55 protein-coding genes, 1 tRNA gene and 1 pseudogene (2 of these 57 running past the window's edge) are annotated in these 54200 nt (G+C 64.4%); 37 read left to right on the forward strand and 20 right to left on the reverse strand.

What is annotated here, in order from left to right; translation table 11 throughout:
- From G584_RS0106205 to G584_RS13135, 16 genes and pseudogenes are all read left to right on the forward strand, one after another.
- Positions 1-813, forward strand: partial view of a vWA domain-containing protein gene (locus G584_RS0106205; RefSeq protein WP_028493844.1) — the 3' portion only. 519 nt of this gene lie to the left of the window's left edge; only the last 813 of its 1332 coding nucleotides appear in the window; the start codon falls outside the window, past its left edge; it ends in the stop codon at positions 811-813.
- A 7-nt stretch (positions 814-820) separates the two neighbouring features.
- Positions 821-1246 (forward strand): DUF1999 family protein, encoded by a 426-nt coding sequence (locus tag G584_RS0106210; RefSeq protein ID WP_028493845.1) that lies wholly within the window; start codon positions 821-823, stop codon positions 1244-1246.
- Between the two features lie 5 nt (positions 1247-1251).
- Positions 1252-1461, forward strand: a complete 210-nt coding sequence (locus G584_RS0106215; RefSeq protein WP_015717699.1) for a hypothetical protein — start codon at positions 1252-1254, stop codon at positions 1459-1461.
- Between the two features lie 84 nt (positions 1462-1545).
- Complete coding sequence (locus tag G584_RS0106220; RefSeq protein WP_028493846.1) at positions 1546-2703, forward strand: acyl-CoA dehydrogenase family protein; 1158 nt, start codon at positions 1546-1548, stop codon at positions 2701-2703.
- 3 nt (positions 2704-2706) lie between these two features.
- Positions 2707-3606: a DNA polymerase III subunit delta gene (holA, locus tag G584_RS0106225; protein WP_028493847.1), complete on the forward strand. Its 900-nt coding sequence runs from the start codon at positions 2707-2709 to the stop codon at positions 3604-3606.
- A gap of 78 nt (positions 3607-3684) precedes the next feature.
- Positions 3685-5079: a TldD/PmbA family protein gene (locus G584_RS0106230; RefSeq protein ID WP_028493848.1), complete on the forward strand. Its 1395-nt coding sequence runs from the start codon at positions 3685-3687 to the stop codon at positions 5077-5079.
- Positions 5076-6386 (forward strand): TldD/PmbA family protein, encoded by a 1311-nt coding sequence (locus G584_RS0106235; RefSeq protein WP_028493849.1) that lies wholly within the window; start codon positions 5076-5078, stop codon positions 6384-6386. The genes G584_RS0106230 and G584_RS0106235 overlap by 4 nt, the downstream gene beginning before the upstream one ends.
- A gap of 43 nt (positions 6387-6429) precedes the next feature.
- Entirely contained in the window at positions 6430-6684 is a 255-nt protein-coding gene (locus G584_RS0106240; RefSeq protein WP_028493850.1) for an AbrB/MazE/SpoVT family DNA-binding domain-containing protein, read from the forward strand.
- Positions 6681-7082, forward strand: coding sequence for a type II toxin-antitoxin system VapC family toxin (locus G584_RS0106245; protein ID WP_028493851.1), 402 nt, complete (start codon positions 6681-6683; stop codon positions 7080-7082). The genes G584_RS0106240 and G584_RS0106245 overlap by 4 nt, the downstream gene beginning before the upstream one ends.
- A complete protein-coding gene (locus tag G584_RS0106250; RefSeq protein WP_028493852.1) occupies positions 7082-8026 on the forward strand; it encodes a 2-hydroxyacid dehydrogenase in 945 nt (314 codons plus the stop codon). Before G584_RS0106245 ends, G584_RS0106250 begins: the two co-directional genes overlap by 1 nt.
- Positions 8027-8031: 5 nt before the next feature.
- Positions 8032-8778, forward strand: coding sequence for a sulfite exporter TauE/SafE family protein (locus G584_RS0106255; RefSeq protein WP_028493853.1), 747 nt, complete (start codon positions 8032-8034; stop codon positions 8776-8778).
- Between the two features lie 61 nt (positions 8779-8839).
- Entirely contained in the window at positions 8840-9169 is a 330-nt protein-coding gene (locus tag G584_RS0106260; protein WP_028493854.1) for an SPW repeat protein, read from the forward strand.
- A gap of 210 nt (positions 9170-9379) precedes the next feature.
- Positions 9380-9925, forward strand: a complete 546-nt coding sequence (pyrR, locus tag G584_RS0106265; protein WP_028493855.1) for a bifunctional pyr operon transcriptional regulator/uracil phosphoribosyltransferase PyrR — start codon at positions 9380-9382, stop codon at positions 9923-9925.
- The gene (locus G584_RS0106270) at positions 9922-10827 is read left to right on the forward strand and encodes an aspartate carbamoyltransferase catalytic subunit (protein WP_028493856.1); all 906 of its coding nucleotides are present in this window, start codon (positions 9922-9924) and stop codon (positions 10825-10827) included. The genes pyrR and G584_RS0106270 overlap by 4 nt, the downstream gene beginning before the upstream one ends.
- A 27-nt stretch (positions 10828-10854) precedes the next feature.
- A complete protein-coding gene (locus G584_RS0106275; RefSeq protein ID WP_028493857.1) occupies positions 10855-12135 on the forward strand; it encodes a dihydroorotase in 1281 nt (426 codons plus the stop codon).
- 4 nt (positions 12136-12139) lie between these two features.
- Positions 12140-12310 (forward strand): annotated as a pseudogene (locus tag G584_RS13135) (Uma2 family endonuclease); the annotation flags it as partial.
- Between the two features lie 24 nt (positions 12311-12334).
- On the opposite strand, the gene G584_RS0106280 reads toward G584_RS13135, so the two are convergent.
- The gene (locus tag G584_RS0106280; protein ID WP_028493858.1) at positions 12335-13363 is read right to left on the reverse strand and encodes a quinone-dependent dihydroorotate dehydrogenase; all 1029 of its coding nucleotides are present in this window, start codon (positions 13361-13363) and stop codon (positions 12335-12337) included.
- A 52-nt stretch (positions 13364-13415) separates the two neighbouring features.
- Between G584_RS0106280 and G584_RS0106285 the strand changes: the two genes are divergently transcribed.
- Positions 13416-13946 carry a hypothetical protein gene (locus G584_RS0106285; protein ID WP_028493859.1) on the forward strand — a complete coding sequence of 177 codons (531 nt, stop codon included), beginning with the start codon at positions 13416-13418 and terminating at the stop codon, positions 13944-13946.
- Between the two features lie 77 nt (positions 13947-14023).
- On the forward strand, positions 14024-16411 hold the full coding sequence (lon, locus tag G584_RS0106290) for an endopeptidase La (protein WP_028493860.1): 2388 nt from the start codon (positions 14024-14026) through the stop codon (positions 16409-16411).
- Here lon and G584_RS0106295 read toward each other — a convergent pair.
- The 7 genes from G584_RS0106295 to G584_RS0106325 all read right to left on the reverse strand — a co-directional run bounded on the left by G584_RS0106295 (position 16408) and on the right by G584_RS0106325 (position 21465).
- Complete coding sequence (locus G584_RS0106295; RefSeq protein WP_028493861.1) at positions 16408-16965, reverse strand: molybdenum cofactor guanylyltransferase; 558 nt, start codon at positions 16963-16965, stop codon at positions 16408-16410. The genes lon and G584_RS0106295 overlap by 4 nt on opposite strands.
- A 2-nt stretch (positions 16966-16967) precedes the next feature.
- Positions 16968-17879 (reverse strand): NAD(P)/FAD-dependent oxidoreductase, encoded by a 912-nt coding sequence (locus tag G584_RS0106300; protein ID WP_028493862.1) that lies wholly within the window; start codon positions 17877-17879, stop codon positions 16968-16970.
- Between the two features lie 12 nt (positions 17880-17891).
- The gene (locus G584_RS0106305; protein WP_028493863.1) at positions 17892-18227 is read right to left on the reverse strand and encodes a hypothetical protein; all 336 of its coding nucleotides are present in this window, start codon (positions 18225-18227) and stop codon (positions 17892-17894) included.
- 9 nt (positions 18228-18236) lie between these two features.
- Positions 18237-19559, reverse strand: coding sequence for a tRNA (N6-isopentenyl adenosine(37)-C2)-methylthiotransferase MiaB (gene miaB / locus G584_RS0106310; protein ID WP_028493864.1), 1323 nt, complete (start codon positions 19557-19559; stop codon positions 18237-18239).
- Positions 19560-19723: 164 nt separating this feature from the next.
- Positions 19724-19800: transfer RNA gene (locus G584_RS0106315), tRNA-Met, on the reverse strand.
- Between the two features lie 47 nt (positions 19801-19847).
- On the reverse strand, positions 19848-20297 hold the full coding sequence (locus tag G584_RS0106320) for a YbjN domain-containing protein (protein ID WP_028493865.1): 450 nt from the start codon (positions 20295-20297) through the stop codon (positions 19848-19850).
- A 55-nt stretch (positions 20298-20352) separates the two neighbouring features.
- Positions 20353-21465: an NAD(P)/FAD-dependent oxidoreductase gene (locus tag G584_RS0106325; protein ID WP_028493866.1), complete on the reverse strand. Its 1113-nt coding sequence runs from the start codon at positions 21463-21465 to the stop codon at positions 20353-20355.
- A 61-nt stretch (positions 21466-21526) separates the two neighbouring features.
- Between G584_RS0106325 and icd the strand changes: the two genes are divergently transcribed.
- Complete coding sequence (icd, locus tag G584_RS0106330) at positions 21527-22801, forward strand: NADP-dependent isocitrate dehydrogenase (protein WP_028493867.1); 1275 nt, start codon at positions 21527-21529, stop codon at positions 22799-22801.
- A 50-nt stretch (positions 22802-22851) separates the two neighbouring features.
- Here the strand turns inward: icd and G584_RS0106335 are convergent, their stop codons facing one another.
- Positions 22852-24639: an RNB domain-containing ribonuclease gene (locus tag G584_RS0106335; protein ID WP_028493868.1), complete on the reverse strand. Its 1788-nt coding sequence runs from the start codon at positions 24637-24639 to the stop codon at positions 22852-22854.
- 33 nt (positions 24640-24672) lie between these two features.
- Between G584_RS0106335 and G584_RS0106340 the strand changes: the two genes are divergently transcribed.
- Positions 24673-26388 carry a M3 family oligoendopeptidase gene (locus G584_RS0106340; RefSeq protein WP_028493869.1) on the forward strand — a complete coding sequence of 572 codons (1716 nt, stop codon included), beginning with the start codon at positions 24673-24675 and terminating at the stop codon, positions 26386-26388.
- A gap of 14 nt (positions 26389-26402) precedes the next feature.
- Positions 26403-27458 carry a tRNA pseudouridine(13) synthase TruD gene (gene truD, locus G584_RS0106345; RefSeq protein ID WP_028493870.1) on the forward strand — a complete coding sequence of 352 codons (1056 nt, stop codon included), beginning with the start codon at positions 26403-26405 and terminating at the stop codon, positions 27456-27458.
- 25 nt (positions 27459-27483) lie between these two features.
- Here truD and G584_RS0106350 read toward each other — a convergent pair whose 3' ends face one another.
- Genes G584_RS0106350 through G584_RS0106360 form a run of 3 tightly spaced genes read right to left on the reverse strand, consistent with a single transcriptional unit; the run spans position 27484 to position 28940 of the window.
- On the reverse strand, positions 27484-27924 hold the full coding sequence (locus tag G584_RS0106350; protein ID WP_028493871.1) for a hypothetical protein: 441 nt from the start codon (positions 27922-27924) through the stop codon (positions 27484-27486).
- Positions 27925-27945: 21 nt separating this feature from the next.
- Positions 27946-28311: an alpha/beta fold hydrolase gene (locus tag G584_RS0106355; RefSeq protein ID WP_028493872.1), complete on the reverse strand. Its 366-nt coding sequence runs from the start codon at positions 28309-28311 to the stop codon at positions 27946-27948.
- A complete protein-coding gene (locus G584_RS0106360; RefSeq protein ID WP_028493873.1) occupies positions 28308-28940 on the reverse strand; it encodes an alpha/beta fold hydrolase in 633 nt (210 codons plus the stop codon). The genes G584_RS0106355 and G584_RS0106360 overlap by 4 nt, the downstream gene beginning before the upstream one ends.
- Positions 28941-28961: 21 nt before the next feature.
- Here G584_RS0106360 and G584_RS0106365 point away from each other — a divergent pair, with 21 nt between their 5' ends.
- Positions 28962-29366 carry a PaaI family thioesterase gene (locus G584_RS0106365; RefSeq protein ID WP_028493874.1) on the forward strand — a complete coding sequence of 135 codons (405 nt, stop codon included), beginning with the start codon at positions 28962-28964 and terminating at the stop codon, positions 29364-29366.
- On the opposite strand, the gene G584_RS0106370 is transcribed toward G584_RS0106365, so the two are convergent.
- Positions 29349-30311 (reverse strand): dipeptidase, encoded by a 963-nt coding sequence (locus G584_RS0106370; RefSeq protein WP_028493875.1) that lies wholly within the window; start codon positions 30309-30311, stop codon positions 29349-29351. The genes G584_RS0106365 and G584_RS0106370 overlap by 18 nt on opposite strands.
- A gap of 14 nt (positions 30312-30325) precedes the next feature.
- Here G584_RS0106370 and uvrC point away from each other — a divergent pair, with 14 nt between their 5' ends.
- Genes uvrC through G584_RS0106400 form a run of 6 tightly spaced genes read left to right on the forward strand, consistent with a single transcriptional unit; the run spans position 30326 to position 37636 of the window.
- Positions 30326-32104: an excinuclease ABC subunit UvrC gene (gene uvrC / locus G584_RS0106375; protein WP_028493876.1), complete on the forward strand. Its 1779-nt coding sequence runs from the start codon at positions 30326-30328 to the stop codon at positions 32102-32104.
- A gap of 12 nt (positions 32105-32116) precedes the next feature.
- Positions 32117-33895: an arginine--tRNA ligase gene (locus G584_RS0106380; protein WP_028493877.1), complete on the forward strand. Its 1779-nt coding sequence runs from the start codon at positions 32117-32119 to the stop codon at positions 33893-33895.
- Between the two features lie 4 nt (positions 33896-33899).
- Entirely contained in the window at positions 33900-34946 is a 1047-nt protein-coding gene (locus G584_RS0106385; RefSeq protein WP_028493878.1) for a S1C family serine protease, read from the forward strand.
- A 2-nt stretch (positions 34947-34948) separates the two neighbouring features.
- Complete coding sequence (locus G584_RS0106390) at positions 34949-35557, forward strand: deoxynucleoside kinase (RefSeq protein WP_028493879.1); 609 nt, start codon at positions 34949-34951, stop codon at positions 35555-35557.
- 13 nt (positions 35558-35570) lie between these two features.
- Positions 35571-36179, forward strand: coding sequence for a deoxynucleoside kinase (locus tag G584_RS0106395; RefSeq protein ID WP_028493880.1), 609 nt, complete (start codon positions 35571-35573; stop codon positions 36177-36179).
- A complete protein-coding gene (locus G584_RS0106400; protein ID WP_028493881.1) occupies positions 36176-37636 on the forward strand; it encodes a Mur ligase family protein in 1461 nt (486 codons plus the stop codon). Before G584_RS0106395 ends, G584_RS0106400 begins: the two co-directional genes overlap by 4 nt.
- On the opposite strand, the gene trmFO is transcribed toward G584_RS0106400, so the two are convergent.
- Complete coding sequence (gene trmFO / locus G584_RS0106405) at positions 37613-38926, reverse strand: methylenetetrahydrofolate--tRNA-(uracil(54)-C(5))-methyltransferase (FADH(2)-oxidizing) TrmFO (protein ID WP_028493882.1); 1314 nt, start codon at positions 38924-38926, stop codon at positions 37613-37615. The two genes, G584_RS0106400 and trmFO, sit on opposite strands and share 24 nt — an antisense overlap.
- 96 nt (positions 38927-39022) lie before the next feature.
- On the opposite strand from trmFO, the gene hisF reads away from it, so the two are divergent.
- Both hisF and hisIE read left to right on the forward strand, forming a co-directional pair.
- Positions 39023-39802 (forward strand): imidazole glycerol phosphate synthase subunit HisF, encoded by a 780-nt coding sequence (gene hisF, locus G584_RS0106410; RefSeq protein WP_028493883.1) that lies wholly within the window; start codon positions 39023-39025, stop codon positions 39800-39802.
- Complete coding sequence (gene hisIE, locus G584_RS0106415; RefSeq protein WP_028493884.1) at positions 39777-40412, forward strand: bifunctional phosphoribosyl-AMP cyclohydrolase/phosphoribosyl-ATP diphosphatase HisIE; 636 nt, start codon at positions 39777-39779, stop codon at positions 40410-40412. The genes hisF and hisIE overlap by 26 nt, the downstream gene beginning before the upstream one ends.
- Positions 40413-40433: 21 nt before the next feature.
- Here the strand turns inward: hisIE and G584_RS0106420 are convergent, their stop codons facing one another.
- Positions 40434-40640: a hypothetical protein gene (locus G584_RS0106420; protein ID WP_015717752.1), complete on the reverse strand. Its 207-nt coding sequence runs from the start codon at positions 40638-40640 to the stop codon at positions 40434-40436.
- 35 nt (positions 40641-40675) lie between these two features.
- Between G584_RS0106420 and glpX the strand changes: the two genes are divergently transcribed.
- Genes glpX through G584_RS0106435 form a run of 3 tightly spaced genes read left to right on the forward strand, consistent with a single transcriptional unit; the run spans position 40676 to position 44085 of the window.
- Positions 40676-41644, forward strand: a complete 969-nt coding sequence (gene glpX, locus G584_RS0106425) for a class II fructose-bisphosphatase (protein WP_015717753.1) — start codon at positions 40676-40678, stop codon at positions 41642-41644.
- 9 nt (positions 41645-41653) lie between these two features.
- Positions 41654-43414, forward strand: coding sequence for an adenosylcobalamin-dependent ribonucleoside-diphosphate reductase (locus G584_RS0106430; RefSeq protein WP_028493885.1), 1761 nt, complete (start codon positions 41654-41656; stop codon positions 43412-43414).
- Entirely contained in the window at positions 43411-44085 is a 675-nt protein-coding gene (locus G584_RS0106435; protein WP_028493886.1) for a DUF58 domain-containing protein, read from the forward strand. Before G584_RS0106430 ends, G584_RS0106435 begins: the two co-directional genes overlap by 4 nt.
- Here the strand turns inward: G584_RS0106435 and G584_RS0106440 are convergent.
- From G584_RS0106440 to G584_RS0106455, 4 genes are read right to left on the reverse strand one after another with little or no spacing between them, the layout of a single operon-like run.
- Positions 44082-45944 carry an aldehyde ferredoxin oxidoreductase family protein gene (locus G584_RS0106440; protein ID WP_028493887.1) on the reverse strand — a complete coding sequence of 621 codons (1863 nt, stop codon included), beginning with the start codon at positions 45942-45944 and terminating at the stop codon, positions 44082-44084. The genes G584_RS0106435 and G584_RS0106440 overlap by 4 nt on opposite strands.
- A gap of 55 nt (positions 45945-45999) precedes the next feature.
- Positions 46000-47253 carry an ABC transporter substrate-binding protein gene (locus G584_RS0106445; protein WP_028493888.1) on the reverse strand — a complete coding sequence of 418 codons (1254 nt, stop codon included), beginning with the start codon at positions 47251-47253 and terminating at the stop codon, positions 46000-46002.
- Positions 47254-47306: 53 nt separating this feature from the next.
- Positions 47307-48500, reverse strand: a complete 1194-nt coding sequence (locus tag G584_RS0106450; RefSeq protein ID WP_028493889.1) for a carbohydrate ABC transporter permease — start codon at positions 48498-48500, stop codon at positions 47307-47309.
- A complete protein-coding gene (locus G584_RS0106455) occupies positions 48490-49683 on the reverse strand; it encodes a carbohydrate ABC transporter permease (RefSeq protein WP_028493890.1) in 1194 nt (397 codons plus the stop codon). The genes G584_RS0106450 and G584_RS0106455 overlap by 11 nt, the downstream gene beginning before the upstream one ends.
- A gap of 28 nt (positions 49684-49711) precedes the next feature.
- Here G584_RS0106455 and tsaB point away from each other — a divergent pair, with 28 nt between their 5' ends.
- Entirely contained in the window at positions 49712-50266 is a 555-nt protein-coding gene (tsaB, locus tag G584_RS0106460) for a tRNA (adenosine(37)-N6)-threonylcarbamoyltransferase complex dimerization subunit type 1 TsaB (protein ID WP_028493891.1), read from the forward strand.
- Positions 50267-50280: 14 nt separating this feature from the next.
- Here tsaB and G584_RS0106465 read toward each other — a convergent pair whose 3' ends face one another.
- A complete protein-coding gene (locus tag G584_RS0106465) occupies positions 50281-50934 on the reverse strand; it encodes a flavodoxin family protein (protein WP_028493892.1) in 654 nt (217 codons plus the stop codon).
- Between the two features lie 329 nt (positions 50935-51263).
- Here G584_RS0106465 and G584_RS0106470 point away from each other — a divergent pair, with 329 nt between their 5' ends.
- The 3 genes in view from G584_RS0106470 to G584_RS0106480 are tightly spaced (at most 56 nt apart) and all read left to right on the forward strand, a layout consistent with a single transcriptional unit that may run on beyond the window.
- Entirely contained in the window at positions 51264-52259 is a 996-nt protein-coding gene (locus G584_RS0106470; RefSeq protein WP_028493893.1) for a restriction endonuclease, read from the forward strand.
- Positions 52256-53011, forward strand: a complete 756-nt coding sequence (locus G584_RS0106475; protein ID WP_028493894.1) for a TatD family hydrolase — start codon at positions 52256-52258, stop codon at positions 53009-53011. Before G584_RS0106470 ends, G584_RS0106475 begins: the two co-directional genes overlap by 4 nt.
- Before the next feature lie 56 nt (positions 53012-53067).
- Positions 53068-54200, forward strand: the 5' portion of a protein-coding gene (locus G584_RS0106480; RefSeq protein ID WP_028493895.1) for a phospholipase D-like domain-containing protein. Its footprint extends 181 nt past the window's final position; only the first 1133 of its 1314 coding nucleotides appear in the window; it begins with the start codon at positions 53068-53070; the stop codon falls past the right edge of the window.

Here is a 54200-nt window from a genome sequence, read left to right on the forward strand (position 1 = left end):
GGGTACATCGGGGTGGGAAGCCCCAGGGAGAACCTGGGGATCGTGGCCGTGGCCCAGGGGTTTTTGGCCTTAGGGAATAGCGCAAGCCGCACCCTCGTCGCCCAGGTGGAGGTGGGGGGCAGGGTGGAGGAGGTGCGGGTTCCGGCCCGGGGCTTCGCCCGGCTGGAGAACCTTCCCCCCACCTTTACCGCCCGGCTCCTGAATGGAGGTGCCCTGGACCTGGACGACGGGGCGGGCTTCGGCCTAAAGCGGCTTGGGGTGGACTACCCCAAGGCCCCCGCCTTGGAAAGGCTCTTCCTCCTCCTGGGGGCGGTTCCCGGGGAGGAGGTGCGGGTGCGCATCGGGGTACCCCAGGGGCTTCCCGATAGGCCAACCCTCTACCTGGCCCCTTCCGGGGGAAACCCTACCCCGGTCCTCCTCGCTACGCCTCATCCCCTCCTGGAAGGAGTGGCCCTTTTGGGGGAGCGCCTGCCCCCTCCTCCCCCGCCCCCCAGTTCCTGGCGGCCCCTGGTGGAAGGGGAGGATGGGGTGGGCCTTGTCTACTTCACGGAAGGAGGGCTTTACCTGCCCCCCTTGGCCGCCATCCAGGAGCGCCCCTTCTTCCCCCTCCTGGTCTACAACTTCCTCAAACCCTACCGGGAGGTGCGCACGGGCCTCCTTTCCCCTGTGGAAACCCTTCTTCCCACCCCCGGACCCAGCTTTCTTCCTCCAAGCCAGGGAGGGGCAGGCCGGTTCCTCGCCCTCCTCGCCGCCTTGGTGCTCCTCCTCGAGGCCCTACTCTTCCGCCCCAAACCCCGGGCCCAGGAAGCATAATGGGCCCATGCGCTTCCGTCCTTTCACCGAGCTGGATCTGGACCTCCTCAACCAAGTGGCGGGAAGCCGGCCCTTGAGCCTGGGTGCCGTGCGCTTTTTCGCCCGCACCGGCCACTCCTTCCTGGCGGAAGAGGGGGAGGAGCCCATGGGCTTCGCCCTGGCCCAGGCGGTGTGGCAGGGAGAGACCACCACGGTCCTCGTCACCCGGGTGGAGGGCAGGAACCAGACGGTCCTGGAGGGCCTCCTGGCCGCCGTGGTGAAAAGCGCCTACGACGCCGGGGTTTACGAGGTGGCCCTGCACCTGGACCCCAAACGGGAGGACCTTCAGGCGGCCTTACAGGCCCAGGGATTTGCCATCGGACCCTTGGTCCTGGCGGTGAGGGTCCTGGGAAGCCGGGGGCAAAGGGGAGAAACCCGGGGCATCCTAGAATAGGGACCATGAACCGGGTTCTCATCGGCATCCGGGGAGAGCCTACCCCCGAGGGGATGGAGAGGATCCTTAAGGCGCTACGGGACCTCGAGGGCACCTCCCAGGTCCAGGCCACCGGCCCCGCCCAGGTCCTGGTGGAGTACGACCCTCAGGTCCTCACGGTGATGGACCTCCTCCGCACCATCCGGGAGCAGGGCTTTCTGGCGGGGATGCTCTGATACCACCCCACCTTGGCCTTCGCCGAGGTGCTATGAGGAGCTATGCCCCCTCTTCTTCCGGTAAACTGCCCCTCGAGGTGCCCCATGCTGGACTTCTACGCCTTAGAAGACCTCCTTACCCCGGAGGAGAAAGAGATCCAAAAGGCCGCCCGCCGCTTCCTGGAAAAGGAGGCCCTGCCCTATATCCGGGACTGGTGGGAGGAAGGGGTCTTCCCCACCCACCTCATACCCCGGTTCGCGGAGCTGGGCTTCCTAGGCCCCACCCTGCCCCCGGAGTACGGAGGGGCAGGAGTTTCCAGCGCCGCCTACGGGCTCATCGCCTACGAGCTGGAACGGGTGGACTCGGGGCTTAGGAGCTTTGTGAGCGTGCAAAGCTCCCTGGTCATGTACCCCATCTACGCCTTTGGCAGCGAGGAGCAGAAGCGGGAGTTCCTGCCTAAGCTGGCCCGGGGGGAGATGGTGGGCTGCTTCGGCCTCACCGAACCCGATGGGGGTTCGGACCCCTACGGCAACATGAAAACCAAAGCCCGCCTCGAGGGGGATACCTGGGTCCTAAACGGCACCAAGATGTGGATCACCAACGGCAACCTGGCCCATATCGCCATCATCTGGGCCAAGGACGAGGAGGGGCGGGTTCTGGGCTTCATCGTCCCCACCGACACCCCAGGCTTCCAGGCCCGGGAGGTGAAGCACAAGATGAGCCTGAGGGCCTCGGTGACCAGCGAGCTGGTGCTGGAGGAGGTGAGGGTGCCCGAGGCTTTGCGCCTGCCCAAGGCCGAGGGCCTCAAGGCCCCCCTTTCCTGCCTCACCCAGGCCCGCTTCGGCATCGCCTGGGGGGTTCTGGGAGCCTTGGAGGCGGTGTACACCGAGGCGGTGGAGTTCGCCAAAAGCCGGAGCACCTTCGGCGAGCCCATCGCCAAAAAGCAGCTGGTGCAGGCCAAGCTGGCGGAGATGCTGGCCGATCACACGGAGGGACTGCTTCTCGCCTGGCGCCTGGCCCGGCTAAAGGACGAGGGGAAGCTCAAGCCCGCCCAGGTTTCCCTGGCCAAGCGGCAGAACGTGTGGAAGGCTCTGAAGGCCGCCCGCCTAGCCCGGGACATCCTGGGGGGAAGCGGCATCACCCTGGAGTACCACGCCATCCGCCACATGCTCAACCTGGAAACCGTCTACACCTACGAGGGCACCCACGACATCCACACCCTGGTCCTGGGGCGGGAGGCCACGGGGCTGAGTGCCTTCTAGAGCATGGTCATCGCCTTCACGGGGGATCCCTTTCTGGCCAAGGAGGCCCTTCTCCAGGAGGCCTCCCTTCGGGGCCTCACCCGCTTCACCGAGCCTACGCCCGAGGCCCTGGCGGAGGTCCTAAGCCCCGGGCTTTTCGGGAAAGCCGGGGCCATGCTGGACCTGAGGGAGGTGAGCGACGGGGAGTGGAAGGTGTTGAAGCCCCTTCTGGAAAACGTCCCCGAGGAGGTGGCCGTGCTCCTCCTTGATCCCAAGCCCACCACCGCCCGGGCCGCCTTCTACCGCACCCGGGAGCGGCGGGACTTCCCCACCCCGAAGGGCAAGGACCTCGTCCGCCACCTGGAAAACCGGGCCAAGCGGCTGGGGTTCAGGCTACCCGCCGGCATCGCCCAGTACCTGGCCTCCCTGGAAGGGGACCTCGAGGCCCTGGAACGGGAGCTGGAGAAGCTCGCCCTTCTTCCACCTCCCCTCACCCTGGAGAAGGTGGAACGGGTGGTGGCCCTAAAGCCCCCTGTAAGCGGGTTTGACCTGGTGCGGGCGGTTTTGGAAGGGGAGGCCAAGGCTGCCTTCCGCCACCTAAGGCGGCTAAGGGAGGAGGGAGAGGAGCCCCTAAGGCTACTTGGGGCCTTCGCCTGGCAGTTTTCCCTTCTGGCCAGGGCCTGGATGCTTCTCAAGGAGAACCCCAGGCCCACGGAAGCCGACCTCGCCCGCCTCGAGGCCCATCCCTACGCGGCCAAGAGGGCGCTGGAGCTGGCTCGAGGCCTCCCCAAGGAAGCCCTCGAGGCCAGCCTGGACGTCTTGATCCAGGCAGAGCGCCGGGCCAAGGAGGGCAAGGATCCCTGGCTGGCCCTGGAAAGGGTGGTCTACACCCTCCTCCGCCTCACCCCGGCAGAACCTGCGTGACACCCCCCAAAGGAGTCCTCCAGGGAATTCTTCCCTAAGGAGTTGACCCGTGGGTCAGCCCTGGGTTAGCCTCCTTCCATGCTAAGCCCAGATCTGGTGGAAACCCTCCTGCGGCAAGCCCTAAAGGGCGGGGCCGACTTCGCCGAGATCTACGCGGAGCGCTCCCGGAGGCGGCGCATGATCGTGCGTTCGGGCCGCCTGGAGGAGGCCATCTCCGGCCTGGACTACGGAGCAGGCCTCCGCCTTTTCTTCGGCACCGAGGTGGTCTACGCCTACACCAACCAGCTCACCCGCGAAGGCCTCCAGGAGGCCCTGGAAACCCTTCTCCGGGCCAAGGGAGCCCTGGGCCAGGTGGACGAACGGGGTGCCGGGGGCCTGGACTTCCGCAAGGCTTTGCCCAAGGGCCTTCACACCCCCAGGACGCCCTACGGGGAAAAGGACAAGCGCTACCGTCTGGAAAGGCTTCTGGAGGCCGAGGCCGGCGCCAGGATCGCCCCGGAGATCAGGCAGGTGGAGGCCAGCCTCCAGGAATGGGAGCAGGAGGTCCTGATCGCCAACACGGAGGGCACGTGGGCCGAGGAAAAGAGGGTCCGCACCCGGCTTTTCGTGCTGGCGGTGGCCCAAGATGGCACGGAGGTGCAAACGGGGTACGCGGCCCCCGGCAAGAGCGTGGGGCTGGAACTCTTCGACCTCTTCCCCCCCAAGGAGGTGGGGGCCAAGGCCGCCCGCCAAGCCCTTACCAACCTGCGGGCCAAGCCCGCCCCCGCCGGGACCATGCCCGTGGTGGTGGGAAACGCCTTCGGCGGGGTTATCTTCCACGAGGCCCTGGGACATCTCTTGGAAACCACCAGTGTGGCCAAAAAGGCCAGTGTCCTGGCCGATAGGCTTGGGGAGGAGGTGGCAAGCCCTGCGGTCACCTACATCGACGACGGCACCCTCCCCCACGCCTGGGGTTCCACGGAGGTGGACGACGAGGGCCACCCCACGGAGCGCACGGTGCTCATCGAAAGGGGCATCCTCAAAAGCTACATGGTGGACCGCCTGGGCCATCTTCTCACCGGCTACCCCATGACCGGCTCGGGCCGTAGGCAGGACTACACCCTCGCCCCCACCTCGAGGATGCGCAACACCTTCATCGCCCCGGGGGACAAGGAGGTGGAAGACCTCATCGCCAGCGTGGAGTTCGGCCTCTACGCCAAGGAGTTGGGAGGCGGACAGGTGAAGCCGGGCTCCGGGGAGTACAACTTCGCCGTGCAGGAGGGGTACATCATCCGCCACGGGCGCCTGGAAGAACCCGTGCGCGGGGCCATGCTGGTGGGCAAGGGGCCGGAGACCATCAGGAAGGTGGTGGCCGTGGCCAAGGACTGGGAAAACGCCCCCGGGATGTGCGGGAGCCTCTCGGGAATGGTGCCCGTGGAAGTGGGCCAGCCCCATGTGCTGGTTTCGGAGATCGTGGTGGGAGGTAGGGCATGACGCTGGAGGAAGCCAAGCGGTACCTCCTGAGGCGGGCCCGGGAACTGGGCCTTCAGGCGGAAGTCCTCTTCCAGGAGGAGCGGGAGCTTTCCTTAAGGGCCCGGCAAGGTACTCTGGAGGAGATCAAGGAGGCCCGCCAGGGGGGGATCGGCCTCAGGGTGGTGGTCCAAGGCCACGTGGGCTACGCCTACACGGAAGAGCTTTCCCCGGAGGCCTTAGAGTGGGCCCTATCGGAGGCCAGGGATAACGCCCTTCTTGCGGGAAAGGAGGGCTTCATCCCCCCGGGCCAGGCTTTAGGAAGCCACGATCTTCTGGGGGAGGGCCTTTCCGCCCCCCTGGAAACCAAGAAGCAAAGCGCCCTGGAGCTGGAGAGGACCTTCTGGGAAGACCCCCGCACCCGAAGCGTCCTCATGGGGGGCTACATGGAAAAGGAGGTCCAGGTAGCCCTAGCCAGTACCTTAGGGGCCGAGGGTGCCTTCCGCACTGGGCTTGCTGGGATGGGGGGTAGCCTGGTGATGGGGGATGGCCCAAGCCTCAAGCAAGGCTGGGACTTCAAGCTGGCCAAGGAGTTTCACCTCCTGGACCCCGGCCGCACCGCCTTGGAGATCCGGGAGAAAACCGCCAGGCACTTAAACGCCAGGCCCCTCCCCACCGGCCGTTACCGGGCCTACCTGGAGCCCAAGGCCATGGCAGGGCTTCTCCTGGTGCTTTCCCGCTCCCTTTCCGCCAAAAGCGCCCTCGAGGGCAAAAGCCGCCTCTTAAACCGGCTTGGGGAGCGGATCGCCTCGGAATGGGTCACCCTGGTGGACGACCCCACCCTGGAAAAGGGCCTCCTTTCCCGCCCCTTCGACGCCGAGGGCACCCCGGCCCGGCGCACGGTGGTGGTGGAGAAGGGAATCTTCAAAACCTTCCTGCACAACGCGGAAACCGCCAGAGCCCTGGGTCAGGAGAACACCGGCCACGCCTTCCGCACCTACCGCGGGATCCTGGACGTGGCTCCCACCAACCTCTACCTGGAGCCCGTGGGCAACTTGCGTCTGGAAAAGGGCGTGCTGATAACCGAGTTCATGGGCCTTCACGCCGGGGCCGACCCCGTGAGCCTGGACTTCTCCCTGCAGGCCCTGGGGCTTTGGGTGGAAGAGGGAGAAGTGCGCTATGCGGTGGAAAACTTTGCGGTGGCCGGGAATCTCTTGGAGCTTCTCCAAACCATTGAGGCCGTGGGGGACAAGCTGGACTGGGAGGTGATGGGGGCCGCCTTCGGGAGCCCCTTGGTGGCGGTGGCGGAGCTTTCCTTTGCTGGAGCTTAGCGCAAAGCAAAAAGCGCTTGGTGCTTAGTGCTAAGCTAAAGGCATGGTTACGGTCACCATCAGCCCCAAATACCAGATCACCCTGCCCGCCGAGGTTCGGCAGGCTTTGGGTCTCCATCCCGGGGAAAAGCTCCTCGTAGAAGTGGTGGGAGGAGAAATCCGCCTACGCCCCTGGCGCCCACCGGTTCGGCAGCTTTTGCGGGAACTTCTCCAAGCCTATCCTGAGGAAGCCGAGGCCGTGGGAAAGACCACGGGGCACAACGCGGTGGGCTATATCCGGAAACTGCGCAAGGGATGATCAGCCTGGACACCAACATCATCCTCTCTGCCCTGGACCCCCAGGACGCTCAACATGAGAAGGCCGTTTCCCTGCTGGACGAGCTATCCCGGGAGGTTCTTTTCATCAGCCCCCCGGTTTACGCTGAACTTCGCGCCGGGCAAGGGTGGCCCCTCATAGCGGCTTTCCTTGAAGGCCTGGGGATCCGCCTGCGGCCCGAGATGCCCCTTCCCATCTGGGAACTGGCGGGCGAGCGCTTTGGCCTTTACGCTCAGAAGAGGCGAAAAACCTCTCTGCCCCGGCGCATCCTGGCGGATTTCCTTGTCGGCTCCCACGCTCTTTACCACGGCCTAAGCCTGGCTACTTTTGACCCTGGCCCCTACCGGCTTGCCTTCCCTGAGCTCGAGGTGGTGCCCTGATGCCCAAGGGAAAAATCCTTGTAACCCGCAGCCTTCCGGGAAAGGCCTTGGACCGTTTACGGGAAGCAGGTTACCAGGTGGAGGTCCACGAGGGGCTTTTTCTCCCCCGGGAAGACCTCCTCAAGAGGATAGAGGGAGCCATAGGCCTCATCCCCACCGTGGAGGACCGCATCGACGCCGAGGTGATGGACCGGGCCCCGGAACTAAAGGTCATCGCCTGCTACAGCGTGGGAGTGGATCACGTGGACCTCGAGGCGGCCAAAGCGCGGGGCATCCGCGTGACCCACACCCCCGGGGTGCTCACCGAGGCTACCGCTGACCTCACCTTGGCCCTTCTCCTGGCGGTGGCCAGGCGGGTGGTGGAGGGAGTGGACTACGCCCGAAGGGGCCTTTGGCAGGCTTGGCATCCCGAACTCCTTCTGGGAATGGACCTCCAGGGCGCCACCCTGGGCATCGTGGGCATGGGCCGCATCGGCCAGGCGGTGGCCAAAAGGGCCGAGGCTTTCGGGATGAAGGTGGTCTATACGAGCCGTGTTCCAAAGCCCCTTCCCTACCCCCACCTTTCCCTGGAGGAACTCCTGGCCACATCCGACATCGTGAGCCTCCACACCCCCTTGACTCCCGAAACCTACCGCCTCATGAACCGGGAAAGGCTTTTCGCCATGAGGCCGGGAAGCATCCTGATCAACACCGCCCGGGGAGGCTTGGTGGACACGGAGGCCCTGGTGGAGGCCCTAAGGGGGCATCTTTTCGGAGCTGGCCTGGACGTCACCGATCCCGAGCCCCTGCCCCCAGGACATCCCCTTTACACCCTACCCAACGCCGTCATTACCCCCCACATCGGCTCGGCAGGAAGGCGAACCCGGGAACGCATGGCGGAGATGGCGGTGGAGAACCTTCTCTTTGCGCTGGAGGGCAAGGAACCACCAAACCCGGTAGTATGAGCCCCATGAGCTTCGTGATCGGCCTCCTGGGTGGGATATTCGGCGGACTGGTGGGGCTTGGGGGAGGCACGGTGATGATCCCCCTGATGGTGGGGATTCTCAGGCTTTCCCAGCACAAGGCCCACGGCACCAGCCTGGTGGCGGTCTTCTTCACCGGGCTCATGGGCGCCCTCACCTACGGGCTCCAGGGATCCTTGAGCCTCAAGGCCGCCTTGTTGCTGGCGGCCACTGCCATCCTCACCGCCCGCCTAGGGGCCCGCTACGCCCACGGCCTGGCGGAAAAAGACCTCAAGCGGGCCTTCGGCTTCTTCCTTCTTTTCGTTTCCCTTCTGCTCCTCCTGAAACCCTACCTGGCCCCTGTGGGCCTGGTGCGGGGCGAGGTTTGGGAGGATCTCACCCTCCTCCTGGCGGGAAGCCTCACCGGCTTCCTCTCAGGCATGATGGGGGTGGGAGGAGGGACCATCATGGTCCCGGCCATGGTTCTGGTCTTGGGTATGGACCAGCACACCGCCCAGGGCACGAGCCTCCTCGCCATGATGCCCGCCAGCCTAGTGGGGGCCTACACCCACCACCGCCTGGGCAACGTGGACACTCTTCTGGTCCCTGGCCTGGTACCTGGGGTGTTCCTAGGTACCTTTTTGGGAGGCGAGGCTGCCCACTTTCTACCCGAGGCCACCTTACGCCTGGTCTTCGCCATGGTGCTCTTATGGACTTCCTGGCGGTACCTCCGTCCCTCCGGAAGGAAACGGTGACCTTTTGCACTATTCCTTGAGGACAAGGTGGACTACCGTAAAGGGGAAAGGAGGTGGGCAAATGCAACGCTGGCAGGATTGGGCCAATCTTGTCCTTGGCGTTTGGCTCATCCTTTCCCCGTGGCTTTTGGGCTTTAGCGGCACCCCCGCCGCCATGTGGAACGCGGTTATCGTGGGGGTAGTGGTGGGGCTCATGGCCCTCATGCACCTCCGGGGTGGCCCCATGTGGGAGGAGTGGGTGAACGTGGTCTTGGGCATCTGGCTCATCCTCTCCCCTTGGATCCTGGGGTTTAGCGGCATGGGAAACGCCATGTGGAACGCCCTTATCGTGGGCGTTCTGGTGGGTGTCCTGGCCCTAAGCGTCACGCGGGAAAAGCCCCGAGCGGCCTAAGCTTGTACCGCGGTACCTCAAGCCTTCCGCCTAGGGTCAACCCTAGGCGGATTGGCCTCTTGCACCTTCTGGAAACAGGAGGTAAGGTAAGGTCGGCCTTTAAACCGGTCCCGTGAGGCCGGAAAGGAGGAGGGATGAAACGATATACGAAGAGCCATAGGGAAAAGCCAAGCGGGGGCTTCGGCCTCCGCTTCTTTTTGGAGGTGCTTTGTGCGCTTTAAGGCGGAACTCCTTAACGCCGAGGAGATGCGGCGGGCTCTACACCGCATCGCCCACGAGATCGTGGAGGCCAACAAGGGCGTGGAGGGCTTGGCCCTTGTGGGCATCCACACCCGGGGCATCCCCTTAGCCGAACGCATCGCCCACTACATCCGGGAGTTTGAGGGGGAGGAGGTACCGGTGGGAATGCTGGACATCACCCTCTACCGGGATGACCTCTCTGAGATCGGGATCCGGCCTCAGGTGCGTCAGACCCGGATCCCCTTTGACATCACGGGCAAGGCCCTGGTCCTGGTAGACGATGTGCTCTACACAGGCCGCACCGCCAGGGCAGCCTTGGATGCCCTCATGGACCTAGGCCGTCCCAGGCGCATCTACCTGGCAGTCCTCGTGGACCGGGGGCACAGGGAGCTCCCCATCCGGGCCGACTTCGTGGGCAAGAACGTCCCCACGGCCAAAAACGAGGTGGTGAAGGTGAAGGTGAAGGAAGTGGACGGGGAGGACCGAGTGGAGCTTTGGGAAAGGGAGGAAGCATGAGGCACCTCCTGGATTTCCAAGGCTGGACTCGAGGCCAGGTGGAAAACATCCTGGACACCGCCAGGGTGATGGCCGAGGTGCTGGAAAGGCCGGTGAAGAAGGTGCCGGCCCTCCAGGGCTTCACCGTGGCCACGGTGTTCTTTGAGCCCTCTACCCGCACCCGCATCTCCTTTGAGCTGGCAGCCAGGCGCATGTCCGCGGATGTGGTGTCCTTCGCCGCACAAACCAGCAGCCTGCAAAAAGGGGAAAGCTACAAGGACACCCTGCTTACCCTCGAGGCCATGGGCATAGACGCCTATATCATCCGCGCCGACAGCGCCGGGGTCCCCCACCAGGCCGCCCGGTGGGTGAAGGGGGTGGTGGTGAACGGGGGGGATGGCCGCCGGGCCCACCCCACCCAGGCTCTTCTGGATGCCTACACCCTCCTGGAGGCCCTGGGAACCCTGGAGGGCAGGAAGATCGCCATCGTGGGGGATATCCTTCACTCCCGGGTAGCCCGCTCCAACGTGGAGCTTCTCCCTCTTCTCGGGGCTGAGGTGTGGGTGGCAGGCCCCCCCACCCTTCTCCCCCAAAGCCTTCCCGGAGCCAGGCTCACCCCCCACCTGGACGAAGCTTTGGCGGAAGCGGATGCGGTCATGGTGCTGAGGCTCCAGAAGGAGCGTATGGAAGCCGGCCTCATCCACCTCCAGGACTACATTGCCCACTACCAGGTGACGGAAAAGCGCCTAAGAAAGGCCAAACCCCACGCCCTCCTCCTTCACCCCGGCCCCATGAACCGGGACATCGAGCTGGAAGGCACCCTGGCGGACTCGGAAAGAAGCCTGGTGAACCGCCAGGTGCGGAACGGGGTGGCGGTGCGCATGGCGGTGCTTTACCACCTCCTGGTGGGGAAGGAAGGGTAAAACACCCCTTTGAAGGGAGAGGAAAGCATGCTGCTCATCAAGAATGTCACGCTGGTGGACGCCTTAGGGGAACGGGGTCCTGCGGATGTGCTCATCGGGGAAGGCAGGATCCTTAGCCTAAGCGGCGGGGAAGCGGAAAAGATCCTGGACGGGAAGGGCCTCCTCTTGGCCCCCGGCTTCCTGGACCTTCACGCCCACCTCAGGGAACCTGGCCAGGAGGTGAAAGAGGATCTGGCCAGTGGGCTTTTGGCCGCCGTGCGGGGAGGGTACACGGATGTGGTTTCCATGCCCAACACCACACCTCCCGTGGACACCCCGGAGGCCGTGCGGGCCCTGAGGAAGAAGGCCCAGGCCCTGGGGCTTGCCCGGCTCCACCCCGCCGCCGCCCTGACCCAGGGCCAGGAGGGAAAGGCCCTCACGGAAGCCGGGCTCCTTAAGGAGGCCGGTGCCTCCCTGCTCACCGACGACGGCCGCACCAATGAGGATGCCGGGATCTTGGCGGCAGGGCTTCTGCAGGCTTCCGCCTTCGGCCTCCCCGTGGCGGTGCACGCCGAGGATGCCTCCTTGCGCCGGGGTGGAGTCATGAACGATGGCCCCCTGGCCGACTTTTTGGGCCTCCCGGGAAACCCGAAAGAGGCGGAAGCCGCCCGGATCGCCCGGGACCTCGAGGTCCTGCGCTACGCCGTACGCCGGAGCCAAAAGAAACCCCACCTCCACATCCAGCACCTCTCCACCAAACGGGGCCTGGAGCTGGTGCGGGAGGCCAAGAGGGCCGGCCTTCCCGTCACCGCCGAGGCCACCCCCCACCACCTCACCCTTACCGAGGAGGCCCTACGCTCCTTTGACCCCCTCTTCAAGGTGGCCCCACCCCTCCGCACCCAAGAGGATCTGGAAGCCCTCATAGAAGGCCTTCTGGAAGGCACCCTGGACGCCATCGCCACCGACCATGCCCCCCACACCCAGGCGGAGAAGGAGATGGACCTCTTGCGGGCACCTTTTGGGATACCCAGCCTCGAGGTGGCCTTTCCCCTCCTATACACCGAGCTTCACCTGAAGCGGGGCTTCCCCCTAAAGCGCCTGGTGGAACTCTTCACCGACGGCCCCCGCACCATCCTGGGCCTGAAGCCCATCCACCTGGAGGAAGGAGCCGAGGCCAGCCTCGTCCTCCTGGACCCCAAAGAGCGCCCCGTGGAGCCCAGGAACTTCGCCTCCAAGGCCCGGTTTTCCCCCTGGGCAGGGTGGGTCTTAGGGGGGTGGCCGGTTCTCACCCTGGTGGAAGGGCGGGTGGTGTACCAGGCGTTAGAATAAGAGCGTGCTGAAAAAGCTCCTGGAAGCCGATCAACTGGGCCTGCGTCTGGAATGGGTGGGGGGGCTTCCCCTTTGGGAAGCCCAGCCCACCTACCGGCACCAGAAGGCCGTGGACCGCATTCGCCAAAGCATCCGCCCCAAGGAGGGCTCCTCGTGCCCTTGCATCCACTTTGCGGTTGCGCCCTCACCGTCTAGGGACCTAAAGCTCCTTCAGGCTTCTCACCCCCTCCGCCTCCATAAGCTTCAGAAGGCCCTTCAACACCCGGCGGGGGAAAAGGGGGCCCCCGTAGACGAAGCCCGTGTAGACCTGGACCAACCTGGCTCCTAGCTTCAGGCGCTCCCAGACATCCTCAGGACCCTCCACCCCTCCCACGCTCACCAGGGTGAGACCCTCCACCCTCGAAAGATGCTGCAGCACCTCTAGGGCCCGTTCCTTCAAGGGCCTCCCCGAAAGCCCCCCAGCTTCCTTGGCCAGGGGACTTTTGAGGTTTGGGCGCTCCAGGGTGGTGTTTACCGCCACCAGGCCCTCGAGGCCATGCTTCAAGCAAAGCTCCACCGCTTGGTCCAGGGCTTCAAAGGTGAGGTCCGGGGCCACCTTGAGGAGAAGGGGCTTTCGGGTGACGGGGCGGAGCCGGGAAAGAAGCTCATCCAAAAAGGGACCTTCCTGCAGGGTGCGTAGCCCCGGGGTATTGGGGGAACTCACGTTGAGGACGAAATAGTCCCCATAAGGCTCCAGGACCTGCAGGGCCCTTTGGTAGTCCTCCGCCGCCCGTTCCAAGGGGGTATCCCGGTTCTTGCCCAGGTTCACCCCCACAGGGAAACGAAGCTCCCTTTTCCGGAAGCGCTTAAGCCTCCTGGCCGCCTCCTCCGCCCCTTGGTTGTTGAAACCCATGCGGTTGATAAGGGCATAGTCCTCCACCAGCCGGAAAAGCCGGGGCCTGGGGTTCCCTTCCTGGGGCCTGGGAGTGAGGGTACCCACCTCGGCGAAGCCGAAGCCTAAAGCCCACCAGGCCCCCAAAGCCCGGGCATCCTTATCCACCCCCGCCGCCAGGCCCAAGGGATTGGGAAAGCGAAGGCCAAAGGCCTCCACCTCGAGCCTCGAGTTCTCCACCCTAAGAAGCTTCGCGGGAACCTCCAGCAGGGGCCCTCGTTCCGACCAGAAGGAAAGAAACCTTAAGGTGAGCTCGTGGGCCTCCTCCGGGTCCAGGGCGAAGAGCAGGCGGTGCATACGGGCCCATGGTACCTTGACATAGCCGTCCTTTCCAAGGTATACCTAGCCCATGCGTGAGGGCTTCCGTATCGGCCTGAAGAGCCTTGTCCTAAGCCTCGGCTTTCTGCTTGCCGCCTGCTCCTTTACCGTTACCGTGCCTCTCCCCGACCAAACCTTCAGCGCCCAGGCCCTGCCCGATACCCAGGGGGAAATCCTCTACCCAAAGAATCCAGCCACCTTTGACCCACCCCCTGTTTCCCCCAAGAGTGTGGTCATCCAAGGCACCCTCGAGGCCGATCAGCCCTTAAACACCACCCTGGCCTTCTACGTGCGTCTTAAGGATCCCAAAACCGACCCCGGTTGCATGGACCTCAGCATCATTCCCGCCTACGCTTGTAGCATCGGCCCCGACGACGAAAAATCGGGAGAAGCTTTCTTTAACAACTCTTCCTCTGCCCCCTTAACCCTAACGGGCAGGAATCTCACCCAGGGCATCGCCCAGGGCCAGTTCTGGCTGGGCCTCGAGGTGCAGGGCCTGCCCCAGAGGCTGGTGAACTTTGCCCTCAAAAACCTCAAGGCCACGGTGACGGTGGGCTTTTGAAAAGCCAAACCCACCCCCGGGGGCCTTTGTGCCTCCGGGTTTTTTCTTTGCCCCTGCCGGCGCTATGATAGGGCTAGATGAAGGACGTCTTGCGCCTGGAACTTCCCGTACTTCCCCTGAGGAACACCGTGATCCTCCCCCACACCACCACCGGGGTGGACGTGGGTCGCCCCAAGAGCAAAAGGGCGGTGGAGGAGGCCCTTAACGCCGATCGTTACATCTTCCTGGTCACCCAGAAGGACCCTGATGTGGACGACCCCACCCCCGAGGACCTCTTTGCGGTGGGCACCCTGGCGGTGGTCAAACAGGCCATGCGCCTGCCCGACGGCACCCTGCAGGTAATGGTGGAGGCCAGGAACCGGGCCCGCCTGGTTTCCTACGTGGCCGCCCCCTACCTGAGGGCCGTGGGAGAGGTGTTGCCCGAACCCCCCCTGCAAGACCCAAGCCTCGCCCGGGTTCTGGTAGGCGAGGTGCAGGAGGCCTTTGAACGCTACCTGCAAAACCACAAGACCCTGCGCCTAGACCGCTACCAGCAGGAAGCAGTCAAGAGCACCCTGGACCCCGCCATCCTGGCGGACCTGGTAACCCACCACGCCACCTGGAGCCTCGAGGAGAAGCAGGACATCCTGGAGACCCCGGAGGTGGAGGAAAGGCTTAAAAAGGTCCTGGCCCTGCTTCTTCGCGACCTGGAGCGCTTTGAGCTGGACAAGAAGATCGCCGCCCGGGTCAAGGAGCAGATGGACCAGAATCAACGGGAGTACTACCTCCGGGAGCAGATGAAGGCCATCCAGAAGGAGCTCGGGGGCGGGGAGGACTTCCTCTCCGAGATCGAGGAGCTCCGGGAGCGCATCGAGAAAAAGGGCATGCCCGAGGGGGTCAAGGAAAAGGCCCTCAAGGAGCTTAAGCGCCTGGAGCGCATGCAGCCCGGCTCCCCCGAGGCCACGGTGAGCCGGACCTATCTGGACTGGCTTTTGGATGTTCCCTGGACTGAGGCTGACCCGGAGGTCCTGGACATCTCCGTCACCAAGCGGGTCCTGGACGAGGACCACTATGGCCTCAAGGATGTAAAGGAGCGGATCCTGGAGTACCTGGCGGTGCGCCAGCTTACCAAGGAAAAGGAGGTCAGGGGCCATGCTCCTATCCTCTGCTTCGTGGGACCTCCCGGGGTAGGCAAGACCTCCTTGGGCAAGAGCATCGCCCGTAGCATGAACCGCAAGTTCCACCGCATCTCTTTAGGTGGCGTGCGGGACGAGGCGGAGATCCGGGGCCACAGGCGCACCTATATCGGAGCGCTTCCCGGGAAAATCATCCAGGGAATGAAGCAGGTGGGAGTGATAAACCCTGTCTTCCTGCTGGACGAGATCGACAAGCTCTCCTCCGATTGGCGGGGAGACCCGGCCTCGGCCCTTCTAGAGGTCCTGGACCCCGAGCAGAACCACACCTTCACCGACCATTACCTGGATGTTCCCTACGACCTCTCCAAGGTCTTCTTCATCACCACCGCCAACACCCTAAGCACCATTCCCAAACCCCTTCTGGACCGGATGGAAGTCATTGAAATCCCAGGCTACACCCTTCCGGAGAAGCGGGCCATCGCCCGTCACTTCCGCTGGCCCTTCCAGGTGAAGGAAGCGGGCCTCGAGGGCAAACTGGAGATCACCGACCGGGCCATAGAGCGCATCGTGCAAGAGTACACCCGGGAGGCAGGGGTGAGGAATCTGGACCGGGAGCTTTCCAAGGTAGCCCGCAAGGCGGCCAAGGACTACCTGGAAAGCCCCTGGGAGGGCGTGCGGGTGGTGGATGCCCAGGACCTCGAGGCCTACCTGGGCGTGCCCAGGTACCGCCCGGACCGGGCGGAGAAGGTTCCCCAGGTTGGAGTTGCCCAGGGGCTGGCCTGGACTCCTTACGGCGGGGCTCTCCTTACCATCGAGGCTGTGGCCGTACCTGGCACAGGTAAGGTGAACCTCACCGGCAACCTAGGGGAGGTGATGAAGGAGTCAGCCCACGCCGCCCTCACCTACCTCCGGGCCCACCGGGAAGAGTGGGGCCTACCCGAGGGCTTCCATAAGGAGTACGACCTCCACATCCACGTTCCCGAAGGAGCCACTCCCAAGGATGGTCCCTCTGCCGGTATCACCATGGCCACCGCCCTGGCCAGTGCCCTTACGGGGCGCCCCGTGCGCATGGACATCGCCATGACCGGGGAAATCACCCTCAGGGGCAAGGTCTTGGCCATCGGTGGGGTGAAGGAAAAACTTCTGGCCGCCCACCAAGCGGGCATCTTCCGGGTGATCCTTCCCAAGGAGAACGAACCCGAGCTCAAGGAGGTTCCGGAGGAAATCCTCAAGGACCTGGAGATCACCTTCGTGGAGGAGGTGGGAGAGGTACTCAGGCTCCTCCTCCTGCCCCCTGCCCCACCCCCCGTGGCCTCTACGGAAAGACCCCAGCCAGGAGCAGGAGCTTAGGGAAGCTCCTCCTTGCGGTTGGCGTTCAGGAAGATCTGGGTGCCGAAGCGCTCCACCACCTCCTCCGCTGGGATATAGGTGGCTCCCAACACCTCCACCACCCGCCTCAGGAGGAAGTCCCCTTCCCGGATCTGCCGCTCCACCTGGGGAAGGCAGTCCTTGTGGTAGAAGGCCATGAGGGGCTCGAGGTGGCCTTCCGGGTTATAGGCCACCACCACCGGGTAAGGGGAGGCCAGGGCGTGCTCATAGAGAAAGGCCCAGTATTCCGGCCTCAGAAAGGGCAGGTCCGTGGCCGCCACCGCCACCCAGGGGTAGCGGGCGTGAAAGAGGGCGGAGTGCAAGCCGGAAAGGCTATCCGCCCCCGGAAGCAGGTCGGAATACACGGGCACGCCAAAGCCAGGATAGGGCCGGTTGGCCACGATGAACCGCTCCCCCGCCTCCTGGAGGCTATCCAAAACCCACTGGATCAGGGGCTTTCCCCGATAGGGGTAAAGGGCCTTGTCCTCTCCAAACCTGCGGGAAAGCCCCCCGGCAATCACCGCCCCCGAGTACACGCCTACCATCCTAAGGCCTCAAGAAGCCTTTCCCCCAACCAAGGAGCGTAGAGAAAACCCGTAGAACCCAGGCCCGTAAGGGCAAAGCCGCCTTCCACAGGAAAAAGGTAAGGAAGATCCACGTCCCTAGGCGAAGGGGAGTGGTCCAACCGGAAGCGCACTCCCCGCCATGCGGAGGCCACCAAAGGGCGGTAGCCCAGAAGGTCTTCCGCGCCCTTTAGAAGCCATTCCACCTCCCCTTCCGTGGGAGGGGGAGCCTCGGGGCCAGTACAATGGGGGAGGTAGCTTCCCCCTAGGACGCTTCCTGCCAGGTAGACCCGGTAGCTGATGGCCCGGGGAAAGTAATCCAGCAGAAGGAGGACCAGCCCCGGGATGTACCGTCCCTCCAGGCCCAAAAGATGGGCTCCCTGCCCACCCCCCGCGTAGACCAACACCTCCCCCCTTATCCGCCCTCCTCCTTCCAGGAAAAGGTAGGGGGGCTCCCAGGCCAGAACCCGGGCCCTGAGCACGCTAACCCCCTCCGAGAGCTTCTGCAAAAGGGGCCTGGGCTCCAGCCAGAAAGCCTCTTCCAGCAAGACACCCCCTTCGTCCCAGGTGTGCTTAAGCCCGCCAAGCCGAGAGGCCACCTTCTCCCTCTCCCCTTCCGGCACCGGGCGATAGACACCCAGGTGCAGGGGCACGAAGCGGCTGTAAAAGCGAAGGGCCGCCTCGAGGGCCTCCTCTCCCTTTCTCGCCAGGGTAAAACGCTTCCCCCGCACGGGGTTCACCAAGGCCACGGGCACCCGGCTCGCCCCCCCTAAGTCCTGGGCCACCACCCGCACCCTAAGGCCCCTTTCCTTGAGAAGCCAGGCGGCGGTAAGCCCCGCCACCCCGGCTCCCAGGACCACCGCCTCGGCTTCCTCCACCTTCCTCATCCCATGCTGGGGTCAGAAGCGAAAGCCCTCCCCCTCCCTCCGGCACAAACCCCTGGCCGCCAGGCCCTCTAGGAGGCGTTCCGCTTCGTCCTGGGGGAGGAAGGCCCCAAGGTCCTTCGGGCTTAAGAACCCACCCTTCCGCCAGGCTTCCCTCATGGCCAAGCGCTCCAAGGCTGCCCGCGAAGGCCCCTTGGCCAAAAGCCTTCCCTGCCAGCGGAATAGGCCCAGATACAGGAGACAGGAAAGAAAGGCCGCCAGGATAAGCCCCCAAGGGGCGAAGCGAGAAGCCGCATAAACGAGAAGAAAAAAGGCCAGGGCACCGCTAAGGGGCAGGAAGTGCTGGCGCATGCCGCCTCCTCAGGCCACGGGCAAGGGGATGGGAGCAGGCTCCTTAGCCCCCACCACCTCCCCAAAGAGCAGGTGCGGGGTAGCCTGCTTGATCTCCACCTGGTAGAGCCCTGGGGTGGGAGCCTGGTGGGCGGGAACCAGCACCGGGTGGTTCCCCCGGTCGTGCCCCTGGACGTACCCTTCCTCCTTGGCCGCTCCCCGCACCAAAACCTCCACGGTCTTCCCCACCCACTCCAGGTTGCGGCGGTAGCTCCACTCCTTCTGCTTTTCAATAAGGCGCTGGAGCCTTTCCACTTTCACCTCGCGGGGCAGGTCCTGGAAGTGCTTGTAGGCGGGGGTACCGGGCCGAGGAGAGTAGATGAACATGTAGGCCTGGTCGTAACCCACCTCGTCGTAGAGGGAGAGGGTTTCCTGGAAGTCCTCCTCCGTCTCCCCGGGGAAGCCCACGATGATGTCCGTGGAAAGGACGGCATCCGGCAGGATCTCGCGGATCCTCCTGATCCTTTCCAGGTACTGCGCCCGCCGGTACTCCCGGGCCATGCGCCTAAGCACCCGGTCCGAGCCAGACTGCACGGGCAGGTGGATGTAACGGGTGATGGCAGGGGTTTCGGCAATGGCCTCGATGATGTCGTCGGTGAAGTTCACCGGGTGGCTGGTGAGGAAGCGCACCCTGGGGATGCCCATCTGCCCCACCATCCTCAGGAGTTCAGCGAAGGAGGGGAAGCCCGGCTGGTCCTTGCCGTAGGAGTTCACGTTCTGCCCGAGGAGGGTCACCTCCACTACCCCGGCCTTCTTCAGGGTTTCGATCTCCTTCAGGATCAGGTCCGGGTGGCGGGAAACCTCAGGGCCCCGGGTGGTAGGGACGATGCAGTAGGTGCAGTGGTGGTTGCACCCCCGGATGATGGTTACATGAGCGGAAAGGGCTCCCTTAGGAGGCGGGGGGATGTAGTCCAAAAGATCTTCCTTGAAGGTGAGGTCCCAGAAGCGCTGGTTCCCCTTCAAGGCCTCGGGCAACGAGGTAAGGGCTCCCGGGCCCAGGAGAATATCCACCCCAAACTTCCGGGCCATCTGCTGACCCTCGTCCAGCTGGGCCAGGCAGCCCATGAGCCCGATGAGAATCCCGCGCTTCTCCTTCTCCTTCCGAAGCTGGCCTAGAAGGGAACGCACCTTCTCCACGGGCTTCCCGCGGACCGCACAGGTGTTCACCAGGACGAAGTCCGCCTCCTCCACCGAGTCCACCAGCTCCCACCCCAGGCTCACCAGCTCGCTGGCCACCAGGTGGGAGTCGTACTCGTTCATCTGGCATCCGAAGGTAATGATGTGGGCACGCATAAACCTCCTGGGGCGGCCGGGGGGATCCCGGGCCCCGTGATTTCCAGTGTAGCAACCTCGAGGCCCCCAAGGCCAACCCCAGTCCCTGGGTTTCCCCTCGAGCCCCCCAGAAGGCCACACCCCCCGGCCACGCCACCGGGGGGTGAGGCTTTGCGTCCCGATGCTGGTGGCGGCGGTGGGATTCGAACCCACGACACCACGATTATGAGTCGTGTGCTCTGACCACCTGAGCTACGCCGCCACGGGCGCACCAGGCAATCCCCATCTTAGGGGAGGGCCCCCAAGCGGTCAAGGTTCAAAGCCGATGCGATCCATGAAGTCGGGGAGGATTTCTTCGGCGAAAAGGTCCAAGAAGGCCCTTACCGCCCCCAGGCTCACCCCTCCCGTGAGGTCCAGGTCCGATTCCACCCACACGGTTCCCTCCTCGTCCAAAAAGGCCCGGCTAAAGCGGCGGTCCCGGTTCCAGGCGTTCACGGCCTCGAGGTCCGGCACCTCGTCCAGGGTGAATCCGGCGCTTAGGGTCAGGACCCCGCACCGCTCCTCCTGGCAGAAATCCAGGTAGAGCCAGACCTTAGTCAAGCCAGCCATCTCCAGACGGAACTCCTGGGCATCCGTCTTCTCGTAGGCAAGACCTACCTGCTTGAGAATCCCTTCCACCTCGGCCGGGGTCAAGCCCTTGACCACGGCCTGCCCCAAGGCCAATCCCAAAAACAACAATCCCGCCAGCAATATCCTCATAAACCCCTTTTCCGTCCCAGTGGGCCCGTAGGCGACCTTGCAGGACACCCCCAGCCTACACGATCCCCTTCTCCTTCAGGAAACGCCCCTGCCGGAAGCGATCCAAGCGGAACGGGGTTATATCCAGGCTCCTCGCCTTCCCGTGGACCACTTCCTCCGCCATGAGCCTCCCCACCATGGCCGCCTGCTGGACCCCGTGGCCGGAAAAACCCGCCGCCACCAGAAGCCCCTCCTCCACAAACCCCAGGATGGGGTTGGCATCCGGGGTCACCTCGTAGTAGCCCCACCAGCTGGCCCTTCGGTCCAGGGCAAGCCCTTCCAGGAAGGGAAAGCGGGAAAGGCCCGCCTCGAGGGTCGGCGCCAGCCATCCCCAGTCCATGCCCTCGGAAAAACCCGGGGGCTCATCCGGGTTGGACCGGCCCATGAGCACCCTCGCCCCCTCCGAACGCAGGTAGAAGCCCGTGGCCAGGTCTATGGTGAGGGGAAAGGCATGGGGAAAAGGGGCGGGGGCCGTGGCGAAGACCATGCGGCGCACGGGCTGGATGGGAATCTCCAGGCCAAGCCTTTTCCCCACCTCGCCCGTCCAGGCCCCGGTGCAAAGGAGGAGAAAGGAAGCCTCGTACGCCGCCAAGGGGGTTTCCACCCGCCATACCCCCTTCTTTCTCCGGGCGGCCACGAGGGGCTCGGAAAAGCGCACCCTGGCCCCAAGCCGCCTGGCCTCCCTGAGGTAGTGGGCGGTAACCCCATGGGGATCTATGACCCCATCCATGGGACCGAAGGTGGCGTAGGCCAGGCCCTCCTCCCGGAAGGGCACGTGGGATTGGGCCTCCTTTAGGGAAAGCTTCTCCACAGGCACCCCCAAAGCCCGCTGGGTTGCTAAGGCTTCCTCCTGGGCTTCCCTCAGGGCCTCCGGCACCAGGAAGAGGTAGCCGATGGGCCGGTAGCTGGCCTCCGGGATCCTTTGGTACTCCAGGATGGAGTGGTAGGAAAGGAGGATGTTTAAGGGCTCGGAGAACTGCACCCGCACCCCGGCGGCGCTCTTTCCCGTGGAGCCCTGGGCAAAGGTGGTCTCCTTTTCCAGAACCAGGACCTCGAGGCCCGCCTCCGCCAGGCGGTAGGCACAAGCCGCCCCCACGATTCCCGCCCCCACCACCAGGACCTCGGGCATGACCCCAGTCTAGGACACTTTTCCCCGGGAAAAGGGGTATGCTATGGCCCGGAGGTCAGGTATGGCCTACAAGCACATCCGGATTCCAGAGGGCGAAAGGATCACCATCCAAAACGGGGTTCTCCAGGTGCCGGATCAGCCCATCATCGGCTTCATCGAAGGGGATGGGACGGGGCCGGACATCTGGAGAGCCGCCAGGCCCGTCTTAGATGCCGCTGTAGAAAAGGCCTACGGGGGAAAGCGCAAAATCGCCTGGGCGGAGATCTACGCCGGGGAAAAGGCCAACCAGGTTTATGGGGAGCCTGTATGGCTACCCGAGGAAACCCTGGACTTCATCCGCGAGTACCTGGTGGCCATCAAAGGGCCCCTGACCACCCCGGTGGGCGGGGGCATCCGCTCCATCAACGTGGCCCTAAGGCAGGAGCTGGACCTTTACGCCTGCGTGCGCCCCGTGCGCTGGTTCAAAGGGGTACCAAGCCCGGTGAAGCACCCCGAGCTGGTCAACATGGTCATCTTCCGGGAGAACACCGAGGACATCTATGCCGGGATTGAGTGGCCTGCAGGCAGCGAGGAGGCGCAAAAGGTCCTGGACTTCCTCAAGCGGGAGTTCCCCAAGGCCTACGCCAAGATCCGCTTCCCGGAGACCTCGGGGATCGGAATCAAGCCCGTCTCCAAAGAGGGCACGGAGCGCCTGGTGGACGCCGCCATCGCCTACGCCATCAAGGAGGACCTGCCCAGTGTCACCCTAGTGCACAAGGGCAACATCATGAAGTTCACGGAAGGGGCCTTCCGGGAATGGGGCTACGCCCTGGCCCGGGAGAAGTACGGGGCCACGCCCCTGGATGGCGGCCCCTGGCATGTGCTGAAAAACCCCCGGACCGGCCGGGAGATCGTCATCAAGGACATGATCGCCGACAACTTCCTGCAGCAGATCCTCCTCCGCCCCGACGAGTACTCGGTGATCGCCACCTTGAACCTCAACGGGGACTACATCTCTGATGCCCTGGCCGCCCAGGTGGGTGGAATCGGCATCGCCCCAGGGGCCAACATCAACTACCAAACGGGGCATGCGGTCTTTGAGGCCACCCATGGAACCGCGCCCAAGTATGCGGGCCAGGACAAGGTGAACCCCTCCAGCGTCATCCTCTCGGGGGAGATGATGCTCCGCTACATGGGCTGGAACGAGGCAGCGGACCTCATCATCCAGGCCATGGAGCGCACCATTGCCAAGGGGCTCGTTACCTACGACTTCCACCGCCTCCTCCAGGCAGAGGGTAAGCCCGCCACCCTCCTTAGGACCAGCGAGTTCGGCCGGGCCTTGATCGAGCACATGTAATACCACCTCCGGCCGACCGCCCACGGGCCTCGTCCCAGAAGGTTCACAGGCTAGAGGAGGGTGAAACGGGCCTCGAGGCGAGGGAGGTCCGCCTCCAGAAAGCGGAGGCGGACCTCAGCATCCAGGGGCAGGGGCTTGCTGAGGGCCACCTGGGCAGTCAGGCCCAGCTCCGGCAAGAGGAAAACCCCCTGCCCTCCCCTTTTCTCCACCAGGATTCCCCTTCCCTCGTACCCCTTCTCCATCAGGTAGACCAGGATCCAGTGGAGCTTGCTCTTCCTCTCCGCCTCCCGCACCAGGTCGGCCATGGCCTCCGCCGCCCCCACCCGTTGCAAGAGCTCCTCCTGGGAAAGGGGCTTCTCCCCTTTCAACCAAGCCCTTAGCTGCTGGTGGGCCACCAGGTCCAGGTAGCGCCTTAAAGGGCTCGTCACCTGGGCATAGAGGGGAAGGCCCAGGCCCCTGTGGGGTGCGGGCACGGCCTTGAGCTGGGCCCTTTTCAGGGCCTTGCGTTGCTCCCACATGGCGCTAAGCCCCTCCCCTTCCACCCGCCTGGCGGGAGCCTCCTGGGTGGCGAAGGGGAAGGGCAGTCCCTCCCTGAGGGCCAGGTGGGCTGCGGCATAACCCGCGAGATGCATGGCCTCCTGGACCCAGATGCGGCTTTCGTAGGCCTCGAGGGGACGGATCCTTACCTCCTGGCCCTCCAAGCGCACCTTCACCTCGGGTAGGCGCAGGTCCAACCCCCCTTGGGCCAGGCGCTTCCGCCGGAAGGCCAAGGCCAGGTCCCGCAAAGGGGCAAGCTCCTCCACCCCCAGGGCCTCTTGGTAGCTGAGCCTCCTCACCCTTACCCAGCTTGGGAAAACCTCCTCCTCCAGGATCTCCCCCTCCCCAGAAACCCTCAAGCGGAAGGTAAGGGCCGGGGACACCTCCTTTAGGCCCAAGCCCAGAACCCAGGTGGCCTCCTGGGGCAGCATGGGTACCGTCCCCTCGGGCAGGTACAGGTTGGCTCCCCGGCGCATGGCCTCCTGGTCTAGGGGGCTAGAAGGCTCCACCAAGGCCGCCACATCCGCCACGTGCACCCAAAGCTGGAAACCCTCGGGTACCCTCTCGGCATAGACGGCGTCGTCCGGGTCCTGGCTTTCCTCGTCGTCGATGGCGTAGGCGGGGAGGTGGGTCAGGTCCACCCGCTCCTCCTGGGGAAGGGCAGGTAGGGGAAGCTCAGGAGGAACGAGGATAAGCCCAAGCCGCCTGGGATGGGGGTTTTGCCGCTGCCACACCCCGAGGCGCAGGAGAAGGCCGTGGGCGGCCTCAGGGGTCTCGGGAAGGCCCAGGGCTCTGAGCACCCGGCTTTCCCTCCTTTCCCCCAGGGCCATGGCCTCCACCTCCTGGATTAAGGAGCGGTCCTCAGGGGCGGGCACCCCTTCCCTAAGCCGCCTTACCCCCTCCTGGAAGCGCCGCTCCTGTTCCTCCCGCTTTCTTCTGGCCTCGAGGAGGGCCTCCACTTCCTCCCGGGTGCGGGCCCGGACCCTTTCCCCCTCCAGGAGGAAGCGCTCCCCCCTTTGCGCCAGAAGATAGGCCCCGTAAGCGGTCTCGGGCGTGTACACCCCGTAGACCAGCTCGGCCAAGTCCTTGAGATCCACCACCTGGCCCTGAAGAAGCTCCCAAGCAGCCTCCTCCTCGCCCTCGGGCGGGTTCAACTCCAGGGAAGCGGGCCCGGGGTGAAGCCAGAGGACATCCTTGGGACGTACCCTTACCCGAGCCCCATCGGGCAGGGTGAGCTCCAGACGGTCCCCCTTTTCCACCGCCAAAGCAGGCCTACCCTTGTAGACCACCAACGCGGCCACGCCCCTAAGGATACACGGGGTATAGTGAACGGCATGGAGTGGGATCTTTCCGACCTGTACCTTAGCCCTGAGGACCCGAACCTCGAAAGGGACCTGGCCGAGGCTCTGAACCTCGCCAGCAACCTGGACCCCAAGGACCTCCTCCATCCCAGCCAGGCGGAAGGCCTTTTTCGGCGCTACGAGGAAGCCCTGGAGAAAGCCTATAAGCCCTTGAACTACGCCTCCCTCTACTTCGCCACCCGCACCCAGGACCCTGTGGCCAAGGCCCTTCTGGACCGGGTAAGGAACCGCTACACCGAGGTGCGAAACCGCCTGGTACCCCTCGAGGTGGCCCTGCGCAAGCTTCCCGAGGAGGCCTTCCAGGCCCTCTTGGAGCACCCCGGCCTTGCCGATCTCCACCACTTCCTGCAAAGGCAGCGGGCCTTCGCCCCCCACACCCTTTCCGAGCGGGAGGAGGAGCTTCTAAACCTCAAGGGCCTGGTGGGAAGAAGCGCCTGGAGCCAGTTCTACACGGAATACACCGGCCGCTTCCGCTTCCGGGTGGGGGAAAGGGAGCTTACCGAGATGGAGGTGCGGGCCCTAAGGCGGGATCCCGACCCTAAGGTGCGGCGGGAAGCCCACCGGGAGCTATACGGGAAGCTCATGGCCGAAGCCCCTACCCTCAGCGCGGTGTTCAATGCGGTGTTCCTGGACTACCTCCAGGACCTTCGCCTACGGGGTTACCGCCATCCCCTGGAGCCCGTGGCCCTCCGGGACGAGGTGGAGGTAAAGGACATCGAGGCCCTCCTCGAGGCCACCCAGGCCCACTACCCCCTGGTGGAGGCCTACTACCGCTGGAAGGCAAGGCGGCTGGGCCTGGAGAAAACCCCAAGCCCGGATCTCCTCGCCCCTTTGGCCAGGGAAAAACCCAAGGTGCCCTTTGAGGAGGCCCAGGACCTGGTCCTCACCGCCTTCCACCGCTTCTCCCCCGAGGTGGGAAGGATTGCCTGGGAGTTCTTCGAAAAGCGCTGGATCGATGTCTACCCCAGGCCGGGCAAGCGGGGTGGGGCCTTCTGTTCTGGCGGGCTTCCCTCCACCCACCCCTACGTCCTCCTCAACCACACCGACGACCTGGACGCCGCCCACACCCTGGCCCACGAGCTTGGGCACGGGGTGCACTTCTACCTGGCCAGAAAGCAACGCCTCCTGAACTTCGGGGCCTCCACCCCCCTGGCGGAAACCGCCAGTGTCTTTGCGGAGATCCTCCTGGACGACCTCCTCTTGGAAAGGCTTTCCCCGGAGGAACGCACCCTGCTTTTGGCCGAGAGGGTGGAGGATGCCATCGGCACCCTCTTCCGCCAGGTCATGTACACCTTCTTTGAGCGAAGGAGCCTCGAGGCCCGCCGGGAAGCCGCCCTTTCCCCCGAGGCCTTCCACGGGATCTGGCAGGAGGAGCAAGGAAGGCTTTACGGGGATGCCGTGGAGTGGACGGAGCTGGACCAAGCGGCCTGGGCCGGCATTCCCCACTTCGTCCATTACCGCTTCTACACTTACAGTTACGCCCTTGGGTATCTGGTGGTGCTGGCCCTCTACGGCAAGTACCAGGAGGAGGGAAAGGCCTTCGTGCCCAAGTACCTGGGGATCCTCGAGGCGGGGGAAAGCCAAAGCCCCAAGGAGATTCTGGCCCAAGCCGGGGTGGACCTGGCCTCCGAGGCCTTCTTCCAGTACGGCTTCGGGGTCCTGGAGTCTTGGCTAAAGGCCCTTCCCTAAGCCAGAATAAGGGGATGGACCTCGTCTTTCGCCCCGGGCGCTACCCCTACCTCACCCAGGACCTTCCCGGCGTGGGGGGTACGATCCGCCTCCTTCCCCAAGACTTCCAGGTGGAGGAGGTGCCCGCCTACCTGCCCAGCGGGGAAGGGGAACACCTCTACTTCCTCCTGGAGAAGGAAGGCCTAACCACCCGCCAGGTGGTGGAGTTTCTGCGGGACGAGGTGGGGGTCCCGGAAAAGGAGATCGGGGTAGCGGGGCTGAAGGACAAGCGCGCCAAAACCCGCCAGTGGTTCTCCATCCCCCGCAAACACGAGGATGCCCTGTGCTTGCTGGAAAACCTTAAGGGAACTCGGGTTTTGGAAGCCAACCTGCACACCAACAAGCTGCGCACGGGCCATCTCAAGGGAAACCGCTTCCGTATTCTCATACGCGGGGCCCACGATGTGGAGAGAGCCCGGGCCATCCTGAAGACCCTCGAGGCCAAGGGCATTCCCAACTACTACGGCCCCCAGCGCTTTGGCCTCGGGGGGCAGAACCCGGTCAAGGGCTATGAGCTGGTGAAGAAGGGTAAGGGAAGGGGAAACCCCTGGCTTAAGCGCTTCCTGATTGGAAGCCTGCAAAGCCTTCTCTTCAACGACTGGGTGGCCCTAAGGATGGAAAGGGGGCTTTACGACCGGGTCATCCCCGGGGACTGGGCCAAGAAGCACGCCACCGGAGGGGAGTTTCTGGTGGAACGGGAAGAGGAGGCGGAAAGGGCCTTGAGGCTGGAAATCAGCGCCACCGGGCCCCTCTTCGGCAAGAAGTACCCGGAGGCCCAGGGGGAGGCCAGGGCCCTGGAGGACGAGATCCTGGCCCGCTATGACCTGAAGCGGGAGGAGTTCCGCGCCCGCCGGGGGGCAAGGAGGCCCATCCGCATCCCCCTTACGGAGTGGACCCTGGAGGAAACCCCAGAAGGGCTCTGGCTAACCTTCTTTCTTCCCAAGGGCAGCTACGCCACCAGCCTCTTAAGGGAAGTGATGAAGGTGGAAGTGGATGCTCCGGAAGAGGAAGAAGCCCTGGGAGAGGGCTAAACCCTCCCCCAGCCCTGGGCAGCCGTTAGAAGCGGTAGCCCACCTTGAGCTGGGCCGCCAGCTTATTTCCCGCAAGGCCTAAGTCCCCACCCAGGAAGAAGGGAGCCCCCAGGGTGGTCTTCAGGTCGTACTCGGCATCCGCCCGGAAGTAGAGGCTGGTGTTGCCAAACTGAAAACCAGGAACGGCCACACCCATCCCCACCCCTGCCTGCAGGCTCTCGGCCAGGGGGTAGAGGTAGCGGAAGAGGAAGGCTCCGTTCCAGTTTCCGTTCACGTTATAGGCGATATCCAAAACCGGCCGCACCTCCCCCACAGGAGGCTGGAAGAGCTGGCAGTGCCAGGAGGCCTCGAGGCCAAAGCCCTGGGTACCCCCTACCGCCGCTAGGGAGGGCTTTAAGTTCTCCACGGAAAACTGCGCCAAGCCCAAACCAAATAGCGCTGCCAAAACACCCAGAATCCTCCGCATAGCGCACCTCCCATGTGCATGCTACCCTACATCCTTGGCGCTTTGCAAGCCCTTCTCTAAATGTTCTCCAGAAAATACTCTATACCCCCTCTCCCTAAGCACCTCTCCCACCGCCTTCCCTACTCCCCGGACCAGGATGGGAGGGGAACCTAGGTTGAGCATGACCAGAAAGCCCACCACGTACTCAGCGAGCTCCTCCGGGGCCATCCTGGGCCCGCCCGTGCGGCCGTAGCCTGGGAGGTCCAAAAGATAGAAGGTATACCCCTCCGGAAGATCCTCGGGCCAAGCCCTTGCCTCCTCCGCCAGGAGGAGCACCCCTGGACCCCTTCCCACCCGGTCGAAAACCAGGTTGAGCCCATAGAGGTGAAGGTACCCCGTCCGCCTCATAGGGCAAGGCCTCCGAGCAAGGGACGGAAAGTTTCCCCCAGGAGAAAATCCGCCACCAGGTCCACCACTTCCTCCCTTGCCTCCCAGGGCACCAGGTGACCTGCCTCCTCCAAGGTGAAGCGCAACGCCTCCCCCTTGGCGAAGTCCGCCACCTCCTTGCCGTAAAAAGGCGGGGTAAAGGCATCCCAGGCCCCCTGGACCACCAGAGTCCGGGCCTCCGTGCCCCTAAGCCAGCGACGCTCGTCGGAAAGCCCTTCCAAAAGGGCCAGCCAGGCCCGTATCCCTTCCTCCGAAAGCCCTTCCTTCCAGGCGGCGAAGATCTCCTCGCTCCCCACCGCCCTTGGGCCGAAGAAGAGGGCCCGGCCCACCTGGGCAAACCCCTCCTTCCCCCGGGCCTCGAGGCCCAGCCTTAAGGCCACAAGCTTGGCGGAAAGAAGGGCATCCCGCCGTAGGATGGGGGAAAGGAGCACCAGGCTTCTTGCCCCTTCCTGGAAGGCCACCTTCAACGCAGCAAGGGCTCCTTCCGCAAAGGCGATCAGGTGAAGCCCCTCCTCCGAGGGAAGGTCCAGGAAAAACTCCAGCCCCGCAGGGGGGGAGAGAAGCCCAGGAAAAAGCCGTATCTCGCCCACGCCCCCTTTATACTCCAAGGCATGGAAGGAAGGACCATTCCCCAGCGGGAAACCCTGGATGCCACCTTGGGGGTGCGCTACCTGAAGTTGGAAAAGGAGGAGGTGGTGGCCGAGCTGGAGGTGACCCCCAGGGTGCACCAGCCCTTTGGCTTCCTCCACGGGGGAGCCACGGTGGCCCTGGCGGAAAGCGTGGCCAGCGTGGGGGCATTCCTCAACTGCCCGCCGGGGCATGCCGCCTTCGGCCTGGAGATCAACTGCAACCACATCCGCAGGAAAAGCCAGGGCACCATCCGGGCCGTGGGCAAGCCCCTGCACCTGGGCCGCACCACCCAGGTGTGGGAGGTCAAGGTCTACGACGAGGAGGAAAAACTGGTGGCGGCAAGCCGGTGCACCCTGGCGGTGGTGCCCCTAGAACCAAGAGCGTAGCCAGCGAAGCCAGTTCTCCCCCAGGAACGCCTCGTCCCCTAAGGACCAAAGGTCTCGGTGGCGGTCCAGTCCCAGGGGAACCGCCTCGAGGCCGAATCCCCCATCCCAGTCCGTGCCCAAGCCCACCCTCTTGGGGCCCAGGAGGGCTTCCGCATGGGCCTTGTGGCGGAGAAAAGCCTCCAGGGGAAGCCTGGGATCGCCCCGCTTCCAACCGGGGTCCAAGAAGGCGTTGAAGGGCACCAAGCCCAAAACCCCATCCCGCTTCCTTAGGGCCTCCATGAGCCGGTCGGAGAGGTGGCGGGGGGAGGGCACCAGGGCCCGGGCGTTGGCATGGGTGGCGCAGACCGGGCCCGAGAAGACCTCCAGGGCCTGGAAGGCGGCTTCCTCCGCCAGGTGGGAGAGATCCAGGGCCATTCCCAGGCCCTCCATTTCCCGCAAAAGGGCTTTTCCCAAGTCGGTCAGGGGAGCCTCCTCGGCGTTGCCCCCTGCGTAGGCATTCCGGGTGGCCCAGGTAAGGGAAAGCATCCTGAGGCCCCTTTGCCGCAAAGGAGCCAACTCCTCAGGGGAGGCGAGGGCATGGGCACCTTCCAGGAGAAGCACCAGGCCCGGGATCCGGTCCTCCCGGTGGCGGGCGAGGTGCGCCTCCAGATCCCTTCCATGGCGGAGGATCCTCACCCATCCCTTGGCCTCCCAGGCCTCGTAGAGGGCCAGCTGGGCGTACACCTCCTCCTGCCAGTCCTCGAGGCCCCCTTCCCTGGGATCCACGAACAAGGTGGCGAAGGCCACCGCCACCCGGGCCTCCCTAAGGCTTTCCAGGGTCACCAAGGGGGTTTCGGGATGGGGGTCCACCTCCCTAAGCCGCTCTAGGGAAAGGGAGAGGTCCCGCCCCAGGATCCGGGCGTTGTAGGCCAAATCCAGATGGGCGTCCACCATGACGGGGCCCATAGGCCAACTCTACAATGGGGATCGTGCGGGCTTCCGAACTGCCTCCCCTTCCCGAGGCCCCCGGGGTCTACCTCTGGAAGCAGGGGGAAAAGGTCCTCTACGTGGGCAAGGCCAAGAACCTGAAGGCCCGGGTGCGAAGCTACTTCCATGCGGAGGGCAAGGCAGCCCGCATCGCCCAGGAGGCCACCGCCTTGGAGTTCATCGCTACCCGGGACGAGGTGGAGGCCCTCCTCCTCGAGGCCAACCTCATCAAGGCCCACCGCCCCCCCTACAACGTCCTTCTCAAGGACGACAAGCACTATCCCTTCTTAAAGCTCACCCGGGAACCCTTCCCTACCCTTTTGGTGGTGCGGCGGGTGGAGGAGGATGGGGCCAAGTACTATGGCCCTTTCCCCGAGGCCAGCGCCCTAAGGCGCATCAAGACCCTGATAGACCGCCTTTTCCCCTTGCGCAAGAACTCCGGCTACCCCATGAAAAAAAGGCGCTACCCCTGCCTGAACTACAGCATGGGCCGCTGCTTGGCTCCTTGCGTGGGCCTGGCTGACCCCAAGGCCTACCAGGAGGTGGTACGCCAGGTGGAGGCGGTGCTGGAGGGAAAGGTGGATGGGCTCCTAAGGGAGCTGGAAGCCAAGATGCGGGAAGCCGCACAGAGGTTAGAGTTTGAGCGGGCAGCGGAGATCCGGGACCAAATGGAGGCCCTAAGGGCCTTCTTCTCCACCGCCCAGCAAGCCTTTGACCCGGAGATGGGGGACCTGGACTTCCTGGGCTTGGCCCAAGCAGGGCCTTTGGCGGTGGTGCAACTCTACCAGGTGCGCTCAGGGCGGATCCTGGGCCGCATCAGCCGGGTGGTGGAAAAGGAGGAAGCGAGCCCTGAGGAAATCCTCTGGGCCTTCCTGCGCGACTACTACCTGGAGGCTTCCCCCCTACCCCCCCTGATCCTGCTGCCCTTCCCCCTGGAGGACCTGGAAGGTCTAGTAGCCCTCCTTCACCGCCGCGCCGGGCGGAGGGTGGAGTTAAGGGTGCCCAAAAAGGGGGAGAAGGTACGGCTTCTGGAGCTTGCGGAGAAGAACGCCCGCCTGGCCCTGGAGACCGAGCTCAAGCAAAGGGAAAGGCGGGGGGACCACCCCGCCCTAAAGGCCCTCCAGGAGATCCTGGGGCTATCCCAAAGGCCCTATCGCCTCGAGGGGTACGACGTAAGCCACCTCCAGGGGGAGGCCCGTGTCTTTTCCATGGCCGTCCTGGAGGGGGGCAGGCCCAAGAGGGCGGAGTACCGCAGGATGCGCCTGAAGGCAGGAAACGACGACTACGCCGCCATGGAGGAGGGGGTATACCGGCGCTTCACGGGAAGCCTAAAGGACCTGCCCCTCCCCGACCTCCTCCTGATCGATGGCGGGCTAGGCCAGGTGCGGGCGGCAGCCCGGGCTTTGGAAAGGGCCGGCCTGAGCCTCCCCCTGGTGGGCCTGGCCAAGAAGGAGGAGGTCCTCATCACCCAAGAAGGCCGGGAGATCCGCCTGCCCCTAACCCACCCTGCCCTCCAGCTCCTCATCCACCTTCGGGACGAGGCCCACCAAAACGGGCTCCGCTACCACCAAAAGCGAAGGAGCCAGGAACTTTTCCAGGTGCTAAAGGGCATCCCCGGCATCGGGGAGGCGAGAAGGCGCCTTCTTTTGGAGCGCTACGGGGGGCTTAAGGCCTTAAAGGAAGCTCCTTTGGAAGAGCTTGCCCGCCTGCCGGGCATGAACCGCAAGGCGGCGGAGGCGTTGAAGGCCGCTTTGGAAGGGGCCCTGGGGTAAGATAACCCCCTGATGGTGCGCCGCGCCCTGGAAGAGGCCATTCACCAAGCCCTCAAGGAGATGGGCCTGGACCTCCGTCTCAAGGTGGCCAAGGCCCCCAAGGACAAGCCCGGGGACTACGGGGTTCCCCTCTTCGCCTTGGCCAAGGAGCTAAGGAAACCCCCCCAGGCCATCGCCGGGGAGCTCAAGGCCCGCCTGGACCTTCCCCCTTTCGTGGAGGAAGTCATCCCCGTGGGGGGGTACTTGAACTTCCGCATCCGCACGGAGGATCTCCTCAAGGAGGCCCTTAGGCCCAAGGAGCCTTTTCCCAAGAGGGAAGGCCTGGTGCTCATCGAGCACACCTCGGTGAACCCCAACAAGGAGCTCCACGTGGGCCACCTGCGGAATATCGCCCTGGGGGACAGCCTGGCCCGCATCCTGGACTATGCCGGGCGAAGGGTCCTGGTCCTGAACTACATTGACGACACGGGCCGCCAGGCGGCGGAAACCCTTTTCGCCCTAAGGCACTACGGCCTCACCTGGGACGGGAAGGAGAAGTACGACCACTTCGCCGGCAAGGCCTACGTGCGCCTCCACCAGGACCCCGAGTACCCCAACCTACAAGGGGGCATAGAGGAAATCCTTCACGCCCTGGAGCGGGGGGAGCTTAGGGAAGACGTCAACCGCATCCTCCTGGCCCAGATGGCCACCATGAAGGCCCTGAACGCTCATTACGACCTTCTGGTCTGGGAATCCGACATCGTTCGCGCGGGGCTTTTGGAAAAGGCCCTGAGGATCCTGGACCAGAGTCCCCACGTCTTCCGCCCCACGGAGGGCAAGTATGCGGGGGCCTTGGTCATGGACGCAAGCCCCTTCATCCCCGGGCTGGAAGACCCCTACTTCGTCCTGGTGCGCTCCGGGGGAGCCGCCACCTACTACGCCAAGGACATCGCCTTCCAGTTCTGGAAGATGGGTCTTTTGGAGGGGTTGTACTTCCAACCCTACGAGAACCCCTACTACCCGGCCCTGAGAACCAGCGCCCCCGAGGGGGAACCCTACACCCCCAGGGCCCGGGAAACCATCAACGTCATCGACGTGCGGCAAAGCCACCCCCAGACCTTGGTGCGGGCGGCCTTGGCCCTGGCGGGGCACCCCGAGCTGGCAAAGGGTGCCTTCCATCTGGCCTATGAAACCGTACTGCTGGAAGGCAAGCAGATGTCCGGACGGAAGGGCCTGGCGGTGAGCGTGGATGAGGTCCTGGAGGAAGCGGAAAGGCGGGCCCTTGCTGTGATAGAGGAGAAAAACCCCGACCACCCCGCCAAGGAGGAAGCGGCCAGGATGGTAGCCCTGGGGGCCATCCGCTTTGCCATGGTGAAGACCGAGCCCAGGAAACAGATCGATTTCCGCTACGCCGAGGCCCTTTCCTTTGAAGGGGATACGGGCCCCTACGTCCAGTACGCCCACGCCCGGGCCCACAGCATCCTGCGCAAGGCCGGGGAGTGGGGGGAGATAGACCTTGCCCAGGCCACCCCGTACGAGCGGGAACTGGCCCTGGCTCTCCTGGACTTTGAGGAGGCGGTGCTGGAAGCTGCCGAGGAGAAGACCCCCCATGTCCTAGCCCAGTACCTGCTGGACCTTTCCGCCAGCTGGAACACCTACTACAACGCCAAGGAGGACGGGAGGCCCGCCACCCCGGTGCTCACGGCACCCCCGGGCCTGAGGGAACTCCGCCTTGGCCTGGTGAGGAGCCTGCAAGAAACCCTGAAGACGGGGCTTTCCCTCCTGGGCATCCCCGCCCCTGAGGTAATGTAAGGGCATGCGCCTCGTTCTCGCCGCCCTCCTTCTTTCCCTCTTGGCCCTGGGCCAGCGCCTGGTCTCCCCCGAGGAGGTGGCCCGAAGCCAGGTGATTCAAAAGGCCCTGCCCGCAGTGGTCCGGGTCCAAGGCTCCCCCACCGCCCCTGGGGAGAACCAGGTGGTGGGCACGGGGTTCTTCGTGAGCCCCTTCCGGGTGGTCACCAACTACCACGTGGTCCAGGACTTGGCCGACCTCACCGTGCGCCTGGCGGACGGGCGCACCTTCCCCGCGGAGCGCTTCGCCGTGGACCCCGGGATCGATATCGCCCTTCTCACAGTACGCGGCCTCCAGGCTCCTCGGGTGCTGGCCTTCAGCAAGACCCCTAGCACCAGCCTTCCCCTGGGCATGGGGGTAGTGCTGGTGGGGTTTCCCTTCGGCCAGGGGCCCTTGGCCTCCTACGGGATCCTTTCCGGCATAGGCCCCCTCGAGGTCCCCTCCCCTGACCCCAGCGTGGGAGCCGAGGTGGGGGAATACCTCTTCACCGATGCCCCCCTCACCGTGGGCAACTCAGGAAGCCCCCTTCTGAACCTGCAAGGGGAAGTGGTGGGGGTGGTGGCGGACGTGGTGGGAGGACCCTCGGGGGTGGGAGGAATTGGGGTGGCCATCCCGGCGGATCTGGTGGCCCAAAGCGTCCGGGACCTGGAGCGGTTCGGCATTCCCCAGCGGGGCTGGCTGGGGGCAAGCCTGGTCAGCCTGGACGAACTCCCGCCGGTGCTCCTCAGGGCGGTGGGGCTCACCACCACCCAGGGGGCCATGGTGGACCGGGTGGACCCGGGAAGCCCCGCAGCCCGGGCTGGCCTAAGGGGAGCCCAACGGGATGCCCAGGGGAGGCTTCTCGCCCTTGGGGATGTGATCCTGGCGGTGAACGGCAAAGCGGTCAAGGGCAAGGCGGAGGTGGTCCGCCTCATCGCCCGCTACCGCCCTGGGGACCGGGTGCGGCTAACGCTTTGGCGGGAAGGACGGAGGCTCGAGGTCACCCTCACCATGGTGGCCCGGCCCAGGAGGTAAGCGTGTACATCGCCATAGAAGGCCCTATTGGCGCAGGCAAAACCACCCTGGCCCGGCTTCTTGCGGAAAGGCTTGGGGCCGAGCCCCTTCTGGAGGTGGTGGAGGAAAATCCCTTTCTACCCCTTTTCTACCAGGACCGGAAGCGCTACGCCTTCAAAACCCAGGTCTTCTTCCTCCTTTCCCGCTACCGGCAGCTTTCCCGCCTTCGGGAAAGGCCCCTATTCGGCGGGGTGGTGGCCGACTACCTCTTTGACAAGGATGCCATCTTCGCAAGCCTCAACCTGGAGGGCCCCGAGTGGGACCTTTACTTGGACCTTTACCGAGAGCTTTCCCTGAAGCTCCCCCCGCCCGACCTCACGGTCTACCTTAGGGCCCCGGTGCCGGTGCTATTGGAACGCATCCGGAAACGGGGCAGGCCCTTTGAGGAGGGGATGGACCCCGCCTACCTCGAGGCCCTCTCCGAAGCCTACGAGCGCCACTTTGCCCGCTACGCCCATCCCCTTTTGGTCCTCGAGGCGGACCAACTGGACTACAGCCAACCCGGCCCCGACCAGGACCGGGTGGTGGCCCTGGTGAAGACCCAACTTGCCCAGGACGGCAGGACCGCCTAAAGAAGGGTCCAGCATGTATCTGGCCATCGCCGGCAACATCGGTAGCGGCAAGAGTTCCCTCACCGCCTTGCTCTCAGAGGCCTTTGGGCTGAAGCCGGTGTACGAGGCGGTGAGCGAAAACCCCTACCTGGAGGACTTCTACCGGGATATGGGGGCCTACGCCTTCCACTCCCAGGTCTTCTTCCTGGCAAGAAGGGTGCGCCAGCACCTTCTGGAAGTGAACGGGGCGAGGGCCGTGGTGCAGGACCGCACGGTCTATGAGGACGCCCTGGTCTTCGCCCAGAACCTCTACCGGGAAGGCCACTTGAAGGAGCGGGACTGGCGAACCTACCTGGAGCTCTTCCAGAGCGTGTCCCCAGCCCTTAGGAAGCCCGATCTTCTCATCTACCTCCGGGCAAGCCTCCCCACCTTAAGGGAGCGGATAAAAAAGCGGGGAAGGCCCTTTGAGCAAAACCTCCCCGACCGCTACCTTCTCGGGCTCAACGCCCTCTACGAGGAACTCATCGCCTCCTGGGACCTCTCCCCCGTCTACGTGGTGGAGGCGGACCGGATAGACTTCGTGGAAAAGGCGGAGGACCGCGATAGCCTTCTTGCCGCCCTCCGCCTGTGGATCCAGCCATGACCCTCGAGGAACTCTTCGCCCCCTTTGGCCTTAAGGTCCCGCCCCTTAGGGTCTTAGGCCTCACCCTGGACTCGAGGCGGGTGGAACCCGGTTATGTCTTCGTAGCCGTGCCCGGGGTGCCCCTTCCCCACCGCAAGCCCTTGGACGGGCACGACTTTATCCCCGAAGCCCTGGCCAGGGGGGCCATCGCCGTGGTGGGGGAAAGGGAATTAAGCCTTCCCGTGCCCTACTTGCGGGTGGGAGACGCCCGGGAGGCCTTGGCCCACCTGGCCCGTCATTTCTTCGGCGAACCGGACCGGAAACTGGCCCTCTTGGGCATCACCGGTTCCAAGGGGAAGAGCACCACGGCAAGCCTCCTTCACCACCTCTTGCAAGCTGGCGAAAAACCCGCCGCCCTCCTCTCCACCGTGGGCCTCCGCCTGGGAGAGGAGGCCCGCCCTAACATCGGCCATTTCACCACCCCCGAGGCCCCCGAGGTGTACGGGTTTTTGCGGGAAGCCGTGGAGAGGGGGCTGGAAGCTGCGGTGCTGGAGGTTTCCAGCCACGCCCTGGCCCTGAAGCGGGTGGAGGGGCTTACCTACCGCATCGGGGTCTTCGTGAGCTTTTACCCCGACGACCACCTGGACCTGCACGGCACCGCCGAGGCCTACTTTGCCGCCAAGGCCCTTTTGGTGGAGCGCTCCCACCTCGCCGTTTTAAACACCCGCCTGCCCTATCTGAACCGCCTTCTTCCCAGACCCCATCTCCTCTTCGGACCGGGTGGGGAGGTGTGGGGGGAGGGCTTGCGGGAAGGGGAGGAAGGCCTCCGCTTTACCCTGCATACCCCCTGGGGCTCGGGGGAAGCCTTTTTGCCCATGCTGGGGAGGTACAACCTGGATAACGCCCTGGCCGCTAGCGCCGCCGCCTTGGCCTATGGGCTCTCCCTGGAAAAGGTGCTTCAGGGCCTCGCCACCTTTAGGGGGGTGCCGGGGCGGATGGAGGTGGTGCAGAAAAAGCCCTTCCGGGTGGTCATCGACTTCGCCCACACGGGAAAAAGCCTGGAGGAGGCCCTAAAGACCTTGCGGGCCACCACCCGGGGAAGGCTTCTTCTGGTGGTGGGGGCTGCCGGGGAACGGGATCCGAGGAGGCGGGAGGATATCGGGCGGGTGGCGGCGAGGCTTGCCGACAAGACCTTTTTCACCGAGGAGGACCACCGCACGGAGGACCTCCGGGCCATCCTCGAGGCCCTGGCCAAGGCCGCCAGGGAAGAGGGGGGCCTTTACGAGATCATCCCCGACCGCAAGGAAGCCATCTTCCGCGCCCTTTCCGAGGCCCGGGAAGGGGATACCGTGCTCCTCGCTGGCAAGGGTCACGAGCGCACCCTGGAAAGGGGTACCCTGGCCCTGCCCTGGGACGAGAAGGCGGTGGCCCTGGAGGGGCTAAAGGCCCTGGGCCTAGGTGGAGGCGAGCATCCCTAGGGAAGCCACCCATTCCTCGAAGGCCCTGAGGCCCCTATGGTACATGGCTTCCCGCTTCTCCTTCTTGGCCATTCTTCCTTCCACCGGCGGGACCAGCCCCCAGTTGGCGTACATGGGCTGGAAGCCCTTGGGGTTAGCGGTGGCCAGGAAGCGGACCAATCCCCCCAGCATGCTCTCCTCCGGCGGGGCCACGGGTTTTAACCCCCGGTAGCGCCGGGCGGCGTTCAGGCCTGCCAGGAATCCTGTGGCGGCGCTTTCCAAGTATCCCTCTACCCCAGCCAGCACCCCCGCGGCGAAAAGCCCTTCCTGCTCCCTAAACTCCAGGGTCTCCCGGAGTAGGAGGGGAGCGTTTAGGTAGGTATTCCGGTGCATCACCCCGTAGCGCACGATCTCGGCGTTTTCCAGGCCCGGGATCATCTGGATGAGCCGCTTTTGCTCGGGCCACTTAAGACCGGTCTGGAACCCCACCAGGCTCCACATCCGCCCCGCCTTGTCCTCCTGGCGAAGCTGCACCACGGCGAAGGGCTCCTTGCCGGTCCTTGGGTCCTTGAGCCCCACGGGCTTCATGGGGCCAAAGAGGAGGGTTTGGTAGCCCCTTCGGGCCAGCTCCTCCACGGGCACGCAGGCCTCAAAGAACTCCCGCTTCTCCCACTCGTGGGGGGTGTGCTCTTCCGCCTCGAGGAGGGCCTGGTAGAACCGCCGGTACTCCTCCTCGGTCAGGGGGCAGTTGAGGTAGTCCGCCTCCTGCCCGTAGCGCCCGGCCCGGAAGCACTTTTCCAGGTCGATGCTCTCGTAAAGGACGATGGGGCTTGCCGCATCAAAGTAGCTCAGGAAGTGGTCGCCAAACCGGAGCCGTATAGCCTCGGAGAGGGCGTCGGAGGTAAGGGGCCCCGTGGCCAGGATGGCGAGGCCCTCAGGAACCTCCACCACCTCCTCCCGCACCACCTCCACCAGGGGATGCCGGGAAAGCCTCTCCGTGATGTACTGGCTAAACTCCTCCCGGTCCACGGCCAAGGCCCCTCCCGCAGGCACCCGGGCCCTAGTGGCTGCCTCCATGACCAGGCTTCCCGCCCGGCGCATCTCCGCCTGCAGTAGCCCCTTGGCGTTCGTGGGCCCTTCGCCCCCCAAGGAGTTGGAACAGACGATCTCCGCTAGCTTTTCTGTGGCGTGGGCCGGGGTCATGCGCTTGGGGCGCATCTCATAAAGGCGCACGGGAACCCCAAGCCGCGCCAGGGTCCAGGCGGCCTCGCTTCCCGCCAGGCCTCCGCCCACCACCGTCACCCGTTCCATCCTTTAGATGGTACCACCCGGGCTGGTTTGGGAAAAGGGCGAGGGCGGGTAGAATGACCCTATGGCGGTGCGGCACCGGTTTAAGGTGGATTCCCTATGAGCCTGGCCAAGCGCATCATCCCCTGCCTGGATGTCCACGCAGGCCGCGTGGTGAAGGGGGTCAACTTCGTAAACCTCCGCGATGCGGGCGACCCCGTGGAAGCCGCCCAGGCCTACGACGAGGCCGGCGCCGACGAGCTGGTCTTTTTGGACATCTCTGCCACCCACGAGGAGCGGGCCATCCTCCTGGAGGTGGTGGCCCAGGTGGCGGAAAGGGTCTTCATCCCCTTAACCGTGGGGGGAGGCGTCCGCTCCTTGGAGGATGCCCGTAGGCTTCTTCTGGCCGGGGCCGACAAGGTGAGCGTGAACTCGGCCGCGGTGAAGCGCCCCGAACTCATCCAGGAGCTTTCGGACCACTTCGGCTCCCAGGCGGTGGTCCTGGCCATTGACGCCCGCTGGAACGGGGACTTCCCCGAGGTCTACATCGCTGGCGGGCGCATCCCCACGGGGCTTCACGCGGTGGAATGGGCCCTTAGGGGGGTAGAGCTTGGCGCTGGGGAGATCCTTCTCACCAGCATGGATAAGGACGGCACCAAAGAAGGCTACGACCTCAGGCTCACCCGCATGGTGGCCGAGGCAGTGAGCGTGCCGGTGATCGCAAGCGGGGGGGCGGGGAAAAAGGAGCATTTCCTCGAGGCCTTCCTGGCCGGGGCCGACGCCGCCTTGGCCGCCAGCGTCTTCCACTTCGGCGAGATCCCCATACCCGAACTCAAGCGATTCCTGGCCGAACAGGGCTTGGAGGTGCGCCTAGATGGACCTATCCCAAGTGAAGTTTGATGAACAGGGCCTAGTGCCGGTGGTGGTACAGGATGCCAAAACGGGCGAGGTCCTGACCCTGGCCTACGCCAACCGGGAAGCCCTGGAGGAAACCCTAAGGACAAGGCGGAGCACCTTCTATAGCCGGAGCCGAAAGACCCTATGGCGCAAGGGGGAAACGTCAGGGAACATCCAGGAGGTGGTGGAGGTCCTCCTGGACTGCGATGGGGATGCGGTGGTCTACCGGGTCCTTCCCCACGGCCCCGCCTGCCACACGGGGGAGCGAAGCTGCTTCCACCGCCCCCTCCTTTCCGGAGAACCCAGCCTGGGCTTTGTCCTTTCCCAAGTCTACGCCACCATCCAGGAGCGGCTTAGAACCCTTCCCGAGGGAAGCTACGTGGCCAAGCTCCACCAGGCGGGCCTGGACCGGATCCTGAAGAAGATTGGGGAGGAAGCTGGAGAAGTCATCATCGCCGCCAAGAACCAAAACCCTGAGGAGGTGCGCTGGGAAGCCACGGACCTTCTCTTCCACCTCCTCATCGTGCTGGCGGAACTGGGGCTCGGCCCAGAGGACCTAGCCAGAACCCTCTGGGAACGGCACCGGCCCCCAGGCGGCCCTGCGCCCAATTAAGCACCCCCTTCCCCCCTGGCCTTAGCGCCGCCTCCCCTGGGCGGGAGCGCTCAGCCAGAGCCTTCCTTCCAGAAGGACCGCCCTCCCGAGAAGGCGGAGCCATCCCAGGAGGTAGGCGGTGAAGCCCTTCTGCCGCAAGCGCCGGAGGTAGCGCCTCCTTAGGCGGAGGAAGCGCTTTTGGGTGGCCTTTCGGTAAAGCCAGGGTCCGTCGGGCACCAAGGCGGTCATGTTTCCAGCTTAGCCCAACCCCTTATGATGGAAACATGGAAATCGAGCGCCGACTGGTCCTCGAGGTGGTGCGGGTAACCGAACAGGCCGCCCTGGCGGCAAGCCGCCTAGCGGGCAAGGGGGATAAGGAGGCCGTGGACGAGGCGGGCACCCAGGCCATGCGCCGGGTCCTGAACGAGCTCCCCATAAAGGGCACGGTGGTCATCGGCGAAGGGGAGATGGACGAGGCCCCCATGTTGTACATCGGGGAGGTCCTGGGCCAAGGGGGCGTGGAGGTGGACATCGCCGTGGACCCTGTGGAGGGCACCACCACCGCCGCCAAGGGCCTGCCCAACGCCGTGACCGTGATCGCCATCAGCGAGAAGGGCGGCCTCTTCCATGCCCCCGACATGTACATGGAAAAGCTCATCGTTCCCCCCCCGGCCGCGGGGCTTGTGGATCTTTCCTGGCCGGTTTCCGCCAACCTGAAAGCCTTAGCCTTGGCGCTCCAGCGCTCTGTAGAGGACCTGGTGGTGGTGGTCCTGGACCGCCCCCGCCACGAACGCCTCATCCGGGAGATCCGGGAGGCAGGGGCCCGGGTGAAGCTGATCTCCGATGGGGACGTGATCGCCGCCTTGGCCGCCGCCATCCGGGGCACGGGGGTGCATGCGGTGATGGGGATTGGCGGAGCCCCTGAAGGCGTTTTGGCCGCCGCCGCTTTAAAGTGCCTGGGCGGGGAGATCCAGGCCCGCTTCACCCCCCAAAACGAGGAGGAACGAGCCCGGCTCAAGGCCATGGGAGGGGACGAAAACCGCATCTACCGCACCGAGGACCTGGCCCCGGGAAGGGAAATTGTCTTCGCCGCCACCGGCATCACCGACGGGGATATCCTCCAGGGGGTGCGCTTCTTCGGGGGCGGGGCCAGGACCCATTCCATCGTTCTGGGCCACGCCACCCGCACCGTTCGGTTCATAGACTCCATTCATCTTTTTGAAACCGGAGCCCGGGTGACCATTCGGGTTTAGACTAAGGGCGTGCCCCGCTGGTACGCCCAGGAAGAAGCCCTAAAGCTTGCCCTGGATTTCTTCCAGGGCGATGAGCTTAGGGCCTCCGTGTTCCTCCACCGCTACGCCCTAAAGGACCCGGAAGGCAGGCTCCTGGAAGCCACCCCGGAGGAGATGTGGCAGCGGCTCGTCCAAGGAGTCACCCGGGTGGAAAAGGGAGCCACGCAGGAGTTCGCCTGGCTCTTCTCCGACTTTCGCTTTGTCCCCGGGGGACGGATCCTCTTCGGCCTGGGGAACTGGCGCCGGTCCACCCTGTTCAACTGCTACTACATCCCCATCCGGGAGGACTCGGTGAAGGGGATTACCCGCTTCCTGGACGAGGCCGCCCGCACCTTCGCCTACGGGGGCGGGGTGGGGAGCAATGCGGATGCCTTGAGGCCCAAGGGGGCTAAGGTGGGCAACGCAGGCATGGAGAGTTCGGGGGCGGTGAGCTTCATGGAGCTCTTCTCCACCCTGGCGGGGGTCATGGGGGCCAGCGGGGGGCGGCGGGGTGCCTTGATGCTCACCTTCTCCGACACCCATCCCGACCTCCTGGACTTCCTCCAGGTCAAAACCGACCCCGAGCGAAGCCGGGTGCGCCACGCCAACATCTCCCTAAGGGCCACGGACGCTTTTTTACAAGCCGCCTTGGCCGACGAACCCTGGACGCTTTCCTTCACCACACCCCGGGAGCACATAACCCGGACCATCCGGGCCAAGGAAGCCTGGGACCTCCTGGTGGAGGCCGCCTGGCAAAGCGCCGAACCCGGCCTCCTCTTCTGGGACCGGGTGCGCACCTGGGCCACGGCCCAGTACGGGGGGATGGAGGTGGAAGGGGTCAACGTTTGCGGGGAGGTTCCCATGGAACCCTATGGGGCCTGCAACCTGGGAAGCCTTAACCTGGCGGCCTTCGTACAGGAGCCCTTTACGGACAGGGCCCGGCTGGATTGGGCAGGCCTCGAGGAGGCCACCCGTTTGGCCGTGCGCTTCTTGGATGCGGTGGTGGACCTGGGAAAGAACCGCCATCCCTTGAGGGCCCAACGGGAAGCCTCCTTAAGAAGCCGGCGCGTTGGCCTTGGGATCATGGGCCTGGCGGACACCCTGGCCATGCTGGGACTGCCCTATGGTGCGGAGGAAAGCTTAAAGTTTGCGGAAGAGGTCATGCGCCGCATCAAGGAAGCCGCCTACTGGGAAAGCACCCGCCTGGCAAGGCAAAGGGGTTCCTTCCCAGCCTTTGACCCAAAGGAGCACATAAAAAGCCCCTTCATCCAGTCCCTGCCCGAAGCCCTCATCCAGGCGGTGGAAAAGGGCCTGAGGAACGCCGCCCTTCTCTCCATCGCCCCCACCGGCTCCATCTCCATCCTGGCCGGGGTGACGAGCGGCATAGAACCCATCTTCGCCCTCACCTACCTGCGCCATGCCGGGGGACAGGTGTTTTTGGCGGAACATCCCCTCTTGAAGCGGTACCGCAGGGAACGAGGAGGCGAGGTGCCAGATTGGCCCACGGCTCATACTGTGGATCCTTTCCAGAGGGTACGCCTCCAGGCCGCCTTGCAACGCCATGTGGACCAAAGCATCTCCTCTACGGTGAACCTCCCCCGGGAAACCCCCAAGGAGGTGGTGGAAAACCTCTTCCTCACCGCCTGGAAGGAGGGGTGCAAGGGCATCACCGTCTTCCGGGAGGGAAGCCGGGAGGAAGTCATCGAACCCCTGCCCCCGGTGGGGGTCTGCACCTTCTGCCAAACGGCATGACCCGCTACCGCATCGCCACCCGGCCCTACCTTCCCTACCCGGGGGAGCGCCTGGCCCGCAGAAAGGGTCTGGGAGGCGAGTTTTACGAGCTCCGCCCCTACGCCCCCGGTGACGAAATAAGGCGGGTCCACTGGAGGGCTTACGCCAAGACGGGAAGGCTCTACACCCGCCTGGAAACCGCACCCGAGCGAAGCCGTTTCCGCATCTACCTGGACGAAAGCGAAAGCATGCGCCTCTTCGGCAAGCTGGCCTACGGGGAGGAGGTGGCGAGGCTCCTCCTGGGGATCGCCCGCCAGGAGGACGCCCTGGCCCGGCTGGAACGGGGCAGACCGGAAGCCCTTCGCCCGGGCCGGGGCACCCTGGTCCTCATCACCGATGGGCTAGACCCCTTGCCCTGGCCCAGGATCCTTCCGAAACGGGTGGTCTTGGTCCAGGTCCTGGCGCCCATGGAGCTGGCCCCGCCCCTCGAGGAAGCCTTCCTCAAGGACGTGGAAACCGGGGAATCTCTCCCCGTGGGGCCGGAGGAGGTAAGGGCGTACCAAAAGGCCCTCGAGGGGCACTTAAAAGCCCTCCGCCTCCTCGCCCTTCTTCGGGGCCGCTACGCCCTCTTGAAGGTGGGAGAACCTCCCCTTCCCGCCCTCCTCCGCCAGGGGGTGGTGGAGCCCCTTTAGTACGCCTGGGTAAACTCCTCAAGCCCCAGGGCCCTTAGCCTTCCGGGGTCCACGCTTCCCTTCTCCCACCCCGCAAGCCGCCAGTAGGTGCGCACGCCCTCCTGGAAGGCCTCCCTATCCAAATAGGCCTCTGGACTGCCCTTGCGGAAGGGATGGAAGAAGCGCTCGGGTAGGCGGTCCTCCTCCGGACCGATCCCCTCCCGTAGGTTGAAAAGCCGGGTGAGCTGAAGCGTCCTCTCCCCTACCTCCAGCATCTCCTTAGGGGAAAGCCGCCAGCCTGTGGTGGCGTAGATGGCCTCCTGCCACTCTTCTGGGGTCCAGGGCACAAAGTCGCACATCACCAAGCTGTTCACGAAGCCCCGCTCCCGGGTCTTGGTCCAGAGCATGCGGATTTTGGCCTCGGAAAGGTCCTCTGGGGGAAGGGGCGCAAAGTCTTCCCCATAGAAGCGAAGCTCCTTTAGGGCCTTCCCCTCCTTGGCGAAGGCGGTGTCGTGCAGGTTGTGGTTGTGGTCGGCTCCCGTTGGGCTCACCGCATATCCCACCCCCAGGGCCCGCTTGTACCGAGGGTCATGCATGGGCACCTCCTGGCCCTTCACCTGCATGGCCAGCTCCGGATGGCCGATGGCCTCCGAAAGCCGCCTGGACCCCAAGGCCAAGAGCTCCCCAAGCCGCCCTTCCCTCCGGGCCAGCTTCTCTATGGCAGCGATCAAGGCGTCCCCGTTGCCGAAGCGGAGCCCCAGACCCTCGTCGTCCAGGTAGCCCTTCTCCACTGCCTCCATGGCCGTGGCAATGGTCACCCCCACCCCGATCACGTCCAGACCGTACTGGTTGCAAAGGGTGTTGGCTTTGGTGACCGCATAGGGATCCGTGACCCCGCAGGTGGAGCCCAAAGCCCCAAGCCCCTCGTACTCCGGCCCCCCGTACTCGGGGCGCACGTCGTACTTGCCGGTGCCCTCGATCCGCACCACCTGCTTGCAACGGATGGCGCAGGCGTAGCAGGTATCCCGACCGATGCGGATGCCCAGGGCGTCCAAGCTGGTGCCGTCCAAGGCCTCGGCTCCTTCCAGGAAACCATCTAGAAAGTTGTGGCTGGGAAGAACCCCCCGGAGATTGAAAGGCTTCACCGTGCCCACGGTACCCATGGTGACCAGGCCCGCGGCCCTTTCCATGCGCTCCCCCGCCATACGCCGGGCCAGGGTGGAGAGGAGGGCGGGATCGTGGTAAGTGGGACGGGTATCCTTTCTGGCCCGGGCGGAGACCGCCTTCAAGCGTTTGGCTCCCATCACCGCCCCCAGGCCCCCTCGCCCGGCGAAGTGGGCCAAGTCGTGGATCACGTTGGCGGTGAGAACTTGGTTCTCCCCGGCGATACCGATTTGGGCCACACGGGTGCTGGGCCCATGCGCCGCCTTGAGGAGGGCTTCCACCTCCAAGGGATCCTTACCCCAAAGATGGGAGGCAGGGTGAAGGGCCACCTCGCCACCCTCCACATGAAGGTATACGGGTTCCTCCGCCTGCCCCAGGACCACCAGGGCGTCCAGGCCGGCGTTCTTCATCTCGGCACCGAAGAACCCCCCGGCCTCCGCATCCCCATACCCTCCGGTGAGGGGGCTTTTGGCGGCCACGGTGTTGCGGCCCGACCCCGAGATGGGGGTGCCGGTGAGGATGCCGGGGGCAAAGATAAGGGCGTTTTCCGGGCCCAGGGGATCCGCTCCCTTGGGCACATGCTTCAAAAGAAGGTAAGCGGAAAGGGCCCTGCCCCCAAGAAACCTGCGCCAGAAAGCCTCGCCGTAGCTCTCATACCAGATCCGTCCCGTGGAGAGGTCCACGAAGGCCACGCGGTCGTGATAGCCCTTGGGCATAGCTAAAGTTTAACCCCTGGGACCAAAGCCCCAGGGGTAAAAAACCCTGCTTGAGCTAGCGGGTCTTCCCCGCCAAGAGATCCTCGGCCAGCTTCTGGGCCTTGTCCAGGACCGACTTGGGATCCGCCTTGTTCAAAATGGCCTCCTTGATGGCCTGGCCCAGGACGTCAAAGCGGATCTGCTCCCACTCCGCCAAAGCCGGCTCAAACTTGGCGTAACGGCTTTGGCGCACGATGGTGGCGAAGTCGGGGTTCTCGGTAGCGTAGGTCTGGTAGACCACATCCTTCAGGGCTCCCTCGGTCACCGGCACGTACCCGGTAGCGGTGGCGAAGACCGCCTGGGCCCTGGGGGAGAGGACAAACTGCAGGAAGTCCTTGGCCACCGCCTGCTCCTCCTTGCTGGCCTGGCGGAAGACCACCAGGTTGGTGCCCTGGACCAGGCCGAAGCCCACCTGGCCGGAGGTGCGGCCCGGCAGGGTGGCCACCCCCAGGTCAAACTTGGCTCCCTGGCGGTAGTAGGTGTAGCCGGCGGAGGTATCCACACTGAAGGCGTAGGGGCCGGAGCCCAGGTTCTGGTTGATGTACCCGGAGGTGATGGCCTTGGCCCACCCCTCCTTCACCCCGTTTTGCAGGAGGGTGAGGGCCTCCACCGCCTCCTTGGAGTTCAGCACCAGCTTGCCGTTTTTCAGGTAGCTTCCTCCCAGGTTGAAGAAGAAGTAGGCGAAGGTGGAGGCATCCGGCTGGAACCAGTAGACAGGCCCTCCTTCCGCTTGGGAAAGCTTCTTGCTTAAGGCAACGAACTCCTCGAGGGTAGCTGGCACCTTGGCCCCGTGCTTCTTGAGGAGGTCCTTGTTGTAATAGAGGACCTGGATGCTCTTGTTGAAGGGCACCCCGTAGACCACCCCGCCGAAGCGCACGGCGTTCAGGAAGGCCAGGTTGACCCCCTGAAGCTTCACCCCCAAGGACTCAATGGGCAGAAGGGCCTTGGCCTCGAGGTACAAGGCAATGTTGTTCTCGTAGGCCTGGGCCATGGCGGGCACCTTCCCTGCGGCGAAGGCTGCTTTGATCTTGGTGGAAAGATCCCGGTACCCCCCTTGAGGCACGGGGCGCACACACCGGCCTTGCTGGGTCTTGTTGAACTCCACCACCAAGTTCTCCAAAGCGGCCTTGGGTGCCCCGCCGGTGAAACCGTGCCAGAGCTCCGCCACCACCCTAGCCTTGCTGCACTGCTCCTTGATAACGTCCTCAGGCTTGGCCTGCTGGGCCAACGCTAGCCCCAAAACCGCCACCAGCAAAAGCGCTTTCCGCATACACAAGACCTCCAAGGAGAGTATATCCCTCCTCCTGTCAAGCCAAGGTCAGCCTACTTGAGCCCCGAGCGGGCAATCCCCTGGATGAACTGGCGCTGGGCGAAGAAGTAGCCCAGGATCACGGGGAGGATCACGAAGGTGCTGGCCGCCATCAAGGCTCCGTAGTCTGACCCCGCCTCGGAAACAAAGGCTTGCAAGCCCAGCTGCACCGTGCGCATCTCCGGGCTTTGGGTGACGATAAGGGGCCAAAGGAGGGCGTTGTAGGCCCCCAGGAAGGTGAAGATCCCGTAGGACACCAGCCCGGGAAGGCTTAAGGGCAGGGCGATGCGGAAAAGCTGGGTCAGGTACCCCGCCCCGTCTATGCGGGCGGCATCAAAAAGATCCTGGGGCAAGGAAAGGTAGAACTGCCGAAGGAGAAAGATGCCAAACACCGAGGCCAGCCAGGGCACGATAAGGGCGTAGTAGGTGTCCAGCCAGCCCAGCCTGGCCAGAAGCACGTAGTTGGGGATGAGGAGCACCTCCCCCGGCACCATCATGGTGGCCAGGATGAGCACGAACACCGCCTCCTTGCCGGGAAAGGGAATGCGGGCCAGGGCAAAAGCCGCCAGGGCCGCCAGGAAAAGCCCCACCGCCACCTGGGTCAAGGCGGTGAAGAAGCTATTGAAGAAGTAGCGCGCCCAGGGAGCCGCATGCCAGGCTTCCAGGTAGTTGTGGAGCACGTAGCCCAAGGCCCCGGGCACCGCATTCACCCACTCCAGCCGCCAGTACTCCCCCTGGGAGCGGATGGCGTCGGGGGGCAAGGGCGCCTCCAGAGGGACTTCCTTGGGCCAGAGCACCACCAGGGGCAAAAAGCGGAAGGCTTCCTCCGTGGCGTTGGTCAGCCGCACCCGCCAAGCCCCTTCCCGATACACCACCTCCACCCGGGTGCCATCCGCCCGGGGGTCAAAAAAAGCCCCAGGGGTGCGGGGTACCAAGGCCCTGGGCGGATGCCCTTCCCTCCCAGGGAAAACCAGCTCCACGCTCCTTCCAGGTGCCAAGCCCCCCCATAGAGGGCTATCCCCCAGCCTGGCTGCCTTGAGCCAGTTCGCCGGCTTCATGCGCTCGGGAATCCAGATAGGCTTGGCCTGTAGGGCTTCCTGGGGGCTTTTTAGGCTGGTGGCCAGCATCCAGTAGAAGGGAAAGGCCATGACGAGCCCCCCCAGGAGGAGGAGCAAGTGCACGAACAGGACACCGGGCCTAAATCTCATAGTTCACCCGCCTCTCCAAAACCCGCCTTTGAATCAGGGTGAGGACCAGGATGAGGAGAAAGGTCACCATGGCGATGGCGCTGGCGTAGGAGAAATCCGAGTCGCGGAAACCCTTGTTGTAGAGGTAAAAAGCCAGGGTAAGGGTATCCTGCAACACCCCACCCGTGGGGGTAAGGATGTAGACCTGGGTGAACACCTGGAAAGCTCCGATGAGCCCCAGGGTGAAAAGAAAGAAGGTAGTGGGGGAAAGAAGCGGCCAGGTGATGAGCCGGTGCTTCTGCCAAAAGCTCGCCCCATCCAGCTCCGCCGCCTCGTAATACTCCTTGGGAATGGCCTGAAGCCCGGCCAGGAGGATCACCACTTGGTATCCCAGAAAGTGCCACACGCTCATGACCATGATGGCCACAAAGGCCAGGCTGGGCCCCGCCCAAAAACCCTGGGGCTGAACTCCCAGGGGCTCGAGGAGAAGGGCGAAGACACCCTTGGGCGTGTTCAGCCAGTCGAGACCCGGGGTACCAAGAAGCCAGTTGAGAAAACCGAATTCCGGGTGGTAGATCCAGCGCCACACCGCCGCCGCCGCCGTGAGGGCGGTGATGTAGGGGAGGAAGTAAAGGGTGCGGTAGAACCCCAGGAAGGCCACCTGGGTGTTCAGGAGGATGGCCACCCCTGTGGCCAGGAGAAGACCCACCGGCACGGTAAAGACCACGTACCAGAAGGTGTTCCCCAAGGCCCTCCAGAAAAGAGGGTCCTGGAGGAGGATGCGGTAGTTCTCCAAGCCAGCGAAGGCCGCCGGGCGCAGGAAGTTAACCCGTTCAAAGAGGCTCAGGTAAAAGGCGTAAAGGGTGGGGAAAGCATGCCAGACCAGAAGGAGGGCTAAGGCCGGCCAAACCAAGGCCCAGCCGTAGAGGGCTGACTGCTCCTTTTCCCTCAGGCCCCGGCCAAACAAGAGGGCGAACAAGAGAGGAGCCAGAAAGGCCAGGGGTGGGAACCAGTACGCAAAAAGCCCAAGCCCCAAAAGGGCATGGTGCCGACCGAAACGAAGCCCCCACAGGACGAGAAGGGCGTAAAGCCCAAGCCCCGCCCCCACCCAGGCCCCCGGGAGAAAGCCAAGCCGGGAAGCGTACACACCCAGGGCAAGGAGCGCCCCCAAGGACAGAAGGGCATAGAGGGGAAAGGTCCGCATCCTGTGCCGGAGTATATAGGATGGAAGGGTGTGGACCCTCACCCTGGACACCGCCACTCCCTACCTTTCCTTGGGCCTTTTCCGCGGGGAAGAGGGGGTGGGCCGGGTGGTGCGGCTAGGCCGTAAGCACGAGGAAGCCCTGTTCGGCTTACTGGACGAGCTCTTCAGGGAAGTGGGCGTGGAGCGGGAGGAGATCGGCACCCTGGTCTTAGGGGAGGGCCCGGGTTCCTACACCGGCCTTCGCATCGCTTTGGCAGCCGGCATGGGTATCGCTTTAGCCTATGGAGCCAAGGTGTTTGGGGTAAGCTCCCTCCTCGCCGCCTGCTGGCCCTTTTTGGAGGAAGGTGGGCCTCCCCTAACCGCCCTTTTCACCGCCAGAAACGGGCTCTACTACGGGGCCACCTATGCCAGGCATGAGGGGAAGCCGCTTGTGCTAGAGCCCCCCAGGAAGCTCAAAGCCCAAGAAATTTCAAGGGCCCAGCTCCAGGGTAGCCACCTTCTCCTGGACGCCCCCCCAGATCCCAGGGCCCTTTACGAGCTTCTGCCCTTTGCCAGGGATGGGGTAGAGCCCTTGTACCTTTAAATAAAGCGTCCCTGCTAGTCCGCCGCCACTCCTGGCAACCGGGGTAGACGGTACTGGTAACTGGGAAGGGGTTCCCGGAAAGCGGTTCCCCTAAGCCTTTCCGCCATCAGCACCAGGTTCTCCCCGGCAATGCGGGCATCCTCCATGAGTTCGGTGTTCTCCTTGAGGCTCACGGCCCCCCGGTGATGGGCGTAGACCAAACCCAGGGGCGCCAGGACAAACCCCATGTAGGAAAGGGGCAGGAGCATCTGCGAAAGCGCCTGGCTGGCCCCTTCCTCCTCGGCCACCGCCAACAGGACCATGGGCTTGCCCAGGTTTAAGAGACCCTGGTTCTCCATGGAGGTCATGCGCTCCAAAAGGGCCTTCATCCGGGCGGAAACGCTAAACCAGTAGACCGGCGTGGCGAAAACCACCGCGTCTGCCTGGATGAGCTTGTCCGCTATCTTGCCGAACCCGTCCCAGGGTCCTTGCACGCAGGTGTCCGGGCCGCAGGAAGCAGGGTCTTGGGAGTAGTTCCCTACGCAAAAGGGAAAGGGGTACCGCACCAGGTCCAGGCGCTCGGTGGTGGCTCCCTGGCGCCTGGCGGCTTCCAAAACCTCGTCCAACAACTCTGCCGTAAACCCGTCCGTCCGCGCCGATGCGTTGACGCCGAGCACGCGTAGACTCATAAATATCACCCAAGCACTAAACCTCCTTTAGCATAGCACGCGCACCCCAAGGCCGCCAAGGCCCGGCCATGAACTCCCCTATCCCCCGGGCCCGGACGGGGTAGCCCTTAAGCATTTCTTCCCCCACTACCGGCCCCTCGAGGCGCCACGCCAGCGTATACGTGGGGCCCGAGGAGCCTTTCCAGCGGCCCAGGGAAACGAAGTGTAGCCCCACCCCCACCAGGGGAGGGCACAAGCAGTCAACAAGCGGCAAAGCCACTGCATGGGTCCAATCCACACAACCGGACCGGGAGACCAGGGTGGGGAACTTCCCATGCTAGATTAAAGACATGGCCCTTTGGCTGGTGCGGGCGGGGAAGAGAGGGGAAACCGAGGCCTTTTGCCTCGAAAACAAGGTAGCCGCCGTAGGCTGGGACGAGGTTCCTGACCTCACCTCGTTGGACAACCGCGCGACGCTTCTGCAGCACTTGAGCACGATATATTCAGAAAAGTCCAGAAATGCCCTTATCAACTGGGCCAGCGAGTTATGGGCCTTTGCCAAAGAGATGAAGGAAGGAGACTTGGTGGCCCTCCCTTCCAAGCGAGAGCCAAAAATTCACTTCGGAACGGTGACCGGACCCTATCGCTACGTACCTGATAACCCACCCGGGGCCAAGCATACACGCCCAGTCCAATGGTTGAAGACTATCCCACGAGCGGCTCTGGACCAGGATCTACTCTACTCCCTGGGTTCCTCTCTGACCGTGGCCCAAATACAAAGGAATAATGCAGAAGAACGGGTTCGCGACCTATTAGTAAATGGGGGAGATGTAAAGAACGGAAATGGGACAGAAAAACTAAACCTCGAGGAACTTGCCCGGGATGCCATCCGGGATTACCTTAACCGCCGCTTCAAGGGGCATGCCCTGGCAAGGCTGGTGGAGGGTATTCTTCAAGCCCAGGGTTACCGCACCTTCCTCTCGCCCACCGGTCCCGATGGTGGGGTGGACATCCTGGCAGGCTCCGGGCCTTTGGGCTTTGAATCCCCCCGTATTGCCGTTCAGGTGAAGTCCGGGGATGCCCCCATAGGCACCAAGGAACTCAACGAGCTCCGGGGTGCCATGAAGAAGTTTGGAGCCAACTATGGCCTCTTTGTAAGCTGGGGTGGCTTTAAGGAAACGGCCAAAAAGGAAAAGCCCACCAGTTACTTTGAAATCCGCCTGTGGGACTCTGAAGACCTGATCCTGCACCTCTTGGAGAGCTACGAACGTCTGCCTGAGGAGCTTAAGGCCGAACTTCCCCTTAAGCGCATCTGGATCCTGGTAGAGGACGAAGAGAACGCATGACCGACACCCACGCCCACCTGGATTTCCTAGAAGAAGCCGAGCTGGAAGACGCCAAAGCCCACTTTCCGGAACTTAGGGCCATCCTCACCCTGGGGGTAGACCCAACCCGTTGGGAGAGGACCCTGGCCCTGGCCCAGGGCAATGTGTACGCCGCGGTAGGCCTCCACCCCACCTCGGCCCATCTGCTCTCCCCCGAGGTGGAAGAGGCTTTAAGGTATTACGCCCGTCACCCCCGGGTGCGGGCCATTGGGGAAAGCGGCCTGGACTATTACTGGACCCCCGAAACCAAGCCCGCCCAGCTCAAGGCCCTGGAGTTCCAAGCAACCCTGGCCGAGGAGCTCGGACTACCCTTGGTGCTCCATGTGCGGAGCAAGGATGGACAAGCGGAGGAAGACCTGGCCGCCTGGCTTCTCACCCACCGACCCAAAAGGGTGGTTCTCCATGCCTTCGGCGGGCACCCGGCCCTCGAGGCAGCGGGCCTCGAGGTGGGAGCCTACTTCAGCTTCGCAGGCCCTCTCACCTACAAGAAAAACCAGGCCCTCCGGGAAGCCGCCCAAAGGCTTCCCCTGCACAAGCTCCTGGTGGAAACCGACACCCCCTTCCTGCCCCCAGAACCCCACCGGGGAAAGCGCAACCTTCCCCACCACGTGCGCCACACCCTGAATAGGCTTGCGGAGGTGCGGGGAATGACCTTGGAGGAAATGGAATCCATCACCGACCAGAACGCGGAAACCTGCTTCCGCTGGACATAGCCCACGCCCTCTGTTTGCAAGCTCCCTGACCCCCATGGGTCAAAATGAAAGGCAATATGAGAAAGCTCCTTTTACCCCCTGTCTTACCCCTTGTCTTCCTCCTCCTAACCGCCCTGGCCGCCCCCAGGCTGGTGGTGGAGCCGGAGGACGGGGTCAAGCCGCTACTGGACCTCATCGCCTCGGCCCAGGAGGAGATCCTGGTGAAGATGTACCTCTGGACCCCAAGCCGTCTGGACGTGGTGGACGCCTTGGGGGAGGCTGTGGCCCGGGGCGTGAAGGTTAAGGTCCTTTTGGAGCGGGAGCCCTCCGGGGGACGGGTGGACCTCACGGTATTCCAGGCCCTGAAGGAACGGGGAGTAGATGTCAAGCTCACCACCCCCTTCCGCTTCGTCTTCGTCCACGAGAAAAGCCTGGTGGTGGACCGCAAGCGGGCCTGGGTGGGCACCATGAACCTCACGGGAAGCTCCTTTACCGCCAACCGGGAGTACGCCCTCATCCTGGACGATCCCAGGCAGGTGGCGGAGGTGGTAAGGGTCTTTGAAGCGGACTGGGAGGGGAAAAGGCTGGACCTCTCCCAGGCGCTTCTCGTCTGGGCCCCAAGCCGCATCCTGGGCGGAGTCAAGGAGGGCAACGCCCGGGAAACCCTCCTCGCTCTGATCCGTGGGGCCAGGAGGGAGGTTTTCCTGGAGCACCAGGCCATGGCCGATCCCGAGGTGGTGGCCGCCCTTAAGGAAGCCTTGGCCAGAGGGGTCCGGGTCCGCCTGGTGGGAAGCCCCCAGGAGCCCGGGGACACCTACTTCCTGGCGGGAGCGGAGGAGCTAAGGCGGGCCGGGGCGGATCTCCGCTTCCTACCCGATCCCTACGTGCACGCCAAAGCCCTGGTGGTGGACGGGGAGGTGGCCCTCGTGGGAAGCCTGAACCTGAGCGCCAACTCCTTAAACGCCAACCGGGAGCTTTCCGTGCGCTTCACCCGCAAGGAAGCCCCCGAGGCCTTCGCCAGGCTCCTTTCCGTGATGGAAAGGGACTTCCAGGCAGGGCTTACCGAAAACCCCTTTGCCCTACCGCCCCTGGAAGGGGTCATTCCCTGGCAAGATGCCCCTAAGTACTTTGGCCGTATAGCCACGGTGGAAGGGGTGATTCAGCAGGTGGAAGACCGGGGCACTGTGGCCTTCCTTCGGTTCGGACCCGG

This window comes from Thermus antranikianii DSM 12462 (assembly GCF_000423905.1).
GTDB lineage: Bacteria > Deinococcota > Deinococci > Deinococcales > Thermaceae > Thermus > Thermus antranikianii.

What these genes read in the sequence shown, in the direction of transcription:
- glpX (WP_015717753.1), top strand. Translation starts at nt 40,676, where the DNA reads ATGGAAATCGAGCGCCGACTGGTCCTCGAGGTGGTGCGGGTAACCGAA.
- G584_RS0106420 (WP_015717752.1), bottom strand. Translation starts at nt 40,640, where the DNA reads ATGACCGCCTTGGTGCCCGACGGACCCTGGCTTTACCGAAAGGCCACC.
- G584_RS0106435 (WP_028493886.1), top strand. Translation starts at nt 43,411, where the DNA reads ATGACCCGCTACCGCATCGCCACCCGGCCCTACCTTCCCTACCCGGGG.
- G584_RS0106440 (WP_028493887.1), bottom strand. Translation starts at nt 45,944, where the DNA reads ATGCCCAAGGGCTATCACGACCGCGTGGCCTTCGTGGACCTCTCCACG.
- G584_RS0106240 (WP_028493850.1), top strand. Translation starts at nt 6,430, where the DNA reads ATGGTTACGGTCACCATCAGCCCCAAATACCAGATCACCCTGCCCGCC.
- trmFO (WP_028493882.1), bottom strand. Translation starts at nt 38,926, where the DNA reads ATGGAACGGGTGACGGTGGTGGGCGGAGGCCTGGCGGGAAGCGAGGCC.
- G584_RS0106220 (WP_028493846.1), top strand. Translation starts at nt 1,546, where the DNA reads ATGCTGGACTTCTACGCCTTAGAAGACCTCCTTACCCCGGAGGAGAAA.
- G584_RS0106215 (WP_015717699.1), top strand. Translation starts at nt 1,252, where the DNA reads ATGAACCGGGTTCTCATCGGCATCCGGGGAGAGCCTACCCCCGAGGGG.
- G584_RS0106320 (WP_028493865.1), bottom strand. Translation starts at nt 20,297, where the DNA reads ATGAGGATATTGCTGGCGGGATTGTTGTTTTTGGGATTGGCCTTGGGG.
- hisF (WP_028493883.1), top strand. Translation starts at nt 39,023, where the DNA reads ATGAGCCTGGCCAAGCGCATCATCCCCTGCCTGGATGTCCACGCAGGC.
- G584_RS0106260 (WP_028493854.1), top strand. Translation starts at nt 8,840, where the DNA reads ATGCAACGCTGGCAGGATTGGGCCAATCTTGTCCTTGGCGTTTGGCTC.
- G584_RS0106395 (WP_028493880.1), top strand. Translation starts at nt 35,571, where the DNA reads ATGTATCTGGCCATCGCCGGCAACATCGGTAGCGGCAAGAGTTCCCTC.
- G584_RS0106230 (WP_028493848.1), top strand. Translation starts at nt 3,685, where the DNA reads ATGCTAAGCCCAGATCTGGTGGAAACCCTCCTGCGGCAAGCCCTAAAG.
- G584_RS0106305 (WP_028493863.1), bottom strand. Translation starts at nt 18,227, where the DNA reads ATGCGCCAGCACTTCCTGCCCCTTAGCGGTGCCCTGGCCTTTTTTCTT.
- G584_RS0106370 (WP_028493875.1), bottom strand. Translation starts at nt 30,311, where the DNA reads ATGGGCCCCGTCATGGTGGACGCCCATCTGGATTTGGCCTACAACGCC.
- G584_RS0106270 (WP_028493856.1), top strand. Translation starts at nt 9,922, where the DNA reads ATGAGGCACCTCCTGGATTTCCAAGGCTGGACTCGAGGCCAGGTGGAA.
- G584_RS0106285 (WP_028493859.1), top strand. Translation starts at nt 13,416, where the DNA reads ATGCGTGAGGGCTTCCGTATCGGCCTGAAGAGCCTTGTCCTAAGCCTC.
- G584_RS0106325 (WP_028493866.1), bottom strand. Translation starts at nt 21,465, where the DNA reads ATGCCCGAGGTCCTGGTGGTGGGGGCGGGAATCGTGGGGGCGGCTTGT.
- G584_RS0106235 (WP_028493849.1), top strand. Translation starts at nt 5,076, where the DNA reads ATGACGCTGGAGGAAGCCAAGCGGTACCTCCTGAGGCGGGCCCGGGAA.
- truD (WP_028493870.1), top strand. Translation starts at nt 26,403, where the DNA reads ATGGACCTCGTCTTTCGCCCCGGGCGCTACCCCTACCTCACCCAGGAC.
- G584_RS0106210 (WP_028493845.1), top strand. Translation starts at nt 821, where the DNA reads ATGCGCTTCCGTCCTTTCACCGAGCTGGATCTGGACCTCCTCAACCAA.
- G584_RS0106250 (WP_028493852.1), top strand. Translation starts at nt 7,082, where the DNA reads ATGCCCAAGGGAAAAATCCTTGTAACCCGCAGCCTTCCGGGAAAGGCC.
- G584_RS0106355 (WP_028493872.1), bottom strand. Translation starts at nt 28,311, where the DNA reads ATGAGGCGGACGGGGTACCTTCACCTCTATGGGCTCAACCTGGTTTTC.
- G584_RS0106380 (WP_028493877.1), top strand. Translation starts at nt 32,117, where the DNA reads ATGGTGCGCCGCGCCCTGGAAGAGGCCATTCACCAAGCCCTCAAGGAG.
- G584_RS0106275 (WP_028493857.1), top strand. Translation starts at nt 10,855, where the DNA reads ATGCTGCTCATCAAGAATGTCACGCTGGTGGACGCCTTAGGGGAACGG.
- lon (WP_028493860.1), top strand. Translation starts at nt 14,024, where the DNA reads ATGAAGGACGTCTTGCGCCTGGAACTTCCCGTACTTCCCCTGAGGAAC.
- G584_RS0106470 (WP_028493893.1), top strand. Translation starts at nt 51,264, where the DNA reads ATGGCCCTTTGGCTGGTGCGGGCGGGGAAGAGAGGGGAAACCGAGGCC.
- holA (WP_028493847.1), top strand. Translation starts at nt 2,707, where the DNA reads ATGGTCATCGCCTTCACGGGGGATCCCTTTCTGGCCAAGGAGGCCCTT.
- icd (WP_028493867.1), top strand. Translation starts at nt 21,527, where the DNA reads ATGGCCTACAAGCACATCCGGATTCCAGAGGGCGAAAGGATCACCATC.
- G584_RS0106385 (WP_028493878.1), top strand. Translation starts at nt 33,900, where the DNA reads ATGCGCCTCGTTCTCGCCGCCCTCCTTCTTTCCCTCTTGGCCCTGGGC.
- G584_RS0106400 (WP_028493881.1), top strand. Translation starts at nt 36,176, where the DNA reads ATGACCCTCGAGGAACTCTTCGCCCCCTTTGGCCTTAAGGTCCCGCCC.
- uvrC (WP_028493876.1), top strand. Translation starts at nt 30,326, where the DNA reads ATGGGGATCGTGCGGGCTTCCGAACTGCCTCCCCTTCCCGAGGCCCCC.
- G584_RS0106445 (WP_028493888.1), bottom strand. Translation starts at nt 47,253, where the DNA reads ATGCGGAAAGCGCTTTTGCTGGTGGCGGTTTTGGGGCTAGCGTTGGCC.
- G584_RS0106340 (WP_028493869.1), top strand. Translation starts at nt 24,673, where the DNA reads ATGGAGTGGGATCTTTCCGACCTGTACCTTAGCCCTGAGGACCCGAAC.
- miaB (WP_028493864.1), bottom strand. Translation starts at nt 19,559, where the DNA reads ATGCGTGCCCACATCATTACCTTCGGATGCCAGATGAACGAGTACGAC.
- G584_RS0106465 (WP_028493892.1), bottom strand. Translation starts at nt 50,934, where the DNA reads ATGAGTCTACGCGTGCTCGGCGTCAACGCATCGGCGCGGACGGACGGG.
- G584_RS0106450 (WP_028493889.1), bottom strand. Translation starts at nt 48,500, where the DNA reads ATGAGATTTAGGCCCGGTGTCCTGTTCGTGCACTTGCTCCTCCTCCTG.
- hisIE (WP_028493884.1), top strand. Translation starts at nt 39,777, where the DNA reads ATGGACCTATCCCAAGTGAAGTTTGATGAACAGGGCCTAGTGCCGGTG.
- G584_RS0106300 (WP_028493862.1), bottom strand. Translation starts at nt 17,879, where the DNA reads ATGAGGAAGGTGGAGGAAGCCGAGGCGGTGGTCCTGGGAGCCGGGGTG.
- G584_RS0106365 (WP_028493874.1), top strand. Translation starts at nt 28,962, where the DNA reads ATGGAAGGAAGGACCATTCCCCAGCGGGAAACCCTGGATGCCACCTTG.
- G584_RS0106475 (WP_028493894.1), top strand. Translation starts at nt 52,256, where the DNA reads ATGACCGACACCCACGCCCACCTGGATTTCCTAGAAGAAGCCGAGCTG.
- G584_RS0106350 (WP_028493871.1), bottom strand. Translation starts at nt 27,924, where the DNA reads ATGCGGAGGATTCTGGGTGTTTTGGCAGCGCTATTTGGTTTGGGCTTG.
- G584_RS0106245 (WP_028493851.1), top strand. Translation starts at nt 6,681, where the DNA reads ATGATCAGCCTGGACACCAACATCATCCTCTCTGCCCTGGACCCCCAG.
- G584_RS0106255 (WP_028493853.1), top strand. Translation starts at nt 8,032, where the DNA reads ATGAGCTTCGTGATCGGCCTCCTGGGTGGGATATTCGGCGGACTGGTG.
- G584_RS0106455 (WP_028493890.1), bottom strand. Translation starts at nt 49,683, where the DNA reads ATGCGGACCTTTCCCCTCTATGCCCTTCTGTCCTTGGGGGCGCTCCTT.
- G584_RS0106280 (WP_028493858.1), bottom strand. Translation starts at nt 13,363, where the DNA reads ATGCACCGCCTGCTCTTCGCCCTGGACCCGGAGGAGGCCCACGAGCTC.